This is a genomic window from Mesorhizobium sp. P2_D1 (genome assembly GCF_056404455.1).
On record NZ_JBFUDZ010000041.1, the window covers coordinates 1 to 48,453 of the forward strand.

A 48,453-nucleotide genomic window follows, 5' to 3' on the forward strand; every position below is an offset into this window, starting at 1 on the left:
GTGCGTGGGTGTGAGAAAACGACAGCATTTGTCGGCCGCGACTGCATCAGGCAGGCACGGCAGAGGTTGTCCAGACACAAGGGCAGGGCTGCCACTGCGCAGACGTCAGACAATGCCGCGATGGCATAGAGGAGAACGTGATGAGAGTGATCTTGCTGTTGCTTATCACCTGGGCGGTAGTCGCGCCGGACACCTTGACGACAGCACTTGCCGCTCAAGCCAACCGGGTGACCGTGAGCTATGTGCTTCCCAAGAATTCAGCGCATCAGCCGATCTACGAACAACTGAAGGAAGTCAGGTTTCTGGAGAGGTTGCAGCAATTTCTCAGTCCGTTCCGACTGCCGCGCCCTTTGCTGGTAAAGGTGGAGGGATGCGACGGTGACGCCAATGCCTGGTATGAAGACAACGTGATAACGATTTGCTACGAGTACATTGAGCAACTCCGGAAAACCATGCCCGCAAACACCACGTTGGCCGGCGTCACGCCGGACGACGCCGTCACGGGTCCCTTGTTGGATACCTGTTTCCATGAATTTGGCCACGCCCTATTCGAGATGCTGCGGGTGCCGGTGTTTGGACGCGAGGAAGACGCCGCTGATCAGGTGTCTGCCTACATCACGCTGGAACTCCATAAGGACGAGGCACGCAGGATCGTCGGGGGCACCGCCTACGCGTATAAGACCGAGGCGGAGGCCGCGACAGCTCCACCTCAAATGGCGAAATTTGCGGACGTACATGGCACGCCAGCGCAACGCTTCTACAACGAGTTGTGCTTAGCCTATGGTGCCGACAAGGAGCAGTTCGGCTACATCGTCGATAAGGGATACTTGCCGAAGGAACGAGCCGAGGATTGCGCAGACGAATACCAACAGGTCAGTTATGCGTACAAGAAGCTGATCGAGCCACATGTCGACCGTCATCGTGCTAAAAAGGTGTTCGACAAGGGTTGGCTACGGCCGAGTGGATAGTGGCGGTGTCGTGCCGGTCATGCGGCCCGAACGCCTCATAGATAAGCCGGCCGCGCACGATTCGAAGATCCGTGTGCCCCGACTTGCCGGTTGCGAATCGCTAAACTCGCTATGCGCCTCAGCGGTTGCGATAGGCAAAAGCCAAGGCTAAACGGCCAAAAAGAAAATGGCCGCCAGGGCACGAAACCTTGGCGGCCACCGCATGGGATTTCAAGCGCGCGCGAGGCGGGCTTGGCTGGCGGCCGCGAGTTTCCGCTCAGCCACGACGCCGAACAAGAGCCCGATCACCGTCCACAGGATGAGCTGGATCCCCATCGACGCGACGCGGAACTGCCACAACAGCACGGCCGAGAACTTCTCCGGCACCTCGTTGATGTCGGGCAGCGCCACCTTGACCAGCGCAAACACGATCAGGAAAGCGATACCGGCTATGATCGAGGCGTTCCACGCTCCGAGCTGCTTCCATAGGCGCTAGGCCGCGCGGAGTGCTTTGGCGGTCTAGGCAGCGGCATTTCTCATTGGCGTTTCAGCCATGTGGATTTCGGACATCCTGTTCGAGATGATCGTCCGGAAGTTCAGGCCCGCGGCTGAAGACTGAGGCCTCTCATTCGCGGCACTTCAAACCACGCCATCGGCGTGCTCTCAGGGGTGACGGTAGATTTTATATTTAGGCTTTATTTGGCGATAAGCCCGATTTGGGTAAAGGCTTTCATTTTGTATGAAATCGGAAACCCATATTCTACCGTCATAGATAGCCATGTGTCCGGAAAGATGCCCATCTATTCCCTGTATAACTACAACGTCTCCAGCAATTGGCATGGTTGTATTTGTCTCAACAAATCCAGCGTTTGTTAGATTCCGTCCGTAATCTTTCGCGTCACCAGTTGGAACCAACGTTATGCCGCCGCTTTCAATTGCCTCCCTTACAGATCTTGCACAATGACCTTTGCCATGACTTCCGCCAGCACCAGCATGTCCTCGCGCAAAGGAAATAGCCCTATTTTTATCCCAAGGCATAATAATGCTCCCGACGTGAGCGGCATGAGCCTAGGGCAATTTACCCCAATACCGGCCCCTTGAAAATCGGACACCGCGCAGGGCGGCGGCCTTCGCTTATCGCCGCCGCGCTGAGCGTCATCCCTCGTTTGCTGAGCGTCATCCCTCGTTTGTAGTTCGCAACCAACCCCACCGCCGCTCGTTGATCCGATGCTGGTTGATCCCAGCACTCCATAAGACCCTGGCCCGCTGCCTCGTGGTGGCGGGCTTTTTTGTGCGCGAGGCTGGAATCCGTTGCAGAAAGTGGAAGTTCTGATTCTGCTCGGCAGTCACTCCCCGAGCAGCCACACAAGCTCCCGCCATCGTTATCCGGTGGCGGGCCTTTTCCGCTAGCGGTGCGTCGCTCGCCGACACTCTGGCCGCTCGCGAAACGATGTACGTCAATTGCGGTCACCCGATGTGCTGCAAGTCGACAAAGCTCGATATCCAGTTGCTGATCGACAGGCTCGGGCCTGATCATGGGTCAATGCATTGGGATCTGGTCGGGCGCTTTGGCTGCTCGGATTGCAAGGCAGAGGGTCGCGGCCGCAGCCCGGTGTTCTTCACGTGCATTCCCGACTACGCCGGCCAGCAGCAGGCACGGAACCGCGACTGGAAACCGACTTTCGAGAGCAGCTAGGATCATCTCTGATGGAAGTTGGCCGACGCCTATTGGGCGGGGGGCTTTGGGGTAACAGGCGCCGGCCAGAGACGGGCTCGAAAGTCCGCCCCGCCTTCAGGTAGGGTAAGACGGTCCGTTCTCGCATGGTGTGACCGCGTAGGTTAGGGCCTTGCCGTCAACCGAGGACCACCAACAGGTCGATCACAATGGCTTTCACAACAGGACCGATGATCCACCGCTATCGCGTCAGCCTGGGCTTCCCCAGTCCCCCGATGTTCGGCGAGGGTATGCCTATGCGGATGCGATACTTAAGGCTCTTGCAGATTCGGAGGGGCCTCATGCGTCACAGCGGAGCCTTGCCCGCCGAAGACACGACCATCTCTTTGTGGCACCGGCTGCATAGCGCGCTTGTTCCGACAATCTCGCAGGCATAATCGCCCGATAGGATGAGGCGTCGGCATTTTGGGCAGCCGTAGCCACCGGCTGATGGCACAAAATCGTATTCCGGGCCAACATACGCGCACATCATATGATGGAACACCGGGAACAGCTTGAGGGCGCCGCCACAAGCGGGGCACTGCGACTGGTCAGCTTCAATTTGCATCAGGTGTTGCCGTTCAGTCGAGTCGCAGCAGCTGGATCAACCACTTAGCGATTCGGGCGGTGAAGTGGGTGTAATACATGTGAACGTAAACCGTTGAGCTGAGCGGCGGCGGGGTCACGCCGTTGTTGAAGCGGACTCGCGCAATCTGGGTAGCCTGTCGGTCGCCGCCGAACTGCGGCTGCCGGCCAGCGTAAATATCCGAGACCGGCAGAATGTCGATTATCGTCCCAGGAATTCGACGGTTGCCGAACAACACCTGGACCTGATCGTCTATCGTGGGATTGGCCAGACGCTCGTTGGGAACGTACCAGTCGACGAAGATGTCCGTCGGATCGAGGATCTCGGCGATCGGCGCGCCCGCCACCAGGGACTGGCCGGCATACGCGACATTGGTTGATACCACCCCCGCAACCGGCGCCAGGACTTCGCCGCCTGCGAAACTGCCCTCGATGGCATCCATGTGACCGCGAATCTTCTGATTGAATTTGTCTAGGTCGGTAAGCTGAACAGTGGCCTCGGCGATTTCCGCTTCTTGCGAAACCACGGTCCTGAGGGCCTGCGCTCGCTCGCGGTACATGTCGACGCGATAACTGAGGCTGGCGGACGACATCTCCTCGATGTGTGCGATGGTTTCCTCGGTGAGTCGTAGATAGGAGCGCGAGGACGCCAGCGATTCCTGTGCCACCCGGAGTTTGACCCGTAGCTCGGCCCGGCGAACCGCGATGTCCGCCAGAGCGTTCATGTAGGTTGCGATGACGCTGTCGACCTGTGGCGAGTTGACCGTACCTATCACTTGACCGGCCTTGACCGTAGCGCCGGGCACCACGTTCATGGTCTTGATCTGTACGATATGGGGCAGCGAGACCACATAGCGGGGAGCTGTTACGGTGCCGGGGCCGCTCAGCAACACTAAGGGCGCGCCGAAATAGATGACGAAGAACGCAAGGACGCCAAATACGGTAGCGCCATATGCGAACCGCACAAGGCGCCCGGCCGCGCGCCGGCGGCTCTCGATTGGGTCAGGCACATTGGGATCGAGGCGGTTGACCGTTATGTTCATGACACCCTCCTTCAAACGGGGCCTCCGAACAGCGCACGACGGACGCGCGGTGGAACAAAGTCGTCATGCCGCGATGTGGCAAAGATGATCTCCGACGAGTAGGAGAAGAAGCGGGCGCATTTCAGGTAGACACCTTGGTAGAATGGAAAGATCAGCGCCAAGCCCAACCCAAAAAAACTGGCCGATCGGTTAAACATGACCAAGGCGAGCGCCATGTTGAAAAATGATAACCAGAGCAGCAGGACATAGATTGCGACGAGGAACGTAAACGCTTGGCTGCCGAACAGCAGCACCACATAGGCCAGATAGAACGGAAGGCTCAGGGTCGGGACGAGGTCGAATATGATGAAGTCCAGCCGTTGCAACGAGTCCCTCAGGCGCTCGCGGCCTTGGAACAAGCCTAGCTCGCCATACATCATCAGACGGACACGCAGCGCATCACGATCCCATCGGGCGCGTTGGCGCAACAGGCTGACGCCACTGACCGGACCGAGCGTTCCGGCCCAGGCGTTGGGGACGAAGCGAACCACATAACCCAGTCGTCGCAGCCGCAGCGTGAACTCCAGATCCTCACCAGGTCCGACGTCGAGCCCGCCCTGCCGCAGGAATACCTCGCGCCGATAGGTCGAGCAGGCGCCCGAAAGGCACGCGATGGCGCCGACGATGTCGAGCACGGACCGCCCAGCGCTAATCGACATCAGGTACTCGATGCTTTGAAGGCCGGTCCAAAGCGATTCGCTCTCGTTGACAATCCCAATGTTGCAGCTCGCGCCACCCACCCGCGGATCGCTGAACACCGAGGCGAGCCGCTCGACCGCGGTGGATTCGAATATCGTGTCCGCATCAACGGTCATGAGTAGGTCGGCGCTTGCGAACCTGGCCGCGGCGTTGATTGCCGCGCTTCGTCCGCAGCGAGTACCATGGCAAATCACCATGTCGACAAGGCCGAGAGCGCGCGCCTGCTCCGCGGTCGCGCGCGTATCGTCTGTCGAACCGTCGTCGACGATGATGATTTGGACCGGCCGTTGGGTCTGGCGATGCAACGAGGCGATTGTCGGATGCAGTCCAGCCCCGCCGTTGAACGTCGGCACTATCACGCTCACCGAAGGATGGTCGGAACGCACTGGGCCGTACTGCGACTTCCGCCATGTTTCGAACAGAACCAATGACACCAGCGACAAGGTGTAGCGCGGTATGTCGAAGATCAACGCCGAAAAGGCAAGCAAGAACAGATTGGTTTCGGACAGCGTTTGCACCATCGCGAGCATGCTGGCCATCTCCCGAAATGTAACTTGGTAGCTAAGCACGAAAGCGCTGAAACCACGACTATCGGCGCTTAGATTCATCGGGCTTGCTTAATGGACCACGAAGCGCACCCTTCCAGTCGCCGGCTGCTGCCGGGCTACATTGTCGGCGTTGCCCTTGCTGGCTGGAGGCGCTGGCGCTTACGCACGTGGTGGCCGCAAGGACGCGCCACGTCAGCGTTTAGCGCAAAACGAGAGGAACCGATCCGAAGACCGTCGTTTGCGTAACATTCAGAAAATGGATTCTGCGGTTGCTTTTCGGGTCTCTTATCGGGACCGCAGATTGCGGATTGACCTCAAGTTATTGAAAGTCTGGTACGCCCAACGGGAATCGAACCCCTGTTACCGCCGTGAAAGGGCAGCCCGTCCACGCACCAAGGAGCGACTGGTGGATAGGGCCTAATCCAGATGCCAGACCAAGCAGAAGATGCTCCTACCCCAGGAAGGGATGAATCCGCTGTTGGCCGAACTTACTCAGCCCATCAAGGCCGCCAAGGCCGGACTACCGAAAGCTCGCGAAAAGGTGACGCAAAACGACGTCCCAACTCAATCTTGGTTCCCGCTCATGGGCTCGAACCACGATTCACGCCTTCAAAGGGCGCTTACACCTCAGTCCAACCATTCAGGGCGGTTCATATAAGTACCAGAAAATAAAGGTGTTTGGCTTTTGCCGTTCGCTATTGTTCGTCTAGGCACGCGGGTATATATTTGACGCATATTAGACGACTTTGGAGGCTGACACAGTGGCCAAAACCCTAGTTGAAGCGAAGATTACAACGCCCAGCGCCCGCAAGGACTTGCCCGCCGGCTTGCATTGGCGAGGCTTGGACCGTGATGTTCACCTTGGCTACCGCAAGGGGAAAAGGGGCGGTGTCTGGCTGGTTCGTTGGCGAAATGGGACCGGCTACAAACAGGCGCCCATCGGAAATGCCGACGACACTATCAAGGCTGGAAACCTCACTTTCCAGGCGGCAGAAAAAGCCGCTCGCGGGCTGGTTGAGCGGGAACGCCTGCTTGCCGCTTCCGAGGCCGAAGGGCCCGCACTAACCATTGCAAAGGCTGTTGCGGACTATATCGCATCGAGAAACGACAGGGACGCCAAGAGGGCAGGGCGGGCGATCCGTTCCGACGCAGCCAGGCGGCTCGGCCGGCACGTCCTAGGACAGCCAGCGCGGGGCAAGGAACAGGCAATCCCGGCAACGCCTTTGGCTGGCGTTACGCTCTACATGATCACTGAGAATGATTTGCAAGCATGGCGGGCAAGCCTGCCATCCACCATGAAGGCCACCACGCGCCAGCGGCTTATCAACGACCTGAAAGCAGCTCTAAATTCAGCCTACAATGCCAACAGGGCCAAGCTCCTACCTTCCGTGCCGGCGATCATAAAGCACGGCTTGCGGGCGCCCGAGCATACCGACGAGGCCGAGCCCGTCGCTCGTGACAACCAAATCCTATCGGATGCCGACATCGCCCGAGTGCTTCGCGCCTCCCGTGCGGTTGACGCAGAACTCGGCATGGACGGTGATCTGTTCAGGATAGTGCTTGTGCTTGCGGCCACGGGCGCCCGCTTCTCACAGGTGGCGCGAATTCGGGTGAGTGACTGTCAGATTGCCGCCGGCAGGATCATGGTCCCGGTCAGTCGGAAGGGTCGCCGGGCAAAATCCGGTTCCATCACCGTGCCGGTGGGTCGAGACGTCATCGATGCCCTTTTACCTGTTGTCACGGGTCGCGCGCCCGACGCTATCTTGCTGGAGCGCCAGCGCTACGAACACGTGAAGGGCATTCAGTGGCAGCGCGCTGGTCGCGGCCCATGGCAGTCAGCAGAAATGGTCCGACCTTGGCAGGCGATCAAGGAACGCGCCGAACTGCCTGACATGATCCCCTATGCTCTGCGGCATTCAAGCATCGTCAAGGGCATCAAAGCCAATCTTCCGATAAGGCTGGTGGCAGCGCTCCACGACACCAGCACGGCCATGATTGAGCGGCATTATTCGAAGTGGATCACGTCTGGTCTGGAAGAGATGGCACGGGCGGCGATCGTTCCGCTGGTCCCGCAGGAAGGTAGCAACGTCGTCCATATGGGAGCCCGCACATGAACGAGGCAATCACCCTGTACGCCGTGGATATGGATTTCGTTTATGCCTGCCGCAGGGCGGCCGGTATCCTCAAAAGCAAGAAATCGCGGGGCGCCAGGATTGAGGCAACATCCGACCTTATCGCAATCTTATTGTCCCCGGATCGGGAGATTGGCATCGGTGAGCGTCAATATCTGGCCGAGCTTCTCAGCGGAGAATTGGACCGACCGCATGCGCGGCCTGGATTGACTGCCGAGGAAAAACAGGAACGCAGATCTCGGACTTGGATGGTTCGGCAATACGTACAGGACTCGGCTGCTGAAGGCCGAAAAATTGGAGTGGCTGAGGCTGTGCAAGAGCTGGCAGACAAGGGGCGGATTCCATTCGACGACGTTGAAACCCTCATCAATTACATGGGGCGATCCCGGCGGGCCAAGGCCTGACAATAAAGTGGACTGTTATTTGCGATCACCTTGCAGAAATCATTTTTAAGAGGCCACTTTCACGCCGATGAGTATCGGCCCAACGTGTAGCCAAAATACGCCCATGAATTAACGCGGACTGTCCGCCGTTCATGGAGCAAGACCTTGGAAACTAACAAATTCGGACTGACTGTCGAGGATGCTGCTGATCTCTCCAGCATCGGGCGTACGAAGATCTTTGAGGCCATCAAGCTCGGCAAACTGACGGCACGGAAAGACGGCCGGCGCACCATTATTTTGGCCGAGGAGCTACAGGCCTATCTCAAGTCCCTCCCGACCACGCGGGAGGCGGCATAATGGCGCCTGAGATTTGCATCCTTGGCATTGATCCCGGAGCGACCGGCGCAATTGCCTTCTATTTCCCTGCTCGACCGGACTTGATCGGCGCCGAGGATGTTCCGGTTGCCGGCGGCGAGATCGACGCGACGACTTTGGCGCAGCGCATCGCGCAAATGGCTCCGACCGTCGCGGTCATCGAGCACGTCGGGCCGATGCCAAAACAGGGCGTCTCATCGACGTTCAAATTCGGCGTCGCTTACGGCATCGTCCGGGGCGTGGTGCAGGCGCTCAATGTTCCGATGCACCTTGTTACACCTGGCCGTTGGAAAAAGCATTTCCGGCTCGATAGCGATAAGGAGAAGGCGCGAGCGCTGGCCCTTCGCTATTGGCCGTCGAGCATCCATTTCGGCCGAAAGAAAGACCACGGGCGCGCTGAAGCTGCCCTGCTTGCGCGATTCGCAGCGGAAACGATTGGAGGCGCCTATGTGGCCTCCTGAAAAGCGAAACCCCAGCGCTGCTAACGCCGGGGTCGCTCTAAATATCAAATGGCAGGGCAGCACAATCGACAACTCGGAACTTAACCGTAATCTGGTTGATTTTCAAGCCAAACGATTGCAGGCGCTGTTCCGTATATCTTGGCCCCTGGCGATCGTCGCAGCCGAGCTCGTCTACGGGCGGGCGCCGGCATGATCACGAGCATGACGAATGAACCCGTGCCGGGACCAGTGGTCGCGGCTGTCCGCGTGGCTCGCAACTGCCTGATCGACGCGCAGTTTCGTCTCGATGACCACGGCTACCACTGTCTGCTGCTGGATGGCTTGCAGGACGGCGCTGCAACCCTGCTTGCCGAGTGGTCAGGCAGGGAAAGGCCGATATCGCCGCCGGCCGTGCCCTTACATATCAGCGAGGCCGCGCAGGAATACCGGCGCGCCGCGAGGAGGGGCTATTGATGGACCGCTCGGACGATCCGTACCGTGGCGTCGACTATGACAGGCCGCCGCCGAAGCCGCGCCTGCATCTGCTCAGCTATGCCGAAATGGAAGCTATGCCGGAGCCGGAATGGCTGGTCGAGGGGGTTATCCAGAAGCGCAGCACGGCGTTGATGTTCGGCAAGTCGAACTCGTTCAAGTCGTTCTTGGCGATCGACATCGGGCTATCGGTAGACGCCGGCCGCGACTGGCACGGCAATGCCGTAAGTGGTGGTGGCGTCCTGTTTGTCGCCACTGAAGGCGCCAACGGTGTCGGCAGGCTTCGCATTCCGGCRTGGTATGAGCATCACGCCGTTTCCGAGGAAGACCGTAGGGCCTTTCTCTACCCGCAGGAAATCTGCCTCGACGCTGCCGACGACGTGACAGCGCTCATTGCTGCCATGAACATTCGAGGATCTTTCGCCCTTGTCGTGCTCGACATCTTCGGCGGCTCCATGAAGGGTTCGGAGATTGAGGACAAGACAGCGAGGGCATGGGTGCACGGCATCCAGCGCATTCTCCGGGAAACCGGCGCTTCCATCCTCACCGTGGCGCACACAGGCTGGCAGGACGACACGCGGGCCAGGATGCACACGCACTTCTGGGGCAGCTTCGACAGCCGCCTACGCATGGAGGGTGACAAGGACGCGCTCACCGGGACATTGACGGTGGAACGCCACAAGGATGCCGACAGCACCGGCTCATGGGGCTTCAGGATGGCTCAAGCGGGCGATAGCCTTGTTCCGGTGCTCGACGCCGCTGTTAAGTCGTCCAAGGGCAGAAACCTGACGGTTCGCCAGCGCATCGCAATGCAGGCGCTCGACGAGGCATTGCAAGAGCACGGCACGCGAAAGACCGGTCCCGACTGGCCGCCGTGCAACGTCGTGCTTGTCGACCAATGGCGGGAATGTTGCGACCGACATGGCGTCTCAGGCAGTGACAAGGCCGACAGTCGTCTCAAGGCGTTCAATCGCAGCCGCGACAACCTTATCGATAGGGGCGTGATCCGCATCTATGACGGTTACGTGTGGCGTTGCTTCGATGATTGAAAGCCGGACAGAACCGGACAAAACCGGACTTGTCGTGAAATGTCCGGGTGAGGTGCAGGACGGACAGACACGGACAACTGTCTATAACAGTGTCCGGTGTCCGGCCCCTTGGATCGCAGAATCGCGATTTGTGCTGGGGCACCGACGAAAGCGCGGGCGCGCAGTCTTTTTCTCCGCTGATAAGGCCAACCGACCTTGAGACATGGTAGTCGCCTACAGAAGGCGTAAACATGGACATCAGCGAACGCTAGTGAATAAGTAAAATCAATGACTTAGATGATGGCGTGTGTTATATATCGCATATTCATCGAATAAAGGCCTTCAAATTGCTAGCAGATACCGACCAGATGGAAGCCGAAAGCCAGGCCGCTACCCCTGCAAAGGGCGGTGGTAAGGTTCGACTGCGGACACTGGACGATCTCGACCGCCGGACCAGGGCGGCACAGGCCACATTCGAGCTTCGCGACCAGATCGCCAAGGACTTAGGCGGCATCGATCGACTGTCGGCAATGCAACGCGAGATCGTGGATGGTGCGGCACTGCTCGGCGCCATGATCAAGGATGCAGGCGCAACGTACCTGTCGGGTGATCCCGTCGACCTCGGCGAGTTCATGGCCCTTACGAACGCGCAACGCCGCCTGCTTGCCGACATCGGCCTGGAACGCCGCGCAAAGGACGTAACGCCCACCCTTCGCGACATCATTGCGGGCCACGCCGCATGATGAACATCCTCCAGGCCTGTGAAAGCCCGTTGCTCTTTGCGCCCTGGTTTAAGAACCGGGACAACTACGCATCGTGGTTCGCATTCCTGGCCGCGTTCTTTGGCCTGCCGATGACCGATGACCAACTGGCGGCCTTTCGGCACCACACAGGACGCACAGAGGCGCCTACAGAGGCCAATAGCGAGGCTTGGCTGATCGTCGGCCGCCGTGGTGGCAAGTCGTTCGTCATGGCCCTTGTGGCGGTCTTCCTAGCCTGTTTCTTCGACTATCGCCAATACCTTGCGCCAGGCGAGCGGGCCACTGTCCTGGTGATCGCCGCCGACCGTCGACAAGCGCGTGTCATCGTCCGCTACGTCAAGGCGATGCTGACCGGCATTCCCAGCCTGGCCTTGCTCATTGACCGGGAGACTGCGGACTCGTTCGACCTGACAAATTCAGTCACCATCGAAGTGGGAACGGCATCCTTCCGCTCGACGCGTGGTTACACCTATGCAGCGGTGCTGGCCGATGGGCGCTCCGTCATCAGCTCTTTGCGCCCGACGGAGGCATCAACTGGCAGGACGCAGTCCGCGAGCGCGGCAACGACATCATCCGCAATGTGTTGGCCGCTGCGGCCTGAAAGGTAATCCAATGAACATCCGCACCCAGCAACTCCTTTCCCGCATTCCTGATCATCCGTCGAGCGCTGCGCTGCGACAGGCTGCTCTTGCCTGCCTCGATGTGGCTGATCGCTTCCGTGCTCGCGAAACGGCGGTGAAATCCGATATTGGCTTTACGCCGGTCGGCCGCAGCAACGTCCTGAAAGATGAGGCGTCGAAAAGCTACCTTCCCGCGCTCCAGGCCGCATTCCGCCCGATCGCTGATGCGTTGGCCGCTGCAAAGCGGGCGCGGTCGGCGATTTCGATCCCGGCACCTGACCCGAGCAACATTGCCGCTGCGCTGGAGCGGCAGGAGATCCGGCAGATGGTGAAGGGTATGAAACCGAATGACCGCATGGCGTTCTTGACGGGCAGCAAGGACGAGAGGATTGCCGACGCTGTCCTTTCGGCGCCTTCGGCTCTCAGCGGCCTTTCAGATGATCAGTTCACGCAAGTGCGTGACTTGGCCGTCGATCGTCGGTTCGGCGACAGAGTGGCCGAAATTCGCGCTGCCGAGGAAGCCGCAGAAGCCGCACAGGCCGCAATGCTCGTCGCCGGCAACGAGATCAAGCAGATCACCGGCGTTACGGATCGCCAATTCGAGGCGATGCGCAAGATGGGCAACGACATCCCGTGGCTGAGGAACTCGAAGCAGAGTGGCACGCGACTGCCGAATGGTGATTTTGTCGGTGGCATTGATGGCAAGGACAGTCGCGAGACCGTTTACGTCATCACTCCCGGTAATACGAGCCTGCGGGAGGCCACGGCCGACGAGATCGCCCGTGGCAAATATTACAGCGACTACAATCAGTATCTCTCCGATCACCCCGGCGTTCGACCCGTCGCTGCGGCCTAAGAGGAGTCAAATCACCATGGCCAACGAAGCAGCCGGTTCAGTCGTCGTTGATAGGAAATCACGGAAGTCTCGGATGTGGTCGAGGTTGCGGCTTCGCATCTGCTCGTCGAGACAGCCTTTGAGGATATCGTCCGGCTGAACAGCATCTCGGCGAAGGCGCTCCATCGTGGCGCGGCACGGCCCAACAACATCGAGCATCAAGCGAAACTGTGGGTCTGACTCGTAGTGCGGATTTTTCCGCGACGGGCGCTTGCTGCGAATGCCCTGCTTCGCCGCTTCTAGGACCGACTCTCTCAGCCGCGCCTTGTCGTCGTCTGTCGTCACTCGGCGGTCCCCTTCAGATAGCCTTTGTCACGCAGGTACGTGGTCAGGATCTTCTCGACCATCGACGACACGGAACGCATGTCGTCCTTTGCCGCCTGCTCCAGGGCATTTTTCAGCGCCTGTTCTATGCGGAATGAAATCGGCGCTTCTCGGACCATGTGTGCGAATCTCTCACAATGTAGTTGACCAATTGTGGCATTGTATGAGAATGTGAGAGCGTAAGCAACCAACCAAGGGAGATATCCCCATCATGCCGAAACTCACGTTTCCGGCGGCCGGCGAAGCTATGCCCGCCACCGAGGTAATGCCCATCCTGGGGAGATTTTCCCGCCGCGCCTTCCTTGGTGCCTTGACCGTAGGAAGCACTGCCGCCGCCGCGCTTGTCGTCGCGCCACAAGCCGATGCTGCCGCCGACGTCGACGCCGAACTGTTCCAGATCGAAACCAAGTTCAACGCTGCATACGCGATCTATGAGGATGTCGCCGACAAAGTTGGAGAAATCGAGGAACGGGTATTCCGCCTCAAACCGCCGAAGCCCGCGAAGCTTCCGGGAACTCATGAGATCAAGGCCACGTTTTGGGAGATGGCAAGAGGTATCGACCCCAACGGTACCGATGATTCGTGGTTGGCCCATCCCGCCGCCGTCGCCTGGAGGGAGAACGATAGGGAGTCCCGCCAGCGCTTGGAGGCATGGCAGGCCGAATGCGAGGAGATCATTCGCAAAAGCGGCTTGCGGGAAGCCGAGGAAGAGCGAGACAGGCTGATGAGCACCGCCGGGGACATCGCCGAGTCTCTTCTCGACAAGCGCGCACAAACGCTGGCCGGGATGCTGGTCAAGCTTCGCGTGCACCAGTGTTGGACGTTCGACGAATATGAAATCCTGGATACCCTGACGGCCGACATCAAGGCTATGGCGGGAGGAGTGTCATGAACGCCCATACACCCGTCCTGAAGCCGCTAGGGATGCCAAGGGGGATCGATCCCCGTGTCTGGCGCCAGTCCGTCGAGAAGCGCCTGAATGACCTCCTAGACCGCGCCATGTCGCTCATTACGGCACTGGATCTTATGGAGGTTGATTGCGATCTGGAAGACACAGCCGACGACGAGCCGTCCCTTGGCTGCCTCGATGATCTTGAGCAGGACAACTGCGACGACGAGGAAGGCGGTGACGCCGAACCGTGCCCGGATATCTACGGCGAAACGATCATGTGGCCCGACGACCTCAAGTCGCAGGAAATGCTGGTATAGCCTGACGGGAATAATCTTCCGCGACGTTTAAAGCCCGCTGCCTCACGGTGGCGGGCTTATAGTTTTGGCTTGCGGATCAGCTTTGCTCGGGTTTTTGCGGCCGGCACTGCTCGGGCAGCTCTCGCCTCTGCTGCCCACTTGGCTTTCTGCTCGGCTCGATATTCCTCCAGCCGTCGAATGGCTGCGAGCAAGTCCTTCTCGCCGTGGTCTTCCTGTAGTTTCTGTCCGACGATCCTGCCGGCCGCCAACCGAAGGGCGCCTTCCACAATGTCTTCCATCGAAGAACGTCGCTCGTCGTATGTCCTGGTGTAATCACGTAGCTGCGGATCGTGAAAATCGAGTGCCTCTTTGACATCCATGTTGTCCGGCCACTCGCCGCACTTTTCACTGTACGACTGGGCACCTTTTACGACCGCTATGCACTGCATGATGATGCTGTATGGTTCTCCGGCGCCTCGGGACACACGCATGATATTCGCGGCAAGCTCGCGGAGCGGCCATTCGATCTCATGCTTTGCCAACGATTTGTCGACAGTCTTCTTGTCGTTCTCGACGGCCAGTCGGATATGCGGCTTCTTTTCGTCGTCAGACAATTTCCCCTCCCGAGCAGAGAGATAACCATTGCCCAACCGGTAGGATACGGCAACCCAGTTCAGGTCTGAGCCATTATTCGGTTGAAAAACAACGGTTGCCGTTCACCCAAATTCGCAGGCGTTTATTCGATTGATATTTGACGTTTTCCGCCGCAGCCAGTCTAAGTCGTTGATTTTCTTGGTTCCCGCTCATGGGCTCGAACCACGATTCACGCCTTCAAAGGGCGCTGTCCTACCATTAGACGAAGCGGGAAAATGCAACCTGCGCCGACACCCCTAGCCGGTTCGCGCGCCGGGATCAACGCGATCCTCTTGAGATCGGGTAACTGGCGATCGGCAATTGGCGGTAAGCCGTCGCCGTCACGGGAGACGGCCAACCGGCTCGGCGCACCTGTGGACCGGGCAGCGGCCGTCACGGGTCGGGACATAGGCCGACGTCGGAGCGTCGGGCCAGTCGCATTCGTTGCCGAACTGCCTGACATAGCGGTCATAGGTGTTGGGGCCGGTGGTCAGCACCACGGCGCGGCGGCTCTGGATCAGTTGTTGGAGCTGTTGGCAGCTCATTGTGCGGGTGTCGGGCCGGGCCTCGGTGAGACCGGTCGCGGCAAGCAGCATCGCTACAGTCGTCAGGGCAGTTCGATGGATGGGCATGGTGGTTACCTCAGCGGTTCACGTACCAAGCAAACGTGTCACGCAAAACTCGCATCCCGCCAGCGGTTCCGCAACAGCGCGATCCTATTTTAATCGAGTAACTGGCGATCGGCAATTGGCGGCAAGCCGTCGCCGTCAATCTGGGAGATCGCCGATCGCCTGGTCGCAGCGGTAGACCGGGCAGCTGCCGTCACGGGTCGGGACATAGGCCGACGTCGGCACCTCCGGCCAGTCGCATTCGATGCCGAATTGCCTGACATAGCGGTCATAGGTGTTGGGGCCGGTGGTCAGCACCACGGCGCGGCGGCTCTGGATCAGCTGCTGAAGCTCCTGGCAGCCCATCGTGCGGGTGTCGGGCCGGGCCTCGGCGAGGCTGGTTGCGGCAAGCAGCATGGCCGCTGTCGTCAAAGCAATTCGGCGGATGAGCATGGCGTACCTCAGCGTTTCACGTACCAAGCAAACGTGTCACCCGAAACTCGCATCCCTTCCAGCGGTTCCGCAACAGCCAGTTGGCCGTTTTTTGCGGCGCAACCAAATGCCGCGTCGCGCATTGCTGGGGATGGACGGCAGGAAACCCTACGAGACCCCGCAATGGCCACCTGGAGACGAGGATCGCGAAGCCATGTGTTGTTCCTTCTGCGGCGGCCGCGACCACCGCTACGAGGATTGTCCGCAACGGTATCCCGACGCCGATCCTCCGCTTGACGCCCCGGACGACGTCGCCCCCGAACCGAACTGATTGCGAAGCTTTTGGTCCGCGCCCTTCGGTGGCTGTCGCCGCCGGCCAATGAATGTCGCCCGTCGATTGCAACCAAACGCGCCACCATGCATTGCTGGGCATGGGGTGGAACGTTGTCACGCCGTGAGGGCGACGTGACGGGGGAAGGTGGGCAATGACAGATTTGGCAAGCATCGATGGTCCGCTCGACCCTCCCGCCGACGCACGGCTGGCGGCTATCGTCGATTCATCGTTCGACGCCATCATCAGCAAGGATTTGAACAGCATCATCACCAGCTGGAACGGGGCGGCGCAGCGCATGTTCGGTTACACCGCCGAGGAGGCTGTCGGCAAATCGGTGCTGATGCTCATTCCCGATCACCTCAGGGATGAAGAGGTCGATATCATCAGCCGGGTTCGCAATGGTCAACTCGTCGCCAGCTACGAGACGATCCGGCGACGCAAGGATGGCGGGTTCATTGCCGTATCGCTGACCGTCTCGCCGATCAGAAACGCAACGGGCGAGATCGTCGGCGCCTCGAAGATCGCCCGCGACATCACCGCGACCAAGGAGAGCGAGCGCCGGATCAGGCTGTTGTTGCGGGAGGTGAACCATCGCGTCAAGAACCAGTTCGCGGTGATCCTCTCGATGGTCAGGGAGACAAGCAAGCGCTCGACCGATCCGCGCGAATTCGAAGAGCTCATCCGCTCCCGCATCATGGCGCTATCGCGGTCGCACGACCTGCTGGTCAACTCGGAATGGGCGGGTGCCAGCCTCTTCGACCTCATCCAGGAGCAGCTCAAGCCGTTCGGCCACGAGGCACAGGTATCGCTGTCGGGACCGCTGCTGACCTTGCAGCCGAACGCCGTGCAAAATCTCGGCATGGCATTTCACGAGCTTGGCACCAACTCTTCCAAATATGGCGCGCTGGCGGTCGATGCCGGGAGGCTCGAGATCACCTGGCAGATCGCCGCCGGTGCTTCGGGCAAGCGGGAAATCCATCTCGTCTGGGACGAAACGATGCCGGTGCCTGAAGGCGACCGGCCAGGGGGACGGCAAGACGAAGCCACGCGCAAGGGCTTTGGCACGGTCGTCCTGCAGCGGGTCGCGCCGCAATCGCTGAACGGCTCGGCGGTCCTGGAGCGCAACCCGGGTCGTGTCAGCTGGTCGCTGACGGCGCCGGTGGAATCGATCGTCGTTCCGCAGCTCGGCGCCGAAATGGCTGCCGCGGAGTCGTCTTTCGACCTGTGAGGGTCCGGCCCGGTCGGTTCACCTAGCCTTTGGGGCGCTGCATCGGCTTGAACTCAACCCGGCTTCGCCGACGGCCAACCTTTTCCATCGACAGGCGTTGTCCCCGTGAAGGGAAGGGTCGCCGCGAGCGGCCGTGACGGGAACAAGGAGGCCGAGATGAGAATCCTCGCCATCGTGCCATTCACCCTGCTGGCGCTGTCGGCAGCGGGGCAAACGGGCCAGCAGCAGGACCCTGGGTCGCAGACCGACAAATGCCGGGTCCAGACCGAACAAGGCGCAAAACAGCAGCCTGGCAGCGACAATCTGACGGACACGCTCAATGACTGCGGCGGCGTGTTGAAACCGCCTGCCACCGGCGATCAGGGGATGGCCACGCCGGCCCCCGATGAAGGCAAGACACCGATCATCAAGCCGGGCGAAGTGCCGGCCCAGCCGCCGGCGCAGTAGGAGGCACGGCAGCCGAAAGGATTAGCGGACCAGCACGCCGGCAAGGTTGCACAGGGCAACGAAAGCTTCCTGCGCCTGGGCGGCACCCGCCTTGTTTTCCAGCGCCGCTTCGATCTGTTCGCGCGCGGCCTGATAGAACGGGCCGCGCTCGGCCTGCGGCCAGTCGATCAGGATTTCGCTGGCATCCTTCAGCGTGGTGATGTCGCGGATCGTGTCCGAGCCATGCGGCCTGATCCGCATCGGTGTCGACAGCATCGGCTCGGCCATGTCCTGTTTTCCCGCTAATGGAGGAGTTTTGCTTCGCGCGCGGCGTCGACCATCGCCCGCATCGCCTTTTCCGGCGGCGTCCAGCCATCCAGTGCATCGCGGCAGCTGCGCAATGCCGCCCGGTAGCGCCGGCCCTGGCCCGCCGGCCAGTCGCCGAGGCATTCGAGGCTTTCCCAGGCACTGCGCACCACGCGCTCGCGCCCGGGGCTAAATTTCAGTCTGATCGGATGGGGAAACATCTTGTCGTTCAACGGTCGTCTCCTTGACTGGTGCATGCCGTCCGAAAGTGCGCGGAGGTTTCGGGACGTCATGCACAAAACGAGGCGCCGGTTAACGTCGGCAACAGGGCAGGGTTCCCTGCCTTCGAGATCAAAATTTCAGTCGCCCGCAACGGCGTCCGACAGGGGCCTCGGCGGCGGCAATTCAGCGGCGTTCGCCGTTGGCCGGTCATGCTCGAACTGCTCGGTGCCGGGCAAGGCATGCAGCCATGTCTCGCGCCGGCTGGTCCACAACTCGTATTCGGGCATGAGATCGGTCGGCGCGATGTCGAGGCTGCCGATCATCACCTCGGCCTCGTTGTCGTCGACCCAGGCAACACGACCGCCGCAAGTCGGGCAAAAGCTCCGCGTGCCATAGGAACTGACGATGCCCGTCGTCTCGAAGGCCTCGCGCGGCCAGATGGCATAGGCCGAATAGACCGAGCCGCTGGCCTTGCGGCAGTCCTTGCAATGGCAGAGCCCGATTCTGAGCGGCGCGCCGTGGACCTCGAACTGCACGCCGCCGCACAGGCAACTGCCGGTCCTGCGTATGGTGTCGGACATGATGCGACCTCCATCTTGTCAGTCTGCTGCGGGGCCGGGCGGGACAGGAGATCGTCCCAGATGTTTCGTCCAGGACAAAGCCCCATCCCGATCCCATTGGACCTAGCCGCGGGCCGCCATATGGGCGTCGAGCTTCTTGCGCGACGGCCCATAGCGCTTGATGATGGTTTGCGCCTCGCTTGGCGGAATGCCGTATTTCCGGGCAAAGGCGGYGACCTCGTAAGGCTCCTCGCTCGAAACCAGCTTGCGGTCCTGCTTCGTCTTCGACTTGTCGTCAGCCATTTCAGGCCTCGCTTTCTGTTGCCGTGGAAACGCGCAGCCGTCGGCGCCCGATTCCACGATCAACAGGACATAACACAGATCGGCCGTCGCGAGTTCCAAGGCCACGACAATATCGCCGTGCCGCCGGCCTTGCCGCTATGGCATCAGGCGGGCGTGAGGCGCTTGGCGGCGAGATACATGAGCGCCGACGCGGCCTGTCCGCGCTCCCAGCCGGCGGCCTCGACCTTGTTGAGCAGCGCGTCGAGATGCGGGACGAGCATCTCCCTGCATTCCTGTTCATAGGCGGCGCTCGTCACCGGATGTTGCGGCGCGGCGATGGTCAATGCCTTGGCCATGTCCTGTTCCCCGTTTGAGTGCGGCGCCATCTTAGCATCAGCCGGCAAGTGAAATCGGTTTTGCCGCACCAGTGGATTCAACGGGTTAGAGGTGTCTTGGCGCCGGGGCAGGGCGCCTGCATCGGGGATTCCCGCAAAAAATCTGGCTGATGTGTCGGATTTGGCGCCGGTCGGCCGTCCTTGGGCCGGAGCCCATTGCAATCCTGGAGAAAAGACCATGTCGTCGCAAATCATTCAGTCGCAAACCACTCAGTCTCAGACCACTCAGTCTCAAACGACTCAGGCACCGTGGCAGACCACAGCACTTCTCCTCGCCCGCCTGATCTTCGCCGGCGTCTTCCTGATGGCCGTGACCTTCAAGTTCATGGGCATGGGCGACACCGCCGGCTATATCGCCGCCGCCGGCTTTCCGTTTCCGCTGTTCCTGGCCTGGTGCGCGGCGCTGCTGGAAGCCGCGCTCGTGCTGTGCTTGCTGACCGGCGCCTTCTTCACGCCGGCGGCCCTGGTCGCCGCCGCCTATGTGCTGTTCCTCGGCTTTTCCTTCCACGGACCCAGCCACTGGGCCGGCAACCAGGCCGAGTTCGGCTTCTTCATCGACCATTTTTCGTTCATGGCCGGACTGCTGTTCGCGGCGGTGCATGGCCCGGGCAGGGTGCTCTCGCTGAATCCAGGATGGCCGGGCCGGGCGTAGGCGCAGGAGCCCGTCGCTAGCCCCGGATCAACCATTTGCTCACCTGGCAAGCAGTTTATGAGTTTACGGCCTGGACGAAACCCTTGGAGATGGACACATGGCGCTCAAACGGATGGACAATGTAGGGATCGTCGTCGATGACCTCGGTCAGACGATTGATTTCTTTCGCGAGCTCGGCCTCGAGCTCGAAGGGCGGGCCACGATCGAAGGAGAATGGGCCGGACGTGTCACTGGACTGGGCGATCAGCGCGTCGAGATTGCCATGATGCGCACACCGGATGGCCACGGCCGGCTCGAGCTATCCCGCTTCCTCGCGCCACCTGTCGTCGCGGATCACCGCAACGCCCCGGTCAACGCTCTGGGCTACCTCCGCGTCATGTTCACCGTGGACGACATCGACGAGACGCTTGAAAGGCTCCGCAATCGCGGCGCGCAGCTCGTCGGCGAAGTGGTCCAGTACAAGGACGTGTATCGGCTCTGCTACATCCGCGGGCCTGAAGGGCTGCTCATCGGACTCGCCCAAGAACTCGGCTGAGCGCAATACGACGACAATGACGAAGGGCGACCAGGGGTCAGAGAGCGCGTTCAGGCATTCCCGTGGTCTCCGCTACGCCTTGCCGGCAGCCAGGCCCAGGCGCGCGACCATCCCGCAGCGGCAAGCCCGCGTTGGCGTCCTTCATATCTGGTCGTTGTAGGGCTCCTTGATCTGGCCGACCATGCGGGCGAGCTTTGAAAAGGAGGGCATGTCCGCCTCCGGCTGGCATTGATTGGCCAGTTCCAGCAGCCGTATCGGAAAGCTGACGGCGTCGCGGCTTGACGCGGACATGCCTTCGGACCGCTCCTGGCTGATTTCGCCGGCCTCGGCCTTGCGCAAGGCCAGGTCTATTTCCTCCGCCGTCAGCACCCCCTTTTGGACCAGGAGGTGGTTGATCGACGCGACGGCCATCAGCAGGCCCTCGAGTTGCAGATTGGCGACGTTCATGGCGATTGCTCCCGTGGCTATGATCGAAAACGCGCCAGCGGCGTTTCCGCTCCGGCGGTGAGGGCAGGGCGTAGTCGAGGTCGCAAAAGATCACAGAGCTGGCTGCCTGGAAATGCCTATTCCTGCGTCAGGCGCTCGCCATATTCGCGCCACAGCGCTTTCACGTCCAGACCCCCGAGGCGGGGGATCGAGGGATCTGCCGCGGCGATGGCGACGGCACTGATGTCGTATTGGGGGTAGGCGTGGGCGACGAAGCGGATCGCCTCGCCGAGCGAGCGCACGCGGATGATCGGGTCCGCCTGTCCCTGACCGGTGCTTCGCACACCGAAACCGTGGCCGGCGCATGCCGCACCCTGAAGACGGATGCCATGGTTGGTCTGTCCATCGCCCTCTCCTACAAGGCCGTACGACGCGAATCATTCCATGAGCTTCAGCTAACGGTCTCACAGATGTCGGCTTATGAAAAGTCGACACGAAAGTCTGGCCTTGCCGCCCGCTCGCATGCCGATCGGGTTGTCCGGTGAGGGCATGCTATTGATTTGGGTATGGTGTTGATTTGCGCCAACGACCTCCAGACCCGCCGCGCCGGCGGGTTTTTTGTTTTTCGGCTGCCCTTCAGCGATGCGCGGGAGCTTGGTTGGCGGGCGTCGAAAAAGGGCTTATAGGAATTTTTTCTCAGAAAATCGTTGACTGGGTGAGGGCAGCTATGCTACATATTTGTCCATGGTGCTGATTTGCGCCAACGACCCGCCGCCGAGGCGGGTTTTTTGTTTCTGGCGTCTGTCTATCGATGCGCCCTTGAAAACCACTTGAACGTTGGCAGGACAGAGGGGGGCGTGACGGAACGCCATCCTTTGCCCGACGACCCTTCGCAATATCCACGAGAACTCCCATGCGCCGCTACGCCACCATCATCACCGACGATGACGGCCGCGAGGTCGTCAGCGCCATTGGCGCGTTCGAGGGGGCGGCGCCGCAGCCGCGTCTCGGGCTCATCGAACAGGTCGCGCCCGGCGTGCTGATCGGCATGGTGCGCGGCGGTCCGGTCGATGCGGCCGGCGGCTTCGGCTTTGGCCTGGGATCGCTGGGTGGCAGCCACCTGGCGATCGGGGCGGCACGGCTGATGAAGCGGCTGCGCCTTGCCGGCCACTCTGGTGCGGCGGGTTCCGGCGTGGCGAGCTCCAAAGCGGCAACACCAGCCGGCGCGACAGAGACGGAGGCTGGTCCGGCCAAGCCGGCTCGGGCAGCCGGCAAGCCGCGCAAGCGCCTCGCCCGATCAAAATCCAAAGTGGCGAAATCGAGGGTAAAAAGAACCGCTCGATCAAAATCCACGGTGGCGAAATCCAGGACGGCCGCTGCAAAGACCACAGGGGGCGAGCATGGCTGACAAGCCGCCGCCGGCTCGCCGGGCGCCGAAGCGCCGGACCGCGACGCCAGCCACCAAGCCCGCTGCCAGGCGCCGGCCGAAGCGCGGGAAAAGGACGCTGGGGGATGATTTCCTGGCGGCCGTGCGCGCCGATTTCCGGACGCATGGCGCCGGGGTCATTGCCGAGGTGCGTGCCGACAAGCCCGACCAATATCTGAAGATCGTGCTTTCGGTGCTGCCCAAGGATTTGCATGTTTCCATCAACCAACTGGACGGCTTAAGCGATGACGAGATCCGCAGCCGTATCCGCGGCCTCGAAGCCGCCCTCAAGCCGTTCCTCGAAGACCTCGGCGGCGAAGACGGAATATCTGGCGCTGCTGGCGGAACTGGACCGCAGGCGCCGCACTAACCAGCTTGCCGCCTACCGGCCCTATGCCAGGCAAGCCGAGTTCCATGCCGCGGGCGCGCAGAACCGCGAACGGCTGTTCATGGCCGGCAACCAGCTTGGCAAGACCAGGGCCGGCGGCGCCGAATGGGCCATGCACCTGACCGGGCGCTACCCCTCGTGGTGGCAAGGCAAGGTCTTTGCCGGCGCGGTCCGGCTGTGGGCGGCTGGCGTGACCGGCGAGGGTACGCGCGACAACCCGCAGCGCGTGCTAGTCGGCCCGCCGCAGCAGCAGACGGCCTGGGGCACCGGCATGATCCCTGCCGACGCTATTGTGCACACCATCATGGGACGCGGCGCGCCGGGCGCGCTCGACAGCGTCGTGGTGCGCTGGGGCGGCGGCGGCGATGTGCAGGCCGATGAATCGGTGTTGTCGTTCAAGAGCTTCGAAAAGGGCCGCGAGAAATGGCAGGGCGAGACGCTGCACGGCGTCTGGTTCGACGAGGAACCGCCGCTCGACATCTATTCCGAAGGCCTGACCCGCACCAACGCCACCGGCGGCATCACCATCGTCACGTTTACGCCGCTGCTCGGTATGTCGGATGTGGTGCTGTTGTTTTTATCGGCGGAGGAGGTTGAGGGAATGGGGAAGGGGTGAGGACGCAGGACTTCCCTTCTCCCCCTGTGGGAGAAGGTGGCCGAGCGAAGCTCGGTCGGATGAGGGGTGTTCCAGCTGGGCAGTGAAGGCATTTCTTCCAGCACCCCTCAACCGTCTCGGCGCTGCGCGCCGATCCACCTTCTCCCACAAGGGGAGAAGGAGAGAACCGCCGCGCCTAGCCCGAAAATCGCGCCTTAACAACGCGATACCCCCTTCGTCTCGCAAGGTGATTCAGGAGTTCGCCATGAGCCGCCACGTCACCTTCATGACCATCGACGATGCCGAGCATTATTCAGCCCAAGAGCGCGCGGCGATCGTTGCCGCCTATCCGGCGCATGAGCGGGAGGCGCGTGCTCGCGGCATTCCGGTGCTGGGCTCCGGGCGCATCTTTCCGGTCGCCGAGGAATTGATCGCCTGCGCGCCGTTCCGGCTGCCGCGCTACTGGCCGCGCATCGGGGCGCTCGATTTCGGCTGGGACCATCCGTCGGCCGCGGTCGAGCTCGCATGGGATACCGAGGCCGATGTCGTCTATGTCGCCAAAGCCTGCCGCGCTTCGCAGCAGACGCCGGCGATGCAGACGCTGACCCTGAAACCATGGGGCGACTGGCTGCCCTGGGCGTGGCCGCGCGATGGCCGCCGCGAAACGCTGGAAGGGGCGGGCGTGGCGCTTGCCCGGCAATATGCCGCGCACGGGCTGAACATGCTGACCCGCCACGCGCAATTCCCGGACGGTTCTGTCTCGGTCAAGGCCGGGCTGATGGAGATGCTCGACCGCATGCAATCCGGCCGCTTCAAGGTGTTCTCGACGCTTGCGCCCTGGTTCGAGGAGTTCCGGCTCTATCACCGCAGGGATGGCCAGGTGGTGAAACTGCGCGACGATCTGATGGCGGCGACACGCTATGGCGTGATGATGCTGCGGGAGGCGATGGTCGATCCGGCGGAGTTCAGGAGCGCGCGGCGACAGGCGGGGCAGAGCGATCCGCTGGGGGCTTTCAGGTGAGGGCGAAGTGCCCGACCGGCGAATAGTGCACTGTCACCGTAATTCGTGGCTTACTCCACGATTTTCCAGTAGGAATCCTTGCGGATCACCTTGCCGTCGCGAAAGGTGTAGAAGTCGCAACCCTGGACTTCCTTTCTCACACCCTCGCGGGTGGTGCCGGTGAGGGTCCATTTCGAGATGCCGGTATCGGCGGCCGCATCTGCAAAATGTTGGCCGTTGCCGTAGTGGACATCGGGCAAGCCTTCGAAGCGTGTCGCCAGCGCGTCTCGTACGTTGCGCTTGCCCTCGCAACGCGTGCCCCAAGGCATGCTCCCCCGCGGCATCTCCAGGACGCAATCCTCGGCAAAGAACGCCATGATGCGATCGAGATCGTGCGCGTTGAAGGCCTCGCATAGCTCCGTCAGCGTCGATCGAATGTCCATTCGCCCGTCTCCTCCAGTCGTCGGTAGCCTGCGTGTTCGATGCCCGAAGTAGGTCACTGGCGACGGGGCCGGTCAAGTGCGCGGGCCTTCGAGACTCCGCCCGAAAGCGGGAAGCGCACCCCATCGCTCTGGCCTGCCCATGACCCTCCGCATCATCCCCGCCACGCTGCGCGATCTCTCCTACATCGCCGCCAACCTGCGCGCGGAAGACCGCGCCGAGATCGACTGCCAGATTGACCAGTGGTCGCCGGCATTGCTGGCGCTGACGGCGTTGCAGGGGTTCGCCTATGTCGCCGAGCTCGACGGCAATCCGGAGGCCGGCTTTGGCGCCGCCGAACAGCGCGGCGGGCTGTGGATCGCCTGGAGCTGGGGCACGCGCCGCATGAGGCGCTGCGTGCCTGGGATCACCGTGTTCTTTCACACCGTGCTTGGGCCTCAGGTCGCTGCACGCGGTGCCTGGCGGGTCGAGGCGCGGGCGCTGGCTGCCAATGAACTGGCGCTGCGCTGGCTTGGCCGGCTCGGCGCCACGCAACGCTGCCTGCTGCCGGGTTACGGCAGGAACGGCGAAGATTTTTTCCTCTATGACTGGACAAGAGAAGGCTGGAACCATGTGCCTGTTTCAAAAACCACCGGAACTGAAGCCGCTGCCGACGACACCGACGGCCGAGGACAAGGACGTGCAGGCGCGCGAGGCGGCGCTCAGGTCTGAGCTCGAACAGCGCCAGGGAGCGCTGAGCACCATCAAGACCGACCTCGCGCCGGCGAGCCTCACCGGCCAGCGCCGCGTGCTTCTGGGGCTTTAGACCATGACCGCGATGAAGCGCAGTTTCAGGAAGCGCGTGCTGGCGTGGTGGTATTGGCGCCGGCATGCGCGGCTGGTGAGACGGCGGGGGTGAGGGTCAGCTGATCTCCCCCCTTGCGGGGGAGATTGGCAGCTTCGCCGCTGCTGTCCGTCGAGAGCTGTCGCGCCCCTCGATGCTTATAGCTCACCCCTTCTTGGCAAATGCCCAGACCATCAGCGGGTATTCCTCGTCGTTGCTGAGATCGCGCCACAGGCCGTAGGCGCGGACAGGGCCGCCGATGTGGGCCCTGGCGCAAGCCTTGTTGCCCCAGCCATGGACCTTAACGCTGGCTTCGGAAAAGCCGCCCTCGACCATCAATTGCTTGAGGCCGGCCGGTGTCCACCGGTTGTAGTCGTGCGGCCTGGCGTGGACGCGGAACAGGAAGGGTGTCGCCACCATCGCCCAGCCTCCGGACCGGGTCATGGCGTGGATGTTCTGCACCGCCGCCAGCGGCCGCCGCACATGTTCCAGCACCTGGTCGGCGATGACGATGGAATATTGCTCGTCGGTGCGGTCCTTACTGATGTCGAAGGCGGGGAAATCGACGCAGCGGTAGTTGGGGCACATCGCCCGCCAGGTGCGGTTCCAGCCGGGCGAGATCTCGATCACGTCGGCGGCTTTGCGGTTTCCAGCTTCGAGGAAAACGGTGAACGCCTCGATCTGGCGGATTCGCAGCCAGTTGCGGGAATCATAGCCAAGCAGGCGTTTGGCCACCTGTTTGCCGCGGTTCTTCAGGGTGCCGGCAAGGCTTGTCGTCGTCACATCGACCTCCTCCAAAACCCGCCGCGAGAAACTCGTAGCACCGCCAGGTGGGCAAAAGATGACAGGGGCGATTGAGAGGCTGGCGATCCTTCACACCCCCCTCTGTCCTGCCGGACAGTCCGGCAGGACAGAGGGGGGTGCTGTCCCTCTGCATTTCCAATCAATCGGCAGCCCCGCAGCGCCAAACAAGTGAGACATCCCATGACCGATTCCCGTGCCCGCGATATCCTGTCCCGCCAGTCCGAGCTCGAGAGCGAGCGCAGCCAGTATGAGGCGGTGTGGGAGCAGGTGGCGGAGTTCTGCGACCCCGATGCGCCCGACATATGGGGCGGCCGCCGTGGCGGTGGGGCGGGTTCGCAGGCCGAGCGGCAGGAGCGGCGGGGCGCGCGGGTCTACGCCAACACCATCAACTCGGCCGCCAACCGGCTCGCTGCAGGCCTCGAAAGCCTGATCATTCCGCAGTCGGAAAAATGGCACGGCCTCTCGACCGCCGAAATGAACGATGAGGAGACCGACGAGGAAAAGGAATGGGCGGAATCCTTGCGCGATTTCCTGTTTTCGCTGCGCTACTCCGCCAACTCGAACTTCGTGCCGGCGACACAGGCCTGCCTGCGCAATGTCGTGCGCTATGGCCCGGCCTATCTCTATGCCGAGGAAGGATTTGGCTCGACGCTGATCCGCTATGCCTCGATCCCGGTGGTCGAAGGCTATCTCAGCCGCAACCGCTGGGGCCAGGTCGACATCTTTCACCGCCGCTACGAGCGCACCGCGCGGCAGGCGGCACAGCTGCTCGGCTATGCAAAGCTGCCGGCGCGCATCAAGGTGCTGGTCGACGATCCGGCCAAATGCGAGACCAAGATTTCGCTGGTCCAGTGCATCCAGCCTCGCGACGAGCGCAAGATGTATCGGCTGGGCGGCCACACACAGTATCTCGACACGGCGTTCGCCTCCTACCATGTCATCGAGGACGAGGAGGAGATCGTGCGGGAGAGCGGCTTTCGCACCTTCCCGGTGTCGACCTTCAACTGGCGCCGCTACGAGGGCGACCCGTACGGCATCTCGCCGACCATCGAGGCGCTGACGACCGTGCGCGAGGAAAACGCCGTGCGCCGGTCGGGCTTGCGCGCGCTGCAGCAGATCACCGATCCGGCCACCGCCTCGAAAGCCAGGCTCGACTATGTGCCGGTGCTCAATCCCGGCGAGAACTATCCGGGCTTGATCGACGACAATGGCCGGCCGCTGATCGCGCCGATCTCGACCGGGCAGAACCCGACCTATGCCTTCAACTATGCGCAGAGCCGCGCCGACGAGATCCGCGACATGATGTTCGTCAATCTGTTCCAGACGCTGGTGCAGAACCCGCAGATGACGGCCACCGAAGCGCTGATCAGGCAAGAAGAAAAAGGCGCGCTGCTCGGGCCCTCCGGCTCGATCATCCAGGCCGGCTTTGCCACCAATCTCGACCGCGAGCTCGGCATTTTGGAGGACAAGGGGCTCTATGACGAGGACAGCCGCTTCCTGCCGCCGGCGAGCCTCGCCGGCAAGGCCGTGCGGCCGACCTTCACCGGCCCGCTCGACGTGCTGCGCCGCTCGGCCGAGGCGCGCGACACCATCCAGGTGGTGACGACGGCCATGCAGATGGCGCAGTTCGATCCCGGCGTGATGGACAACATCGACAGCGACGAGGCGATCAAGATCGTGCAGGGCGCCGGCCGAAGCCCGCAGCGCATTTTCCGCCGCAGGCAAGAGGTCGACAGCCTGCGCGATGCCCGCGCCAAGGCAAGCCAGGCCCAGGCCGGCATGGCGGCGATCGCCAGCGCCGGCAAGGCGGCTAAGGATGCCGTGCCGGCGGCCGTGCAGGCGCGCGACAGCGGCCTGTTCGACGGGTTGCAAGGCATGCTGCAGGGCCAGGCCGGGCCGGCTGGTGAAGGTGTACAGGGAACATCGGGCGCGGGTGACGGCGCATGAGCCACAAACGCTTCTCTCATTCCGCGCAGGCAGGTGGCCCAACCAAGGCTCGCGAGGCGCTGGCCAAGGCGTATCTCAGGGTGTTTTCCGGCGCCGACGGCGAGATGGTGCTGGCCGACCTCGCGGCGACGGTCGGCTACTACAGGCGCCCGTCCTATGGCGAGTGGATGGCGCGGACCCGCACGCCCAGCGGCTTCGAACTGCACAGCGCGCTCAGTAACGCGCGTGCCGAAGTGGTGCAGCACATCATGGGATTTCTGACGCTGGACGAGGCGCAGCTGCTGGCGCTGGAGAAGGCGGCAAGGTTGGAGGGGTAGGGACGCCCAAGCTGCGTCCTTCTCCCCGTTCACGGGGAGAGGATGCCGGCAGGCAGGTGAGGGGCGGTGCCAGCATTCCAGAACGTTGCGCTGCCCCTCATCCCCTGCCGGGACCTTCTCCCCGTGAACGGGGAGAAGGGGGCTGATACTCAATAATCGCCGTTATAATACCGGTCGTCGCAGGGCGCGGTGTAGATGCGGCCGTCGCGGTCCTGGTAGCGGCACATCTGTTCGCCGCGGCGTTGCGGTTGCGGGGTAGTGGCCGAGCCGACAACCGCGCCGAGCAGGGCGCCGCTGGCCGCGCCGATGACCGTGCTCTTGGTGTTGCCGCCAATGGCCTGGCCGACGAGGGCGCCGCCGGCGCCGCCTATCAGCGCGCCGGTTCCGGCTCGCTGCTGGCCTTCGGTCTGTGCGCAGCCTGCAAGTGCTGCAGTCATCAGCACCGCGGCGATGGCTTTGTGAAAGCTCATATGAAGTCTCCCTTGAATGCCTGAAATCCCTATCGCTCGCCACGTGCCGCCGCATTGCGGCGGAACGGGGGCACCAGGCCTCACGATATAAGACAGGGTTTCTCGGGCGTTGATAAGCCGGAGCCCGAAAACACCTCATGCGAACAAGGCGGTAGCGCCGATCCTTGTCAGAATGATTCAGCCTTTGCCGGTTCGGCCTGGCTGCGCCGGGCCCTTCGCTATCGCTCCGGGCGTTCGTCGTTTGGAAAGCCAAGCRATTGGCTTCCCATGCGCTGCGCGCACCACTCCTCACTCAAACAATGGAGACATACCCATGACCCGAGGTCTTCCCCGCACACTTGTCCGCGCCGCCGCCCGCGACGCCGGCCTTGCCCCGCCGAAAGCCGGCCTAAAAGCCGTCACGTCAGGGCAGGGCGGCGCCTTCCGCACCGTCTTTTCGTTCAGTGCCATGCCGGTGCCGGTCACCGACGCGCTGGCCTATGCCAGCCAGAAGATTTTTGATTTCACCGATGGCAAGGTGCGCATCAAGGGCGGCACGGCAAGATTGCAGTTCGCCGTTCTGACGGCGCGTGCGGCGACCATCAACGACAATGCAGCACTCACCTGGTCGCTCGGGTCGGCGCCGGCATCGAGCGCGACATTGGCCTCGACCATGGTCAACGTGCTCGCCGCCACCGCGCGCACGCTCGACGGCTCCGGTGCGGCACTCTCCACCGCCTCGACCGCCGACATCGCCGCCGCCGCGACTCTGGATGGCACCGCCACGCCGGTCGATCTCTATCTCAACCTCGCCTTGCCCACCGGCACCGATATCGATGCCGACGGGACGATCGCGGTGACCGGCACGATTACGGTGCTGTGGGAGAACTGGGGGGATAATATCTAGGCGCGCCCACAAACATAGGCGATTGACGCAAGCGGCGATGACGGCCGATCTCTTCTCTCGTGGTTGGCAGCTTTGCCGCCGGCTCTTTTCTAACCCCTCACAAAGGAACATCACATGACAGATCTGGCAGACGCCGGGTCCGTGGCGGCGCGTGCGCAGCCGGCGGGCAACCCGGCACGGTCACCGGCCGGTGCGGACAACGGGTCCGCCGCGCCTGTCGGCCAAAGTTGGYTTGACGGTCTTTCCGAAGGCAACCGCAAGCTCGCTGAAACCAAGGGCTGGACCAAGCCTGAAAGCCTCGATCGGGTTTTCACATCCTATGCGGAGCTGGAGCGGCAGCAGGGTGAGAGCCTGCGCGTTCCCCAGCCCGACGCATCACGGGAAGACTGGGACCGGTTTCATGCCCGGCTGCCCGAGGCGATGCGTCCGGTCACCTCGTCCGAAAAGGTCGAGTACCGGCGCCCGGAAGGGTTGCCGGAAAATTTCGCCTATTCGGACGAGCTCGCCCAGGCGTCCAAGGCCTGGGCGGTCGAAGCCGGTGCCTCGCCGAAGATCGCGCAGGCCTATCACGACAAGTTCGTCGGCTACATGGCCGAGCAGGCAGAAGCACAGGAGATCGCGCTCGCCCGCTCGGTCGAGGCCACCCATGACGACCTTGTCAGGGATTGGGGGCCGACCGACAGCGACGGCTTTCGCCGGAAGCTGGAGGTCGCCAACCGGGCGATGAAGAAGCTCGGCCTGGTCGACGCCTACAAGGCGAAGGGCATCCTTCTGCCTGACGGGGCGCTGACCGATCCGCAGATCGCCAAGGCGTTCCACGCCATCGGCGAGGCGATGTTCACGGAAGACAAGATCGACGGCGGTGCTGCTTTCAGCGGAGCCAATCCGTTCAAGCGCAACGCCGCCGGCGAACGCAACATCTCGGCGATTTCAGCCCTCGTCAAAAGCGACCCCGCCCGTGCCCGGAGGCTGGCCCGCGAAGCCGGTGAGGACCCGGATCGGTGGATGCCGAATAATCCTCGCTGACTTTGAGAGATCACCGCTAACCAACGCAAAAGGAAGAGAAAAATGGCAGATGCCTACACCCGTATCGCGGACGCGATCGTTCCCTCCGTCTATGCGCAATATGCGTTCGAGGAACATGTCCAATCACTCGAAATCTACCAGGCCGGAATCCTGTTTTCCGACCCGGCCATCGCCTCGAAACTGTCTATGGGTGGCCGCTCGGTCGACATGCCCGGCTGGAAGGATCTCGGCAACGACCCGTCCGAGCCGGTCAATGACGATCCGGCCGATACGATCGAGATGAAGAAGATCGGTTCGCGTCGCGAGGTCGCCGCCCGCAATGTCCGTGCCCAGGCGTGGGGCGTTCCGGACCTGACCTCGATCCTGGCGGGTGACGATCCGCAGAAGCTGATCGTCAAGCGGCAGACCGAGTACTGGCAGCGCGCCAACAAGCTGACCCTGCTCGGTATCCTGAAAGGCGTCGTCGCCGACAACATCGCCAATGACGGCAGCGATCTGGTGCGCACCACCGGCGCCTCCATTGTCGACACCGACATCATCGAGGCCGCCTATCTGATGGGCGACCGCGCCGACAAGTTCAAGACGATCTGGATGCACTCCAAGCAGATGAAGGCGTTGAAGCTCGCCGACCTCATCGACTATGTGCCGTCCTCGCAGCAGGGCGGGCCGCTGATCCCCTATTACATGGGGCTGCGCGCCGTCGTCGACGACGACATTCCCGTGGTGGCGGGCGTCTACACCGCGTTCATGTTCAAGGACAAGGCGATCCTGTGGAACGAGCTGCCGGTCAACACCGAGGGCGGGCCGCTGGAGTTCGACCGCAAGCCGCGCCAGGGCCATGGCGGCGGCGTCACCGAAATGGTCGGCCGCCGCCACTTCGTGCCGCATGTTCCCGGCACCCGCTTCCTCGACGCCGCCTCGGCCGGCGAATTCGCCACCGATGCGGAACTCGCGCTGGCGGCCAACTGGGACCGCACCGCGTCGAGCGTGAAGGCGATGACGTTCATCGCGCTGAAGACGACCGAGGCCTGATCAAACGGGCGAGGGGCGGGGGCGACGAGCTCCCGCTCCCTGCACGAATAGTCGAATTGTAAATGGTGACGTAACTGTTTCCTTGCCGAGGGCAGCTAGAATGGCGGTCTACTGCGGTGCGAGAATATTAATTTGAACTGGTTCCTTCCTGCCATCATCACAGGCCTTGTCCTGTCCGCGCCGTTTCAATTGTACGGAGGCCATCTTCTCGGAGAGGAAATCGAGGCTGACCCTCCAAGGGGCAATTCCCTGTACTCGATGCTCTATTCAATCTCGAGTTGGGCAAAGTATGGCGCTCTCAAGCGACAGGCCGACCGGGGCGATCGTTTCGCCTGGTGGTGTTTGCTCTTGTTCGGCTTGCAGCTGGTATGGTGTGCTCTCGTCGTCTTGGCGTTGTTCTCCACCATGATTTGGCACAAGTGGCTAATCTGACAGGCTATAGCCCGCCAGCTCCAAACTCGCATCGACACAAAATCCCAAGCCGCTTCGCAGCGGCTTTTTTCATGCCCGAACTATCCCGATCAACATCCCTCACGGAGGCCTGACCCATGGCCATCACCCCGCTCGATATCGCCAATATGGCGCTGGCCGTGCTCGACGAGGCGCCGATCGACAGTCTCGACCAGGACGTCAAGGCCGCACGGCTCATCAACCTGCATTTCGACCTGACACGGGAGGCGGAGCTGACCAAATATGCCTGGGTGTTCGCGATCCTGCGCGCCACGGTCGCGGGCTCGGATACCGGCGGCGACGCGTGCAGCTTGAACTTCGCCTATGAGTTGCCGGCCGACTGCCTGCGGCCGCTGCCGCCGACCCGCAATGGCGAACCGGATGGCGTGCCGGTCTCGTGGCGGCAGGAGGCCGACCTGATCTACGGCGACCAGCCGGGGCCGCTGGCGATCCGCTATATCGCCAACCTCACCGATCCGAACGACTGGGACGCGCTGTTCACCGAAGTGCTGGTGGCGGCACTTGCCATCAAGGTCGCGCATCCGCTGACCCACAAGTCGGGCATGATCGACATTGCCCGCTCGGCCTATGACCGGGCGCTGGACGCAGCGCTCAACGCCAGCGCCATTCAGCGCGGCGGCCGGTCCTACACCGCGTCCTGGGCGCACCAGCGCGGCGACAGCAGGACTATGCGCTGATGACGACGCTCTATCCGGTCCAGGACGTCTTCACCCGCGGCGAGATCTCGCCGCGCCTGCATGCACGCGCCTCGCTCGATTTCTATCGAGCGGCACTGGCCAAATGCGAGAATTTCGTCACGCTGCCGCATGGCGGCATCCGCAAGCGTGGCGGCACCTACTTTGCCGGCGAGGTGAAGATTTCGACGAAGAAGACGCGGCTGATCCCCTTCATCTTTTCGGCCAACCAGGCCTACGCGCTCGAATTCGGCGACCTCTACATCCGCGTGTACGCCTATGGCGCCCGCGTCGGCACGGTCGAGGTGGTGACGCCGTATCTCGAGGCCGACCTGTTCAACCTCCAGTTCGTGCAGTCCGCGGACCAGATGTGGATCACCCATGAGACCTATCCGACCAAGGTGCTGACGCGCACCGCGCAGACCGCATGGGCCCTGAGCGACTACCAGTTCCTCGACGGTCCCTATGACCCGATCAATGCCACGGCGACGGCGCTGGTCCCGTCCGACTACGGTTCGCTGACGCCGCCGATGACATCCAACGCCGCGCCAAGCGGCACGGTGTCGGGCTTTGGCGGGTCCGTGGACGCGTGGAAAGTGTTCGACAAGGACAGCGTCAGCCACGTCGGCACTGTCGGTGATACCGGTTCCGTCACCTACCGCACGGCCGGCGGCGCGCAGGTCATCGTCGAAAACTACACGCTGACCGCACGCTCGGGCGGCACCCAGGACAGGACGCCGACGAACTGGGTGCTCGAAGGGTCGAACAACGGCACGACATGGGTGGCGCTCGACACCCGAACCAGCGAGATCGCCTGGAACGCCGGTGAAACCCGCTTCTACGAGTTCGTCAACAAGACCGGATTTGAATACCATCGCTTTACCTGGAAGGCGATCGACGGCGCCACCGATGTCGACTTCGCCGAACTGACCTTCAATCGCGCCGCCGCCAGCCAGACGCCGTTCAACCTGACGGCCTCCTCCACCGTCGGCATCAATGGCGGCACCGGGTTCCAGGCCAGCGATGTCGGCCGCGCTGTCCGCCTGTTCGGCTCGGACGGGCGCTGGCGTTGGGCCAAGATCATCGCCCGCACCAGCACCACCGTGGTCACCATCCAGCTTTATGGCTTCGCTCTGCCTGACCTCGGCCCGATCACCCGCTGGCGGCTCGGCACCTTCGTTCCCGGCAAGTACGTCCAGTCGGGCTCGCTCTACGAGGAACGCCTGGCCTTCAGCCGGAAATTCTCGGTCTATGCCTCGGCCACCGGCGATTTCGACAATTTCGCGCTCGGCGAGAAGGACGACGACGCGCTGGAGTTCGTGCAGGCCGGCGGCGGCCAGGCCAACGACATCGTCTGGATCGCCGAATCCGACGGCGCGCTGCTGATCGGCACGTCGGGCGGCGTGCGGGCCCTGTCGGGCTCGGGCATCGACGAGGCGCTGACGCCGACCTCGTTCAAGAACCGGCGTTCGCGCACCTTCGGCTGCGCCCGCATCCGTCCGGTCGATGCCGGCCAGTCGTTCCTCTATGTCACGCGCTCGCGCAAATCGATCGCCGAGTTGACGCAGACCGCGCAGAGCCGTTTCACCTCCGACGATGTCGGTCAGATCTCCGAGCATATCCCGAAACTTGGCGTGGTCGAATTGGCCTTCCAGACCGACCCCGACCCCCTGCTGTGGTTCCCGCTCGGCAATGGCGAGCTTGGCGGTTATACCCATCAGCCATCGCAGGAAGTCCGAGGCATGCACCGGCATCGCCTGGGCGGCGACTTCGGCGGATTGGGACGGGCGGTTGTCGAAAGTGCCGTGGTGACGCCCGGCCAGAACGGCAACGACGATCTCTGGCTGGTCGTCAAGCGCACCATTGGCGGCGCGACCAGGCGCTTCATCGAGATCAAGACCGCGCCCTTCGAATATGGCGCGATCGCCGACGCCTTCGAGGTCGATTGCGGCCTCACCTATTCCGGCGCGGCGGTGACGACGGTGGGCGGCGCGCTACATCTCGCCGGCCAGTCCGTCGATGTGCTGGCCGGCGCAAAGGTCTATCGCGGCCTGACGGTCAGCAGCGGTGGCACCGTGACCTTGCCGCCCGGGTCGGCCGCATCGGCCAAATGGCAGCTCGGCCTGCCCTATGCGGCGGGTGCCGACACGCTGGAGCTCGATGTCGGCGGCCGCGACGGCTCGATCATCGGCCGCCGCAAGAAGGTGGCGAAAGCAATCCTGTCGCTGCTCGAGACCGACACCACCGGGCTCGAAGTGCAATCGCTCATGCGCGGCCGCTGGGAGCCGGTGCGCATGCCCTCGATCGTCGCGCCGGACGGCGGGGCAACGCTGTTCACCGGCAATGTCGAGGTGCCGATCGCCGACAGCTGGGAAGGGCAGGGAAGGGTGAGGATCCGCCACGTCAACCCGACGCCCTGCACCATCCGCGCCTTCACGCCGGTGTTCGACGCGGAGCCTTAGCGGCGAGGCGCTGGAGCTGCCAATCTTCTTAACGCTGGCGATTGGCGAAGCGGGCCAACTGCCGATCTCCTCGTGGGGGAGATGGCCGGCAGGCCAGAGGGGGGCGCTGTCCCGCAGACCCCATAGTCCACAATCACACACGGCGGCTGGCTCCGTGCTGCTCGCAAGTTGAACTGACCGCCGCGATCCTTCGCGCCCCCCTCTGCCCTACCGGGCATCTCCCCCACGAGGGGGGAGATTGGCAGCTCCGGTGCCGCGCTCTACCTGCGCAAACCATTCTCACTCCCCAAAAGGACCCCGACCCCATGACATCYCCCCATGCCGAGCAACTCGGCAGGGCGCGGACGGCTACCGAATTCGCTGCCGTCATCGCCTTGCTCGACACCGACCTCAACGACGCGCGTCGCCGCCGGGCCGAGCTGGCGCAAGCCGAGGACCGCGCGGTGTTCGGCGATGGCGACCTTGCCGCCGCGCGTGCCGCGATCGACGACTGCAACGCGGCAATCGCGTTTTTGGAAAAGACCATCGACGCCGCCGGCAAGCGCCGTACTGATGCCGCCGCCAGCGAAGCCCGCGCCGACATCGCAGCACTTGGCGACGAGATCACGGCGAGGGCGGCTCTGCTCGGCGAGCGCTGGCGCTGCGTCCGCCGGTTGATCGAAGAGCTGCGCCAGCAATTGTTCGAGGCCGATGCGCTCGTCCGCGCCATTTCCACCGCCAACGGCCTGTTCGACGCCGCCGGCGTCGCCGATTTGAAGGTGAACCTGACCACCACCCGCCGCACTGCCATGGCCGGGCCGCGTGCCGCAGCACCCGCCCGGCTCAGCCGGCCGGCGCTGCAGGCCGACAGGCTCTTGCTGACCTTCCTCAGCCCCGGCGGCGCGCTCGACCCGCGCCCGGCGCTCGGCGCGCCGGTCAAGCGTCCCGAAGTCAGGCCCCCCGACGTCAGGCGCCCCGAGGGCGTCAACAGCCAATTCCTTCCCGCAACCAAACCCTTGGGCGAACGAGGCTGAACCATGTGCACACTCGCTCTTCTCGGCACCGCTCTTTCGGTCGGCGGTGCGCTGGCCGAGGGCCGGCAATCGAAGCAGATGGCCGACGCCCAAGCCAGGGCCTACGAGCAGCAGGCGCGGGCCGACGCGCAAGGTGCCGCCTTCGAACAGGGGCAGGAGCGCCACAAGCAGGATCTCCTGCAGGCGCAGGCGCGCGCCCAGGCCGGCGCTTCCGGCGTCGGCATGGCCGGCTCGCCGGCCGAGGTGCTGGCGGCCAACGCCGGACAGGGCCAGCTCGACCTCAAGGCGATCCAGTACAGCGCGCTGCTGCGCCAGAACAATCTCGGTACGCAAGGTGCCATTTCGCGCTTTTCCGGCAAGCAGGCGGTGGCGGCGTCGATCTTCAACGCAGGCCGCAGCCTCGGATCGGGCCTCTCCGGCCTCTACGACCCGACCAAGGCGGTGACCTTCGGCAAGGGCGCCTTCCCGCCGCCACCGGGCGGCTTTTCCACCGGGGGTCTCTACTGATGGCGACCATTCCTCTCCAAATAGCCCAGCGCCGGCTCGAGACCGGCAATGCGGTGCAATACCCGCAGGGATCGCCGGTCGGCCGGGCGATGCAGGGTTTTGGCGACGAGCTTTCCGCCGTCGCCGAGCGCTACCAGCAGATGAAGGAGCGGCAAGAAGCGTTCGACGCCGAGATCGCGCGCCGCCGCTTCAACGGCCGCATCGCGCAGGCGGAAGACGAGGTGACGGCCAATGCGCCGGCCGATGGCAGTGGCCTGCATGACGCCATGTACGGCCAGGTCGATCCGCGCACCGGCCGGGTGGTCAAACCAGGCCTGTTCGACACGCTGTTCGACGATGCCTTGCCGACCATGCCCGAGAGCCAGCGCGCCGCTTTCGCCAGCCAGAAGGAGGCGATGCGCGCGCCCGGCTCGGTGCGCATGGCCGCGAGGCAGCAAGCGCGGCGGGATGATTATGAGCTGGCCGAGTGGAGCGCAGTGCAGGATGCCTCGCTCAGCGCTATCGCGCAGAGCGACCCCACTGACGCCAGCACATTCGAGGCGATCCTCCAGAGCGGGCTCAATCTGATCGCCAAGATGGGCAACCCTGCCGCTAGGCAAGCTGCCGACGCTGCCTGGCGCAGCAACACGGCAAAAGCGCTTGTCCGGTTTGGCGCAGCCGAACGGCCTAGCGATGGAGACGCCTCGTGAGGTCTATGTGGCAAGGATGGATGGCTGGCGTCTTCTATGGGCACATTAGAAACCGCGCAACTATGCCTATCAGCGGTCTAATCGACGCGCCGTGGCAACGGAACAAAAGCGGTCGCGCCACTAATTTTAGCCCTATGGCCCGGCTGCTCGATCGCGAGGCGAGGCTGTCGCACCCTCGCCTCGACAGAGGTTAGTTCATAGCCCCTGTAGGCGGGCAAAATCGGCAGGGGTTGCCGCGCGCTCGACGATGGTGCGGCCTGATGCATCTTTCGTCTCAAGCATGCCGTTTTCTATCTCTTCCTTGGTGCCGTCCGGATGAGTGACCTCGATCTTATTGCCTTCCACCTCGACTTTGTCGCCAGCGGCGTTCACATGCTCTTGTTCATGATGGCCGTTATCGTCGGCACCGTGGTCATCGGCACCGTGGTCATCGGCGCCGTGATCGTCGGCACCGTGATCGTCGTCACCATGGTCGTCGCCACCGCCATCATCGCCGCCACCAGATCCGGAATTCCCGCCGTCATCGCCACCACCGGATTCTGAGTTGCCACCGGAGCCGGAGCTGCCGCCGTGGCCCTCTCCGCCGCCGCCACCACCACCACCGCCGCCTTCGCCCTTGGCGTAGGCTGCCGCAGGCTCGATCTTGGCAACGGAGTGAAGACTGAGTTGATAGGGAGCTGTTGTTAAGGCAAATGCGGTTGAGGCACGCAACGCGAACCAGATGACCCGGCTTGAAGTCAATTTCTGCATGATGGTCCTCCTTTGCTAACTTGGAGGCAACGCCGACAGTTGTTCGATTCTTCCTGAATTTTTCGGGAAATGGTGGAATAAGACTGTTGCCGGGGGCAGATAAGACCTAATCCGCCAATCTTTCGGACCAAAGTCCCACATGCCCTCTAGCGAGAAGAGATTTTGGTTGCCCGGAAACGATTCAGCGTTGCCAGCAACCATCGACGTGAGGAATATAATCCTGTTGCGGCGACCCTCAATGGAGCTCGCCATGTCCAAAACCCTCGCCGACACCCTGGCCGCTCGCGAAAGAATGTACGTCAATTGCGGACATCCGGCATGCTGCAAAATGACAAAGCTCGACATCCAGGTGCTGATCGACAGGCTCGGCCCCGATCACTGTTCCATGCATTGGGACCTGGTCGGGCGCTTTGGATGCTCGTCGTGCAAGGGGCGTCGCACATCCGCGCTAGTCGCCAGAAATCTCACATCTGAAGCCTCGCTTTCGCGGGGCTTTTTTTATGGAGCAAGCCTGTGGCCCATCCTGCTGCCGCCGCCGTTCACCCGTTGGCCGGCGAGCTTGAACCCGTGCGCCTAGCCACCACCGCGAACGTCGCCCTCTATGGCCTGCAGACCATCGATGCGATGGCGGTCCAAGTCGGCGACCGGGTGCTTGTCAAGGACCAGACGAACGCGACGCAGAACGGCATATATATGGTGAGCGAAGGCCATTGGCCTCGCGCAGCCGACGCGCGCAGCGCGCGAACCTTGCAGAGGAGCACCACGGTATACGTGCGGCAAGGCGCGGTCTCGTCCCATCTCGTCTATGCTTTCGAAACTTTCGATCYGGTGATAGGGGCCGATCCTATCGTGCTGTCTTGCTGCCTGTCGGACGACGCGCTGGGCGACATGGTGGGCGCGGACAGCATCGCCATGCGCTCACGCTAGAAAATTCCGCAAGTGGGGTTGTGCAAGGCTCTGGGACCGCTGTGGCAAGCCAATCCCGGCGTTCCATCAAAGTTTAACGATCGGGAAAGGGCCGTGGAAAGCACGTGCGGTAACAGTTGATTCAACCATCGCTGGTATATTAGGGAGTGTAAGTAGCGGCTCCGACAGTGCGGGGGGCGCTGTATGCCGGAGCCGCCGGCGCAGTCCGGTTGGGGTTGACCGCGCCGTCCTATTCTGGGACAGCGCGGTCAACGATTCGTTAAAATTTTCCGGAACTAATTAAGCGCATGCTAATTGCGTCTGCGGCCGACGTTTCTCATTTCGGCGCCTGCCTCGCCTTCCCGCCTGCACACAATGACGGCCGAACGGACTTGAGTGCACACTGTCACGGTAATTCCGGGCCAGGCTGTTTCAAAGCAGGGCCAGGCCGCATTTAAACCGCCACACAATCCGCAACGTTCACAGCCTCGCTTTCGCGGGGCTTTTTTCATGGAGCAAGCCCTATGGCCCGACCTGCAACTGCCGCCGTTCGCCTGTTGACCGGCGAGCGCGAACCGGTGCGCCTGGCAACCACAGCCAACATCAACTTGTCGGGTCTGAAGACCATCGACGGCGTGCTGACCGAGGTCGGCGACCGGGTGCTGGTGACGAACCAATCGGACCAATCAACCAATGGCATCTACACGGCCAGCGAAGGCGTATGGTACCGCGCAGCTGACGCGCGCACGTCGCGGACTATGCAGAAGGGGACCACTGTCTACGTGCAACTGGGGTCGGGGAACGGCGCGAAAACGTACCAGTTTAACACTGTCGACCCAGTCATCGGCACTACCAGCCTCAGCATTACGGGGGATGCCGATCCGGTGCTGAAATCTGACATCGTCGATGAAGATGACATGCACTCAAACAGCGATCAAAAAGTGCCCACACAGCAAAGCGTCAAAGCCTATGTGGACAATAACATTTTGCTTGCCTACGGCGGCGCAAAGGCCGCGCTGGCGGCAAAGGCCGTTGACATGTGGAACGGCGTGTCCACACAGATTGAGTGCTTTGGGGACAGCACTATGCTCGGTGTTGACAGCGGTCTTGGAGGGATTACTCCACAGCCCGCCCCGGACAAGCTGCAATCCGTGCTGCGGGATTACTATTTTAGCTCTGCCGTTACGGTCACCAATCGTGCGGTCAGCGGTTCCCGTTCACAGCAGATGCTTGAGGGCACCGATGGTTCCGGCTCAACATTCGAAGCCAAGATGGCCGTCAGCACTGCGGAGATCGTCATCTGTAATCACTGCATCAATGACTGCCAGAACATACCTCCGACCACACCGGATCAGTATCGGAAAAACCTGCTGGCATTTGTCAATGCTTGCATCAAGTACGGCAAAATTCCGATCCTGCAGACGCCCAATCCGATGTTTGCTATTGCCGCCTTGGGGACGCCCGACAAGGCAAACCGACTGAAGAACTACGTTCAGATCATGCGGGACGTGGCACTGGCTACCGATGCGCCTCTCATCGAGGTTTACGACATGATCAACTCATGGGTGCGCACTGGCCGCTACCGCGTGTCGGACCTTGTGCCGGATGGATGCCACCCCACGGTAATCACCTATCGGGCTATTGGCTTACAGATGGCGACCCCCTTTTTGCATCCTCATGCTGGTCTTGCTGGTCCTGAACAGTTTATATCGACCATCGAGGGAGCCGTTACCATCGATCCAGCGAATGCGCCCCTCCCTGCGCCGGCCACACGGACAGGCTTCCAGTTAATCTCGGACGCCATAGACCACGCCAAGAGCCTCAAGGTTGCGGTGCGCGTCGACGTGCCGGGGTTAGACATTTGCATCGCCTATCCCATCTGGGCTGGCGGCAAGAACGGTGTTGACGTCGCTTGGGATCAAGTGTCGGTCGGTGGTATCAACCAACTGTCGACAGCCGCTTTTGGCGGTGACTTTGTGCATGACCACGAAGTGTGCATCGCGCGGGACGTTCCCGTTGGGCTCCATCTGCTCACCATGGCATCCGGTGGCGGGACAGCCTCCCTCGGCCTTAGCTACGTTAGATCGAGAAGGACGAGAACCAAGAAGGCATTCGTCGGAGGTGCGCAAAGCCGTGACCTTTGGAGGGATCGCGCCTTGCAGACGATTACGCACTATGGGGCCGGTCCAGACAGCGCCTTCATTGAAGACGATCTCCTGATCTCGCCGCATTTTGCAGCGGGTGGGCTCGACATCACCTTCAACTCAAACATGGCGAAGGACACTCAATTCATCCTGTACGGCGTCACGACAGTAGCCTCTGGTGGTGCTGGCCCCCTTACAGCCCGTATGGGAGTCGGCGTCGGACTGGATGCCTCCGGCTTCGTCAACGTCTACCAGTTGACTGGCGCCGCCACATACGCAACGACCGCTCTTAACGCCGTGGATTTTAGCGGTGTGGCCCGCCAATGGCGGCTTATCCTTGCGGCCGGTACGTCTAACCTTCAAGTCTTCGTCAGCGGTGCCAACCTTGGCACCGTGGCGCTCACCGGGCCATACCTTGGCGGCTTCATGGGGGCGCGCGCGAACGGCGCAGGCAAAACCATCATCGTCACCGACCTTCGCGACATCGAGCATTAGCGCCCGGCGGTGATCTTGCGTCGAAATTCTAATCCATGTACGGCAGGGACATCACGGTTTGGCGGTGGGGTCGATCTGGGAAAAACAATGACGCCGGGCAAGTCGGACCGCTTCCCCTACCTCAGCGCGCTGCGTGGTATAGCCGCCCTGTGGGTCGTGATGGCTCACGTCGCGCTGATGCCCAATCCGCGCTTTGTGCTTTCATGGTGGCCGGAAACATTAGTCCGAAGCGGCGTCATGGGCGTCAATCTGTTCTTCCTTGTGAGCGCCTTTTCCCTCTGTCTCACAATGCCGAAGCACGACAACGAACAGAGGCCATATCTCGGCTTCATGCTGCGGAGGTTTTTTCGGATAGCTCCGCTGTTCTATGCCGTCGTAATCTTTTCGTATTGGTGGAACCCGGCCGGCCTTCCCTACAATCTCAAAACGATCCTGGCGAACCTGACGTTTATTTTCAACTTCATCCCAGGCCGTGGCTACCAGACCTCCATCATCTTTGCGGGTTGGACGATTGGTGTTGAGATGGCGTTCTACCTGGTGTTCCCCTTCATTTACGCCAAGACCAAAAGTGTAACCTTGGCGATCCGAGCGCTTGTCATTGYGCTCGTCGTGGCCACGGTCTTTCGCTCGGTCATCGGGGATCTAGTGGCAGACCCGGGCATCTACATTCGTCAATCGATATTTGACCTGGCGCCGATGTTCATGTTCGGAATCATCGCGTTTCATGTGGTTCAGGTTGCCGGCGAATGGAACCATAGACGGGCGATCGGCGCCGTCCTGCTGGCGTTCGTGCCGCTTCAGTTCTATGTGATTGTCACGGGTAGGGTGCCATTTGGCCCGGCTATCTATTGGCAAGGGCCGATGTTTTTTTGCCTGCTGGTTGGGCTCTACCTGTTCCCCATCAAGCCGCTGGTCAACGCGGCAACGAGATGGCTAGGCGATATCAGCTATTCGGTCTACCTAGTGCATGGTCCGATTATTGCTGCTCTTTTTCCGTTGTTCGGACGGCTTAGGCACTCAGGGCTCAGCGAACTTCAGGCCTATGCGCTTGCGCTCGCAATATCGTTACTGTGTATCGTCCCGGTCGCAACGCTGACTTTCCACGCATGGGAGAACTGGACCAATGAATGGGGCAAACGCTTTGCCTCGCGACGCGCCGGCAAAAAGCGTGTCGAGATTGATGGGGTCAAAGTCGAGAGGCCGGCAGTGCCTGTCGCCGCCTAACCCTAGGGTGAGTTCTTGCCGGCCGCCTGCTTTGTGTCGAGAAACGGGAAGATGGCTACGCCGTTCTTGGCCGCTATAAGTTGCACACCGGCTTTCGTCCAATGCATGCTATCCCAAAAAACCGGCGCGGATTTGTCGGTAAATATTTCGCACTGGTTATGCGGGCATACGGCAACCAACGGATCGATATAACTTACGTGCGATAGCGTCTTGAGGAAAGTGTCGATCTTTCTAGCCACGGGGCTAATTTCTCGGAATGCGTACTCGTCGATGCCTGCAAAGGTGCCGTGCTTATTAAGCAACTGAAGGCTGCTGCCTGTGAAATTTTTGCTGCCGACAACGTAGATTGGAGCGCTTGTTTGGGATCGCATTTCGTCAACCGAAGTCTGGACGTATGGAAATGCGAAATCTTGCCAATACAGCGCGATCATCACCAGATCGGCATGCTCTAGCGACGCCGGTGTAGACCGGATGAGTGAGTACGCTTCGTTGCAGGGTTTCATAACTGCTGCAGCAAACGGGTTTATTGATTTCCAATACCTGTCAGACAGGTCGACAGGGAGGGTCGGTACGCCACACCGCCAATCGAGTTGGCGATAGATAATTTCGAATTGTTTTGCCGCGCCAGTCTCAACGAGCAGGTTAATGATATCCGCTCCCTGAGAGTCTCCAATGATCAGAAGATGCCTTTTGGTGGTTTTGAAATCGTGCGGTGTCAGCAACGGAGTGGAGTTCGAAAAGGTGTATGTGTGTTCTTTTCTCAGGTCCAAAACATAAGCACTACGGAATGCAGCAGGCATCCGCCAGACCCACCCATCTGTCGCCCAGCTCTGTGTGGCGGCTGCCATGAAGCCGGCAGTGAGGCAGGCGAAAATCAACGTCTTCCCCAACTTCAACGGGCGCGGCTTGCGATAGCGCACTTCGATGAAATGGTAACTGGCTGCGCCAAGGGCCAAGGTTGCAACAAGCGAGGCGAGGATCTGCCACCCTTCCAAGGCGCCAAATCTATACACCATGAAGACAACCAGCGGCCAGTGAACCAGATAGACCGAATAGCTGATCTTGCCGAGGTAGATAACCGGTCTGAACTGAGCCTGTCTTGCCAGCCGGCCTTGACCGCCGAGCAGCATCAATACCGCGCCCAGGACGGGCGCGAGAGCGGCAACGCCAGGATAAGCCGTCCGTCCTGAATAGCCGAAGATGGCAAACAGGATCGCGGCCAGCCCCACGACATAGAGCAGGTCCGCATACACTTTCGACAACCGTCTCTCGGTAAGAAACACCAGCCCGCCTGCAGCGAACTCCCAGACCCGGAATGGGACGAGGAAAAAGGCCGCCGTCGGATCGTACCCCATCATCCACAGGCAACCCGCAAGTGATGCAGCGAAGGCTGCAGCGATCAAAGAGAAGGCCACCCAATAGCTTTTTCGAACGGCCATGGCGATGAGGAAGGGCCAGAACGCGTAGAACTGCAATTCAACGGCGAGCGTCCAAATGTGAAGCAGCGGCTTCAGAATTGCGCCGGAATCGAAGTAGCCTGACTGCATCCAGAAATCGACGTTGGCCAGTCCAAGCAGAGAGAATATCGCTGACCTCGACAGGTCCTGGAATTGCTCCGGTATGAACAGAAAAGCGGCGACGACGAAGGTGACGATGATGGTTGCAAACAGGGCTGGCAACAGCCGGCGAGCGCGCCGAGCGTAGAAATTCTTGAGTGAGAACCGACCTTGCGCGCTCTCAGTCCAGATGATGCGTGAYATCAGATATCCGCTGATTACGAAGAAAATATCAACGCCAACAAACCCGCCGCTAACCGTCGTCCAGCCGAGATGAAACAGCACGACCGCAGCAACCGCAATCGCCCGCAAGACGTCGATATCTGAACGATGATCCGACCTGCTGCCAATATCCGTGGTCGACTTGGCTTCTACCATTTGATTCATAGAAATTGTCTCTRCGCGAAGGCCATATTCCAGGCAATCCATTGCGCCTTCCGGGTGCCGATAATCCCCAATCCTTGTCATCGCATCGGGCGGTGGTGCCATGCTGGAATTGCCCGGCAACCGCCGATAGAAGATGGCTTTGGAGACTTCGGGGCTATGCACTATCGGAACGTCCAGGGCCGGCGCGCCGTCGCGTCATTGATGGTCCTGGTCAGTCGTGTGCTTCACCCCTTCATGCCGATGCGGGGGGCACTGGACAACGCCTTACATCTACAATTTCGGGCCTGGCGGCGTCGACATCTTCTTCGTTATTTCGGGCTTCATCATCTACACCGTTGGAGAAAGGGCCGGCAGCTAGTCCATGGACAGGGGCCGGTTTGCCGTGTCGAGCGGTGGCTTCTGGACAGGGTCTGCAATGCCTTGATCTGAATGCGCGCCAGGGTTTCGACAATCCAGCCGGCCGAGTGACTGGACCACTCGCCGAGCGTTTCGGGTTCAGAGTGGTATTTCCCCAACCCGAGCTGTTCCATCCAGTGTGATGTTCGCCAACGTTCGCCGCTATGTGAGCGCCGGCGCCCCCGAGGCTTCCTCCGGTGCTGGCTGGCCCGATCTAACACCGCCATTGGCAACCGGTTGCTGAGGCGCCGGTGGCTTGGGCGCCAGGCGCGATATGCGTCTGCGCAACGGCGTCTCGACGTAGCGAAATGAACAGTAGCTGGCGATCGTCACAACGATCAATGTCAGCCCGAACCAGATGGGTTTGGGCAAAAGCGAAATTGGCGTCCACATCTTGAGCGCGACATGGATGGGCAGATGGAGCAGATAGAGGGAATAGGAGATGTCGCCATACCACTTCAGCACGCCCCGTCCCAACAGGCGCTGGGCAAGCGGGGAGGCTGTCGAAACCAGGACGAGAGAAGGCAGATAGACAAGGTACAGCGTGCCGCCGAAAAGGGATCTTGGCAATTCCAGGACATCGATCATGCCAGGCCAGGACAAGACGTAGAGGACCAGCAGCGCAACCAATGGGACATCGTACGACTTGTCCGGCTCAAGCTCGATACGCCCGGCAACGACGCCGGCGAGAAACAGAGGGGCGGCCTGCATGAGAACGGGCGTGCCGATAGCGGCTCCCAGGAGAATGGCCGCCGCCGCGAGCAGCAGGAAGTTGGCAGCATTGCCCAGACGCTGGCAAATCCACCAGATCAGCGGAAAAACCAGATAGAACTGGATCTCTCTCGGGATCGTCCAGAACACGGATTGGCCGGCCCAGAAAACGTAATGGTGCCACCATCCATCCCATTTCAACCCGTAAAAAGGCTGGTCGCGACCTGTCAGCAAAAGCCAGGCATAGGCTGCCGTCACGCAGATCAAGAACAGTGGAAGGACGCGCGCCGCGCGCTTGACCCAGAAGTCGATCACCGCCGAGCCTGAAATTGGGGCAGTCGAATACTTCCTGCCCATCAGAAACCCGGACAGCACGAAAAACAGTTCAACGCCGATGAGCCCGCACCAGGCAAAGGTGAGGGGATGCCAGGGTGTGTCGGTCGCGAAATGCTGAAGGAAGACTGACAGCGCGGCGATGCCGCGCAGCCCATCGAGCGCGAATATTCGCGCATTGTTGTTCAGCAAGTTATTTCCCTCGTCCTGCGCCAACTATAGCCAAATTCCAAAACTCAGCAACCTGCCCGGAGAGGGCGGAAAGGAACTGCCATGGACCGCAACTTTGCGCGGGCGCTTGCGCTCGTCTTGAAATCGGAAGGCGGGTGGTCGGACAATCCAGTCGACCCCGGCGGCGCCACCATGAAGGGCGTGACGCTCGCCAACTTCCGCCGTTATGTGAAGGCGAATGCCACCAAGGCCGACCTGCGCAAGATCAGCGACCAGCAGGTTGCCGCCGTCTTTCGCCGCTACTACTGGGATGCGGTGCTCGGCGCCGAATTGCCCGGCGGGGTCGACTGCGCCGTGTTCGATTTCGCCGTGAACAGCGGCCCGGGCAGGGCGGCGAAGACCCTGCAGGCGGCCCTGGGCGTCGCCCAGGATGGCCGGATCGGGCCGGCCACCCTTGCCGCGGCCAGGGCAAGGCCGGCCGGCGTCACCATCGACGCGCTTTGCGATGCGCGGCTGGCGTTTCTCAAACGGCTGCCGACATGGGCGACATTCGGGCGCGGCTGGTCCGATCGCGTCACGTCGGTGCGGGCTCAGGCCTTGCTGATGTCGGCGACACCTGTGACCGCGCCGGCGCCTGTGCCGGCCGCGCCGTCGCCCGGCGCCGAAAAGGCCTTTGGCGGGGCGCCGGCGGCCCAGCCCGTGCCGCCGGCCGTCAAGACTGCTGCCGCCGCCGGCATCCTTGTCCTCATCGCCGCAGCGCTCGCGGCCTTCCGGCAGCACGTCACCGATCTTTTCGGGAGCCTCTTTTGATGAAATTCCTCAACACCAACGCGCTGCACAATCTGCTCAACACGCTGATCGCGATCATCTGCGGTGGCGCCCTGGTCGGCTTCGACTGGACGATGTTCGGCGTCACCGATCGCACCGCGCTTCAGATCAGCGGCGCCATTGCGCTTGCCAAGATCATCATCAACGCGGTGCGTGACGGTCCGCTCGGCATGGTCGCGCCGCCGCCGGTCGAGGAGAAATGAGATGGGAGCGCTCGCCCTGCTTGGTCAGTTCTGGCCGTATCTGCTTGCAATGGGTGCCGCGCTCGCCGGTCTCTGGACGGCCTACGCCAAAGGCAAGGCCAGCCAGAAGGCGAGGCAAGATGCCGC

The 48,453-nt window shown here is 61.9% G+C and carries 59 protein-coding genes, 2 tRNA genes and 2 pseudogenes; 39 read left to right on the top strand and 24 right to left on the bottom strand.

The window, feature by feature from the left end:
* The first annotated feature begins 140 nt into the window (after positions 1-140).
* Positions 141-968 carry a DUF4344 domain-containing metallopeptidase gene (locus tag AC1D0I_RS24235; protein WP_477226863.1) on the top strand — a complete coding sequence of 276 codons (828 nt, stop codon included), beginning with the start codon at positions 141-143 and terminating at the stop codon, positions 966-968.
* Between the two features lie 210 nt (positions 969-1,178).
* Here AC1D0I_RS24235 and AC1D0I_RS24240 read toward each other — a convergent pair.
* Both AC1D0I_RS24240 and AC1D0I_RS24245 read right to left on the bottom strand, forming a co-directional pair.
* Positions 1,179-1,421 (bottom strand): annotated as a pseudogene (locus AC1D0I_RS24240) (CbtA family protein); the annotation flags it as partial.
* 189 nt (positions 1,422-1,610) lie between these two features.
* Entirely contained in the window at positions 1,611-1,985 is a 375-nt protein-coding gene (locus AC1D0I_RS24245; protein WP_477301739.1) for a CHAP domain-containing protein, read from the bottom strand.
* A 412-nt stretch (positions 1,986-2,397) separates the two neighbouring features.
* Here AC1D0I_RS24245 and AC1D0I_RS24250 point away from each other — a divergent pair, with 412 nt between their 5' ends.
* Positions 2,398-2,643: a hypothetical protein gene (locus tag AC1D0I_RS24250; protein ID WP_477398250.1), complete on the top strand. Its 246-nt coding sequence runs from the start codon at positions 2,398-2,400 to the stop codon at positions 2,641-2,643.
* Between the two features lie 599 nt (positions 2,644-3,242).
* On the opposite strand, the gene AC1D0I_RS24255 is transcribed toward AC1D0I_RS24250, so the two are convergent.
* From AC1D0I_RS24255 to AC1D0I_RS24265, 3 genes are all read right to left on the bottom strand, one after another.
* Positions 3,243-4,289: an HlyD family secretion protein gene (locus AC1D0I_RS24255; RefSeq protein WP_477398252.1), complete on the bottom strand. Its 1,047-nt coding sequence runs from the start codon at positions 4,287-4,289 to the stop codon at positions 3,243-3,245.
* Between the two features lie 11 nt (positions 4,290-4,300).
* On the bottom strand, positions 4,301-5,557 hold the full coding sequence (locus AC1D0I_RS24260) for a glycosyltransferase family 2 protein (protein ID WP_477398254.1): 1,257 nt from the start codon (positions 5,555-5,557) through the stop codon (positions 4,301-4,303).
* A gap of 589 nt (positions 5,558-6,146) precedes the next feature.
* Positions 6,147-6,221: transfer RNA gene (locus AC1D0I_RS24265), tRNA-Ser, on the bottom strand.
* A 115-nt stretch (positions 6,222-6,336) separates the two neighbouring features.
* Between AC1D0I_RS24265 and AC1D0I_RS24270 the strand changes: the two genes are divergently transcribed.
* The 9 genes from AC1D0I_RS24270 to AC1D0I_RS24310 all read left to right on the top strand — a co-directional run bounded on the left by AC1D0I_RS24270 (position 6,337) and on the right by AC1D0I_RS24310 (position 12,662).
* On the top strand, positions 6,337-7,689 hold the full coding sequence (locus AC1D0I_RS24270; protein WP_477398256.1) for a tyrosine-type recombinase/integrase: 1,353 nt from the start codon (positions 6,337-6,339) through the stop codon (positions 7,687-7,689).
* Positions 7,686-8,111, top strand: a complete 426-nt coding sequence (locus AC1D0I_RS24275; protein WP_477398258.1) for a hypothetical protein — start codon at positions 7,686-7,688, stop codon at positions 8,109-8,111. Before AC1D0I_RS24270 ends, AC1D0I_RS24275 begins: the two co-directional genes overlap by 4 nt.
* A gap of 144 nt (positions 8,112-8,255) precedes the next feature.
* The gene (locus tag AC1D0I_RS24280; protein ID WP_477398260.1) at positions 8,256-8,447 is read left to right on the top strand and encodes a helix-turn-helix domain-containing protein; all 192 of its coding nucleotides are present in this window, start codon (positions 8,256-8,258) and stop codon (positions 8,445-8,447) included.
* Positions 8,448-8,527: 80 nt separating this feature from the next.
* Complete coding sequence (locus AC1D0I_RS24285; RefSeq protein WP_477398262.1) at positions 8,528-8,926, top strand: hypothetical protein; 399 nt, start codon at positions 8,528-8,530, stop codon at positions 8,924-8,926.
* Between the two features lie 201 nt (positions 8,927-9,127).
* Entirely contained in the window at positions 9,128-9,379 is a 252-nt protein-coding gene (locus AC1D0I_RS24290; protein ID WP_477398263.1) for a hypothetical protein, read from the top strand.
* The gene (locus tag AC1D0I_RS24295; RefSeq protein WP_477398265.1) at positions 9,379-10,446 is read left to right on the top strand and encodes an AAA family ATPase; all 1,068 of its coding nucleotides are present in this window, start codon (positions 9,379-9,381) and stop codon (positions 10,444-10,446) included. The genes AC1D0I_RS24290 and AC1D0I_RS24295 overlap by 1 nt, the downstream gene beginning before the upstream one ends.
* Before the next feature lie 347 nt (positions 10,447-10,793).
* Positions 10,794-11,168: a hypothetical protein gene (locus tag AC1D0I_RS24300; RefSeq protein WP_477398268.1), complete on the top strand. Its 375-nt coding sequence runs from the start codon at positions 10,794-10,796 to the stop codon at positions 11,166-11,168.
* The gene (locus tag AC1D0I_RS24305) at positions 11,165-11,794 is read left to right on the top strand and encodes a hypothetical protein (protein ID WP_477398270.1); all 630 of its coding nucleotides are present in this window, start codon (positions 11,165-11,167) and stop codon (positions 11,792-11,794) included. Before AC1D0I_RS24300 ends, AC1D0I_RS24305 begins: the two co-directional genes overlap by 4 nt.
* Before the next feature lie 4 nt (positions 11,795-11,798).
* Positions 11,799-12,662 carry a hypothetical protein gene (locus AC1D0I_RS24310; RefSeq protein ID WP_477398272.1) on the top strand — a complete coding sequence of 288 codons (864 nt, stop codon included), beginning with the start codon at positions 11,799-11,801 and terminating at the stop codon, positions 12,660-12,662.
* 6 nt (positions 12,663-12,668) lie between these two features.
* Here AC1D0I_RS24310 and AC1D0I_RS24315 read toward each other — a convergent pair whose 3' ends face one another.
* A complete protein-coding gene (locus AC1D0I_RS24315; protein WP_477398274.1) occupies positions 12,669-12,986 on the bottom strand; it encodes a hypothetical protein in 318 nt (105 codons plus the stop codon).
* The gene (locus AC1D0I_RS24320) at positions 12,983-13,144 is read right to left on the bottom strand and encodes a type II toxin-antitoxin system antitoxin (protein ID WP_477398276.1); all 162 of its coding nucleotides are present in this window, start codon (positions 13,142-13,144) and stop codon (positions 12,983-12,985) included. Before AC1D0I_RS24320 ends, AC1D0I_RS24315 begins: the two co-directional genes overlap by 4 nt.
* A gap of 92 nt (positions 13,145-13,236) precedes the next feature.
* On the opposite strand from AC1D0I_RS24320, the gene AC1D0I_RS24325 reads away from it, so the two are divergent.
* The gene (locus tag AC1D0I_RS24325; RefSeq protein WP_477398278.1) at positions 13,237-13,917 is read left to right on the top strand and encodes a hypothetical protein; all 681 of its coding nucleotides are present in this window, start codon (positions 13,237-13,239) and stop codon (positions 13,915-13,917) included.
* Positions 13,914-14,234 (top strand): hypothetical protein, encoded by a 321-nt coding sequence (locus AC1D0I_RS24330; RefSeq protein ID WP_477303607.1) that lies wholly within the window; start codon positions 13,914-13,916, stop codon positions 14,232-14,234. The genes AC1D0I_RS24325 and AC1D0I_RS24330 overlap by 4 nt, the downstream gene beginning before the upstream one ends.
* Before the next feature lie 56 nt (positions 14,235-14,290).
* Here the strand turns inward: AC1D0I_RS24330 and AC1D0I_RS24335 are convergent, their stop codons facing one another.
* The 4 genes from AC1D0I_RS24335 to AC1D0I_RS24350 all read right to left on the bottom strand — a co-directional run bounded on the left by AC1D0I_RS24335 (position 14,291) and on the right by AC1D0I_RS24350 (position 15,907).
* On the bottom strand, positions 14,291-14,827 hold the full coding sequence (locus AC1D0I_RS24335; RefSeq protein ID WP_477398280.1) for a hypothetical protein: 537 nt from the start codon (positions 14,825-14,827) through the stop codon (positions 14,291-14,293).
* Between the two features lie 179 nt (positions 14,828-15,006).
* Positions 15,007-15,080 (bottom strand) — tRNA-Gln (locus AC1D0I_RS24340).
* A gap of 107 nt (positions 15,081-15,187) precedes the next feature.
* Positions 15,188-15,478 carry a hypothetical protein gene (locus AC1D0I_RS24345; RefSeq protein WP_457152616.1) on the bottom strand — a complete coding sequence of 97 codons (291 nt, stop codon included), beginning with the start codon at positions 15,476-15,478 and terminating at the stop codon, positions 15,188-15,190.
* Between the two features lie 135 nt (positions 15,479-15,613).
* Entirely contained in the window at positions 15,614-15,907 is a 294-nt protein-coding gene (locus AC1D0I_RS24350; RefSeq protein WP_477226866.1) for a hypothetical protein, read from the bottom strand.
* Positions 15,908-16,013: 106 nt separating this feature from the next.
* Between AC1D0I_RS24350 and AC1D0I_RS24355 the strand changes: the two genes are divergently transcribed.
* The 3 genes from AC1D0I_RS24355 (at position 16,014) to AC1D0I_RS24365 (ending at position 17,895) form a co-directional block, all read left to right on the top strand.
* Positions 16,014-16,217 carry a hypothetical protein gene (locus tag AC1D0I_RS24355; RefSeq protein ID WP_477301747.1) on the top strand — a complete coding sequence of 68 codons (204 nt, stop codon included), beginning with the start codon at positions 16,014-16,016 and terminating at the stop codon, positions 16,215-16,217.
* Between the two features lie 154 nt (positions 16,218-16,371).
* Positions 16,372-17,448: a sensor histidine kinase gene (locus AC1D0I_RS24360; RefSeq protein WP_477226867.1), complete on the top strand. Its 1,077-nt coding sequence runs from the start codon at positions 16,372-16,374 to the stop codon at positions 17,446-17,448.
* 156 nt (positions 17,449-17,604) lie between these two features.
* On the top strand, positions 17,605-17,895 hold the full coding sequence (locus tag AC1D0I_RS24365) for a hypothetical protein (RefSeq protein WP_477398282.1): 291 nt from the start codon (positions 17,605-17,607) through the stop codon (positions 17,893-17,895).
* 21 nt (positions 17,896-17,916) lie between these two features.
* Here the strand turns inward: AC1D0I_RS24365 and AC1D0I_RS24370 are convergent, their stop codons facing one another.
* From AC1D0I_RS24370 to AC1D0I_RS24390, 5 genes are all read right to left on the bottom strand, one after another.
* A complete protein-coding gene (locus tag AC1D0I_RS24370) occupies positions 17,917-18,162 on the bottom strand; it encodes a DUF982 domain-containing protein (RefSeq protein ID WP_477398284.1) in 246 nt (81 codons plus the stop codon).
* Positions 18,163-18,176: 14 nt separating this feature from the next.
* Positions 18,177-18,413, bottom strand: a complete 237-nt coding sequence (locus AC1D0I_RS24375; protein ID WP_095091372.1) for a DUF982 domain-containing protein — start codon at positions 18,411-18,413, stop codon at positions 18,177-18,179.
* A gap of 126 nt (positions 18,414-18,539) precedes the next feature.
* The gene (locus AC1D0I_RS24380) at positions 18,540-18,983 is read right to left on the bottom strand and encodes a GFA family protein (RefSeq protein ID WP_095091373.1); all 444 of its coding nucleotides are present in this window, start codon (positions 18,981-18,983) and stop codon (positions 18,540-18,542) included.
* Between the two features lie 102 nt (positions 18,984-19,085).
* Positions 19,086-19,370, bottom strand: a complete 285-nt coding sequence (locus AC1D0I_RS24385) for a DUF3606 domain-containing protein (RefSeq protein WP_477398286.1) — start codon at positions 19,368-19,370, stop codon at positions 19,086-19,088.
* 38 nt (positions 19,371-19,408) lie between these two features.
* Positions 19,409-19,600 (bottom strand): hypothetical protein, encoded by a 192-nt coding sequence (locus tag AC1D0I_RS24390; protein WP_095091787.1) that lies wholly within the window; start codon positions 19,598-19,600, stop codon positions 19,409-19,411.
* 217 nt (positions 19,601-19,817) lie between these two features.
* Here AC1D0I_RS24390 and AC1D0I_RS24395 point away from each other — a divergent pair, with 217 nt between their 5' ends.
* Both AC1D0I_RS24395 and AC1D0I_RS24400 read left to right on the top strand, forming a co-directional pair.
* The gene (locus tag AC1D0I_RS24395; protein ID WP_477398288.1) at positions 19,818-20,291 is read left to right on the top strand and encodes a DoxX family membrane protein; all 474 of its coding nucleotides are present in this window, start codon (positions 19,818-19,820) and stop codon (positions 20,289-20,291) included.
* Positions 20,292-20,388: 97 nt separating this feature from the next.
* A complete protein-coding gene (locus AC1D0I_RS24400) occupies positions 20,389-20,826 on the top strand; it encodes a VOC family protein (RefSeq protein ID WP_457153818.1) in 438 nt (145 codons plus the stop codon).
* Between the two features lie 141 nt (positions 20,827-20,967).
* Here the strand turns inward: AC1D0I_RS24400 and AC1D0I_RS24405 are convergent, their stop codons facing one another.
* Both AC1D0I_RS24405 and AC1D0I_RS24410 read right to left on the bottom strand, forming a co-directional pair.
* The gene (locus AC1D0I_RS24405) at positions 20,968-21,273 is read right to left on the bottom strand and encodes a hypothetical protein (RefSeq protein WP_457153819.1); all 306 of its coding nucleotides are present in this window, start codon (positions 21,271-21,273) and stop codon (positions 20,968-20,970) included.
* Positions 21,274-21,389: 116 nt separating this feature from the next.
* On the bottom strand, positions 21,390-21,596 hold the full coding sequence (locus tag AC1D0I_RS24410; protein WP_477398290.1) for a hypothetical protein: 207 nt from the start codon (positions 21,594-21,596) through the stop codon (positions 21,390-21,392).
* A gap of 569 nt (positions 21,597-22,165) precedes the next feature.
* On the opposite strand from AC1D0I_RS24410, the gene AC1D0I_RS24415 reads away from it, so the two are divergent.
* The 4 genes and pseudogenes from AC1D0I_RS24415 to AC1D0I_RS24430 all read left to right on the top strand — a co-directional run.
* Entirely contained in the window at positions 22,166-22,660 is a 495-nt protein-coding gene (locus AC1D0I_RS24415) for a hypothetical protein (RefSeq protein WP_477398292.1), read from the top strand.
* Complete coding sequence (locus AC1D0I_RS24420; protein ID WP_477398294.1) at positions 22,653-23,048, top strand: hypothetical protein; 396 nt, start codon at positions 22,653-22,655, stop codon at positions 23,046-23,048. Before AC1D0I_RS24415 ends, AC1D0I_RS24420 begins: the two co-directional genes overlap by 8 nt.
* Positions 23,026-23,682, top strand: coding sequence for a terminase large subunit domain-containing protein (locus tag AC1D0I_RS24425; RefSeq protein ID WP_477398338.1), 657 nt, complete (start codon positions 23,026-23,028; stop codon positions 23,680-23,682). The genes AC1D0I_RS24420 and AC1D0I_RS24425 overlap by 23 nt, the downstream gene beginning before the upstream one ends.
* A 223-nt stretch (positions 23,683-23,905) precedes the next feature.
* Positions 23,906-24,682 (top strand): annotated as a pseudogene (locus AC1D0I_RS24430) (phage terminase large subunit family protein); the annotation flags it as partial.
* A gap of 50 nt (positions 24,683-24,732) precedes the next feature.
* Here AC1D0I_RS24430 and AC1D0I_RS24435 read toward each other — a convergent pair.
* Complete coding sequence (locus AC1D0I_RS24435) at positions 24,733-25,104, bottom strand: nuclear transport factor 2 family protein (protein ID WP_457153824.1); 372 nt, start codon at positions 25,102-25,104, stop codon at positions 24,733-24,735.
* Positions 25,105-25,243: 139 nt separating this feature from the next.
* On the opposite strand from AC1D0I_RS24435, the gene AC1D0I_RS24440 reads away from it, so the two are divergent.
* Positions 25,244-25,813: a hypothetical protein gene (locus tag AC1D0I_RS24440; RefSeq protein WP_477398296.1), complete on the top strand. Its 570-nt coding sequence runs from the start codon at positions 25,244-25,246 to the stop codon at positions 25,811-25,813.
* Positions 25,814-26,090: 277 nt separating this feature from the next.
* Here the strand turns inward: AC1D0I_RS24440 and AC1D0I_RS24445 are convergent, their stop codons facing one another.
* Complete coding sequence (locus AC1D0I_RS24445) at positions 26,091-26,708, bottom strand: class I SAM-dependent methyltransferase (protein ID WP_477398298.1); 618 nt, start codon at positions 26,706-26,708, stop codon at positions 26,091-26,093.
* 201 nt (positions 26,709-26,909) lie between these two features.
* Here AC1D0I_RS24445 and AC1D0I_RS24450 point away from each other — a divergent pair, with 201 nt between their 5' ends.
* Both AC1D0I_RS24450 and AC1D0I_RS24455 read left to right on the top strand, forming a co-directional pair.
* Positions 26,910-28,676, top strand: a complete 1,767-nt coding sequence (locus AC1D0I_RS24450) for a portal protein (protein ID WP_477398300.1) — start codon at positions 26,910-26,912, stop codon at positions 28,674-28,676.
* Entirely contained in the window at positions 28,673-28,993 is a 321-nt protein-coding gene (locus tag AC1D0I_RS24455) for a Bbp19 family protein (protein WP_477398302.1), read from the top strand. The genes AC1D0I_RS24450 and AC1D0I_RS24455 overlap by 4 nt, the downstream gene beginning before the upstream one ends.
* A gap of 149 nt (positions 28,994-29,142) precedes the next feature.
* Here the strand turns inward: AC1D0I_RS24455 and AC1D0I_RS24460 are convergent, their stop codons facing one another.
* Entirely contained in the window at positions 29,143-29,463 is a 321-nt protein-coding gene (locus AC1D0I_RS24460) for a YMGG-like glycine zipper-containing protein (RefSeq protein WP_477398304.1), read from the bottom strand.
* A 313-nt stretch (positions 29,464-29,776) separates the two neighbouring features.
* Between AC1D0I_RS24460 and AC1D0I_RS24465 the strand changes: the two genes are divergently transcribed.
* The 8 genes from AC1D0I_RS24465 to AC1D0I_RS24500 all read left to right on the top strand — a co-directional run bounded on the left by AC1D0I_RS24465 (position 29,777) and on the right by AC1D0I_RS24500 (position 38,223).
* Positions 29,777-30,349, top strand: a complete 573-nt coding sequence (locus AC1D0I_RS24465) for a hypothetical protein (protein ID WP_477398306.1) — start codon at positions 29,777-29,779, stop codon at positions 30,347-30,349.
* Between the two features lie 114 nt (positions 30,350-30,463).
* Positions 30,464-31,375 carry a hypothetical protein gene (locus tag AC1D0I_RS24470; protein WP_477398308.1) on the top strand — a complete coding sequence of 304 codons (912 nt, stop codon included), beginning with the start codon at positions 30,464-30,466 and terminating at the stop codon, positions 31,373-31,375.
* 42 nt (positions 31,376-31,417) lie between these two features.
* Entirely contained in the window at positions 31,418-32,407 is a 990-nt protein-coding gene (locus tag AC1D0I_RS24475) for a Coat protein (RefSeq protein ID WP_477398310.1), read from the top strand.
* 548 nt (positions 32,408-32,955) lie between these two features.
* Positions 32,956-33,555: a phage connector family protein gene (locus AC1D0I_RS24480; protein ID WP_477398312.1), complete on the top strand. Its 600-nt coding sequence runs from the start codon at positions 32,956-32,958 to the stop codon at positions 33,553-33,555.
* The gene (locus AC1D0I_RS24485; protein ID WP_477398314.1) at positions 33,555-36,014 is read left to right on the top strand and encodes a phage tail protein; all 2,460 of its coding nucleotides are present in this window, start codon (positions 33,555-33,557) and stop codon (positions 36,012-36,014) included. Before AC1D0I_RS24480 ends, AC1D0I_RS24485 begins: the two co-directional genes overlap by 1 nt.
* 305 nt (positions 36,015-36,319) lie before the next feature.
* Positions 36,320-37,027, top strand: a complete 708-nt coding sequence (locus AC1D0I_RS24490; RefSeq protein WP_477398316.1) for a hypothetical protein — start codon at positions 36,320-36,322, stop codon at positions 37,025-37,027.
* A gap of 3 nt (positions 37,028-37,030) precedes the next feature.
* Positions 37,031-37,534, top strand: coding sequence for a hypothetical protein (locus tag AC1D0I_RS24495; protein WP_477398318.1), 504 nt, complete (start codon positions 37,031-37,033; stop codon positions 37,532-37,534).
* Positions 37,534-38,223: a hypothetical protein gene (locus AC1D0I_RS24500; RefSeq protein WP_477398320.1), complete on the top strand. Its 690-nt coding sequence runs from the start codon at positions 37,534-37,536 to the stop codon at positions 38,221-38,223. Before AC1D0I_RS24495 ends, AC1D0I_RS24500 begins: the two co-directional genes overlap by 1 nt.
* 195 nt (positions 38,224-38,418) lie before the next feature.
* On the opposite strand, the gene AC1D0I_RS24505 is transcribed toward AC1D0I_RS24500, so the two are convergent.
* Entirely contained in the window at positions 38,419-38,973 is a 555-nt protein-coding gene (locus AC1D0I_RS24505; RefSeq protein WP_477398322.1) for a hypothetical protein, read from the bottom strand.
* A 250-nt stretch (positions 38,974-39,223) separates the two neighbouring features.
* On the opposite strand from AC1D0I_RS24505, the gene AC1D0I_RS24510 reads away from it, so the two are divergent.
* From AC1D0I_RS24510 to AC1D0I_RS24525, 4 genes are all read left to right on the top strand, one after another.
* A complete protein-coding gene (locus tag AC1D0I_RS24510) occupies positions 39,224-39,550 on the top strand; it encodes a hypothetical protein (protein ID WP_477398324.1) in 327 nt (108 codons plus the stop codon).
* A complete protein-coding gene (locus AC1D0I_RS24515; RefSeq protein ID WP_477398326.1) occupies positions 39,541-39,900 on the top strand; it encodes a hypothetical protein in 360 nt (119 codons plus the stop codon). The genes AC1D0I_RS24510 and AC1D0I_RS24515 overlap by 10 nt, the downstream gene beginning before the upstream one ends.
* A 503-nt stretch (positions 39,901-40,403) precedes the next feature.
* The gene (locus AC1D0I_RS24520) at positions 40,404-42,518 is read left to right on the top strand and encodes an SGNH/GDSL hydrolase family protein (protein WP_477398328.1); all 2,115 of its coding nucleotides are present in this window, start codon (positions 40,404-40,406) and stop codon (positions 42,516-42,518) included.
* Between the two features lie 87 nt (positions 42,519-42,605).
* Positions 42,606-43,742 carry an acyltransferase family protein gene (locus tag AC1D0I_RS24525; RefSeq protein WP_477398330.1) on the top strand — a complete coding sequence of 379 codons (1,137 nt, stop codon included), beginning with the start codon at positions 42,606-42,608 and terminating at the stop codon, positions 43,740-43,742.
* Between the two features lie 2 nt (positions 43,743-43,744).
* Here the strand turns inward: AC1D0I_RS24525 and AC1D0I_RS24530 are convergent, their stop codons facing one another.
* Positions 43,745-45,787 (bottom strand): acyltransferase family protein, encoded by a 2,043-nt coding sequence (locus tag AC1D0I_RS24530; protein WP_477398332.1) that lies wholly within the window; start codon positions 45,785-45,787, stop codon positions 43,745-43,747.
* Positions 45,788-46,243: 456 nt separating this feature from the next.
* Positions 46,244-47,341 carry an acyltransferase family protein gene (locus AC1D0I_RS24535; RefSeq protein WP_477398334.1) on the bottom strand — a complete coding sequence of 366 codons (1,098 nt, stop codon included), beginning with the start codon at positions 47,339-47,341 and terminating at the stop codon, positions 46,244-46,246.
* A 57-nt stretch (positions 47,342-47,398) separates the two neighbouring features.
* Here AC1D0I_RS24535 and AC1D0I_RS24540 point away from each other — a divergent pair, with 57 nt between their 5' ends.
* Both AC1D0I_RS24540 and AC1D0I_RS24545 read left to right on the top strand, forming a co-directional pair.
* Positions 47,399-48,106: a glycoside hydrolase family 108 protein gene (locus AC1D0I_RS24540; protein WP_477398336.1), complete on the top strand. Its 708-nt coding sequence runs from the start codon at positions 47,399-47,401 to the stop codon at positions 48,104-48,106.
* Positions 48,106-48,327: a hypothetical protein gene (locus AC1D0I_RS24545; protein WP_477226893.1), complete on the top strand. Its 222-nt coding sequence runs from the start codon at positions 48,106-48,108 to the stop codon at positions 48,325-48,327. Before AC1D0I_RS24540 ends, AC1D0I_RS24545 begins: the two co-directional genes overlap by 1 nt.
* Positions 48,328-48,453: the final 126 nt, after the last annotated feature.

Bases quoted from the DNA above. Each gene is read 5' to 3' on its own strand.
- AC1D0I_RS24330 (WP_477303607.1), top strand. From the start codon at position 13,914: ATGAACGCCCATACACCCGTCCTGAAGCCGCTAGGGATGCCAAGGGGG.
- AC1D0I_RS24510 (WP_477398324.1), top strand. From the start codon at position 39,224: ATGTCCAAAACCCTCGCCGACACCCTGGCCGCTCGCGAAAGAATGTAC.
- AC1D0I_RS24255 (WP_477398252.1), bottom strand. From the start codon at position 4,289: ATGAACATAACGGTCAACCGCCTCGATCCCAATGTGCCTGACCCAATC.
- AC1D0I_RS24400 (WP_457153818.1), top strand. From the start codon at position 20,389: ATGGCGCTCAAACGGATGGACAATGTAGGGATCGTCGTCGATGACCTC.
- AC1D0I_RS24320 (WP_477398276.1), bottom strand. From the start codon at position 13,144: ATGGTCCGAGAAGCGCCGATTTCATTCCGCATAGAACAGGCGCTGAAA.
- AC1D0I_RS24390 (WP_095091787.1), bottom strand. From the start codon at position 19,600: ATGGCCAAGGCATTGACCATCGCCGCGCCGCAACATCCGGTGACGAGC.
- AC1D0I_RS24355 (WP_477301747.1), top strand. From the start codon at position 16,014: ATGCCGCGTCGCGCATTGCTGGGGATGGACGGCAGGAAACCCTACGAG.
- AC1D0I_RS24370 (WP_477398284.1), bottom strand. From the start codon at position 18,162: ATGGCCGAGCCGATGCTGTCGACACCGATGCGGATCAGGCCGCATGGC.
- AC1D0I_RS24245 (WP_477301739.1), bottom strand. From the start codon at position 1,985: ATGCCTTGGGATAAAAATAGGGCTATTTCCTTTGCGCGAGGACATGCT.
- AC1D0I_RS24480 (WP_477398312.1), top strand. From the start codon at position 32,956: ATGGCCATCACCCCGCTCGATATCGCCAATATGGCGCTGGCCGTGCTC.
- AC1D0I_RS24300 (WP_477398268.1), top strand. From the start codon at position 10,794: ATGGAAGCCGAAAGCCAGGCCGCTACCCCTGCAAAGGGCGGTGGTAAG.
- AC1D0I_RS24310 (WP_477398272.1), top strand. From the start codon at position 11,799: ATGAACATCCGCACCCAGCAACTCCTTTCCCGCATTCCTGATCATCCG.
- AC1D0I_RS24520 (WP_477398328.1), top strand. From the start codon at position 40,404: ATGGCCCGACCTGCAACTGCCGCCGTTCGCCTGTTGACCGGCGAGCGC.
- AC1D0I_RS24460 (WP_477398304.1), bottom strand. From the start codon at position 29,463: ATGAGCTTTCACAAAGCCATCGCCGCGGTGCTGATGACTGCAGCACTT.
- AC1D0I_RS24415 (WP_477398292.1), top strand. From the start codon at position 22,166: ATGCGCCGCTACGCCACCATCATCACCGACGATGACGGCCGCGAGGTC.
- AC1D0I_RS24325 (WP_477398278.1), top strand. From the start codon at position 13,237: ATGCCGAAACTCACGTTTCCGGCGGCCGGCGAAGCTATGCCCGCCACC.
- AC1D0I_RS24465 (WP_477398306.1), top strand. From the start codon at position 29,777: ATGACCCGAGGTCTTCCCCGCACACTTGTCCGCGCCGCCGCCCGCGAC.
- AC1D0I_RS24440 (WP_477398296.1), top strand. From the start codon at position 25,244: ATGACCCTCCGCATCATCCCCGCCACGCTGCGCGATCTCTCCTACATC.
- AC1D0I_RS24395 (WP_477398288.1), top strand. From the start codon at position 19,818: ATGTCGTCGCAAATCATTCAGTCGCAAACCACTCAGTCTCAGACCACT.
- AC1D0I_RS24350 (WP_477226866.1), bottom strand. From the start codon at position 15,907: ATGCTCATCCGCCGAATTGCTTTGACGACAGCGGCCATGCTGCTTGCC.
- AC1D0I_RS24290 (WP_477398263.1), top strand. From the start codon at position 9,128: ATGACGAATGAACCCGTGCCGGGACCAGTGGTCGCGGCTGTCCGCGTG.
- AC1D0I_RS24405 (WP_457153819.1), bottom strand. From the start codon at position 21,273: ATGAACGTCGCCAATCTGCAACTCGAGGGCCTGCTGATGGCCGTCGCG.
- AC1D0I_RS24455 (WP_477398302.1), top strand. From the start codon at position 28,673: ATGAGCCACAAACGCTTCTCTCATTCCGCGCAGGCAGGTGGCCCAACC.
- AC1D0I_RS24450 (WP_477398300.1), top strand. From the start codon at position 26,910: ATGACCGATTCCCGTGCCCGCGATATCCTGTCCCGCCAGTCCGAGCTC.
- AC1D0I_RS24275 (WP_477398258.1), top strand. From the start codon at position 7,686: ATGAACGAGGCAATCACCCTGTACGCCGTGGATATGGATTTCGTTTAT.
- AC1D0I_RS24235 (WP_477226863.1), top strand. From the start codon at position 141: ATGAGAGTGATCTTGCTGTTGCTTATCACCTGGGCGGTAGTCGCGCCG.
- AC1D0I_RS24250 (WP_477398250.1), top strand. From the start codon at position 2,398: ATGTACGTCAATTGCGGTCACCCGATGTGCTGCAAGTCGACAAAGCTC.
- AC1D0I_RS24540 (WP_477398336.1), top strand. From the start codon at position 47,399: ATGGACCGCAACTTTGCGCGGGCGCTTGCGCTCGTCTTGAAATCGGAA.
- AC1D0I_RS24505 (WP_477398322.1), bottom strand. From the start codon at position 38,973: ATGCAGAAATTGACTTCAAGCCGGGTCATCTGGTTCGCGTTGCGTGCC.
- AC1D0I_RS24380 (WP_095091373.1), bottom strand. From the start codon at position 18,983: ATGTCCGACACCATACGCAGGACCGGCAGTTGCCTGTGCGGCGGCGTG.
- AC1D0I_RS24365 (WP_477398282.1), top strand. From the start codon at position 17,605: ATGAGAATCCTCGCCATCGTGCCATTCACCCTGCTGGCGCTGTCGGCA.
- AC1D0I_RS24435 (WP_457153824.1), bottom strand. From the start codon at position 25,104: ATGGACATTCGATCGACGCTGACGGAGCTATGCGAGGCCTTCAACGCG.
- AC1D0I_RS24345 (WP_457152616.1), bottom strand. From the start codon at position 15,478: ATGCCCATCCATCGAACTGCCCTGACGACTGTAGCGATGCTGCTTGCC.
- AC1D0I_RS24360 (WP_477226867.1), top strand. From the start codon at position 16,372: ATGACAGATTTGGCAAGCATCGATGGTCCGCTCGACCCTCCCGCCGAC.
- AC1D0I_RS24500 (WP_477398320.1), top strand. From the start codon at position 37,534: ATGGCGACCATTCCTCTCCAAATAGCCCAGCGCCGGCTCGAGACCGGC.
- AC1D0I_RS24545 (WP_477226893.1), top strand. From the start codon at position 48,106: ATGAAATTCCTCAACACCAACGCGCTGCACAATCTGCTCAACACGCTG.
- AC1D0I_RS24305 (WP_477398270.1), top strand. From the start codon at position 11,165: ATGATGAACATCCTCCAGGCCTGTGAAAGCCCGTTGCTCTTTGCGCCC.
- AC1D0I_RS24475 (WP_477398310.1), top strand. From the start codon at position 31,418: ATGGCAGATGCCTACACCCGTATCGCGGACGCGATCGTTCCCTCCGTC.
- AC1D0I_RS24260 (WP_477398254.1), bottom strand. From the start codon at position 5,557: ATGCTCGCGATGGTGCAAACGCTGTCCGAAACCAATCTGTTCTTGCTT.
- AC1D0I_RS24485 (WP_477398314.1), top strand. From the start codon at position 33,555: ATGACGACGCTCTATCCGGTCCAGGACGTCTTCACCCGCGGCGAGATC.
- AC1D0I_RS24495 (WP_477398318.1), top strand. From the start codon at position 37,031: ATGTGCACACTCGCTCTTCTCGGCACCGCTCTTTCGGTCGGCGGTGCG.
- AC1D0I_RS24420 (WP_477398294.1), top strand. From the start codon at position 22,653: ATGGCTGACAAGCCGCCGCCGGCTCGCCGGGCGCCGAAGCGCCGGACC.